The sequence below is a fragment of the Corallococcus sp. 4LFB genome (assembly GCF_046520365.1).
GTDB classification, from domain to species: Bacteria; Myxococcota; Myxococcia; order Myxococcales; family Myxococcaceae; genus Corallococcus; species Corallococcus caeni.
In genome coordinates this window covers 1-54061 of the sequence record NZ_JBKGHJ010000004.1, presented here as the reverse complement: position 1 = coordinate 54061, position 54061 = coordinate 1, and the positions used below count along the sequence as shown (strand labels likewise).

Annotated in this window: 40 protein-coding genes, 2 tRNA genes and 5 pseudogenes; 30 read left to right on the top strand and 17 right to left on the bottom strand. The window is 71.0% G+C overall.

Going from position 1 to position 54061, the window contains the following annotated elements; all coding sequences use genetic code 11:
• Together ACLEQD_RS01145 and ACLEQD_RS01140 are read left to right on the top strand one after the other, a co-directional pair.
• A pseudogene (locus ACLEQD_RS01145) lies at positions 1-308 on the top strand (hypothetical protein); the annotation flags it as partial.
• 63 nt (positions 309-371) lie between these two features.
• A complete protein-coding gene (locus ACLEQD_RS01140) occupies positions 372-800 on the top strand; it encodes a hypothetical protein (protein WP_410381048.1) in 429 nt (142 codons plus the stop codon).
• Positions 801-807: 7 nt separating this feature from the next.
• Here the strand turns inward: ACLEQD_RS01140 and ACLEQD_RS01135 are convergent, their stop codons facing one another.
• The 6 genes from ACLEQD_RS01135 to nfi all read right to left on the bottom strand — a co-directional run bounded on the left by ACLEQD_RS01135 (position 808) and on the right by nfi (position 6533).
• Complete coding sequence (locus ACLEQD_RS01135; RefSeq protein WP_410381046.1) at positions 808-1977, bottom strand: metallophosphoesterase; 1170 nt, start codon at positions 1975-1977, stop codon at positions 808-810.
• A 12-nt stretch (positions 1978-1989) separates the two neighbouring features.
• Positions 1990-2247: an acyl-CoA-binding protein gene (locus ACLEQD_RS01130; protein WP_338266578.1), complete on the bottom strand. Its 258-nt coding sequence runs from the start codon at positions 2245-2247 to the stop codon at positions 1990-1992.
• A 45-nt stretch (positions 2248-2292) separates the two neighbouring features.
• Entirely contained in the window at positions 2293-2808 is a 516-nt protein-coding gene (locus ACLEQD_RS01125; protein WP_410381043.1) for a DUF2267 domain-containing protein, read from the bottom strand.
• A 103-nt stretch (positions 2809-2911) separates the two neighbouring features.
• The gene (locus tag ACLEQD_RS01120; RefSeq protein ID WP_410381041.1) at positions 2912-5260 is read right to left on the bottom strand and encodes a GMC family oxidoreductase N-terminal domain-containing protein; all 2349 of its coding nucleotides are present in this window, start codon (positions 5258-5260) and stop codon (positions 2912-2914) included.
• Between the two features lie 344 nt (positions 5261-5604).
• A complete protein-coding gene (locus ACLEQD_RS01115) occupies positions 5605-5820 on the bottom strand; it encodes a DUF2905 domain-containing protein (protein WP_410381039.1) in 216 nt (71 codons plus the stop codon).
• Positions 5817-6533 carry a deoxyribonuclease V gene (gene nfi / locus ACLEQD_RS01110; RefSeq protein ID WP_410381037.1) on the bottom strand — a complete coding sequence of 239 codons (717 nt, stop codon included), beginning with the start codon at positions 6531-6533 and terminating at the stop codon, positions 5817-5819. The genes ACLEQD_RS01115 and nfi overlap by 4 nt, the downstream gene beginning before the upstream one ends.
• Positions 6534-6699: 166 nt before the next feature.
• On the opposite strand from nfi, the gene ACLEQD_RS01105 reads away from it, so the two are divergent.
• Positions 6700-6948, top strand: coding sequence for a hypothetical protein (locus ACLEQD_RS01105; RefSeq protein WP_338266569.1), 249 nt, complete (start codon positions 6700-6702; stop codon positions 6946-6948).
• Between the two features lie 11 nt (positions 6949-6959).
• On the top strand, positions 6960-7544 hold the full coding sequence (locus ACLEQD_RS01100; protein ID WP_410381035.1) for a HesA/MoeB/ThiF family protein: 585 nt from the start codon (positions 6960-6962) through the stop codon (positions 7542-7544).
• 18 nt (positions 7545-7562) lie between these two features.
• On the opposite strand, the gene ACLEQD_RS01095 is transcribed toward ACLEQD_RS01100, so the two are convergent.
• The 4 genes from ACLEQD_RS01095 to ACLEQD_RS01080 all read right to left on the bottom strand — a co-directional run bounded on the left by ACLEQD_RS01095 (position 7563) and on the right by ACLEQD_RS01080 (position 12328).
• The gene (locus ACLEQD_RS01095; RefSeq protein ID WP_410381033.1) at positions 7563-8714 is read right to left on the bottom strand and encodes an LOG family protein; all 1152 of its coding nucleotides are present in this window, start codon (positions 8712-8714) and stop codon (positions 7563-7565) included.
• Positions 8715-8793: 79 nt separating this feature from the next.
• Entirely contained in the window at positions 8794-9822 is a 1029-nt protein-coding gene (locus ACLEQD_RS01090; protein ID WP_410381031.1) for a lipase family protein, read from the bottom strand.
• Between the two features lie 269 nt (positions 9823-10091).
• On the bottom strand, positions 10092-11123 hold the full coding sequence (locus ACLEQD_RS01085; protein WP_410381029.1) for a hypothetical protein: 1032 nt from the start codon (positions 11121-11123) through the stop codon (positions 10092-10094).
• 107 nt (positions 11124-11230) lie between these two features.
• Positions 11231-12328, bottom strand: a complete 1098-nt coding sequence (locus ACLEQD_RS01080) for a vWA domain-containing protein (RefSeq protein ID WP_171412092.1) — start codon at positions 12326-12328, stop codon at positions 11231-11233.
• Positions 12329-12517: 189 nt separating this feature from the next.
• Here ACLEQD_RS01080 and ACLEQD_RS01075 point away from each other — a divergent pair, with 189 nt between their 5' ends.
• The 4 genes from ACLEQD_RS01075 (at position 12518) to ACLEQD_RS01060 (ending at position 14968) form a co-directional block, all read left to right on the top strand.
• Positions 12518-13753, top strand: a complete 1236-nt coding sequence (locus tag ACLEQD_RS01075; protein ID WP_410381027.1) for a styrene monooxygenase/indole monooxygenase family protein — start codon at positions 12518-12520, stop codon at positions 13751-13753.
• A 106-nt stretch (positions 13754-13859) separates the two neighbouring features.
• Positions 13860-14489 (top strand): hypothetical protein, encoded by a 630-nt coding sequence (locus ACLEQD_RS01070; RefSeq protein ID WP_410381025.1) that lies wholly within the window; start codon positions 13860-13862, stop codon positions 14487-14489.
• Between the two features lie 306 nt (positions 14490-14795).
• Positions 14796-14871, top strand: a tRNA-Pro gene (locus tag ACLEQD_RS01065).
• 22 nt (positions 14872-14893) lie between these two features.
• A tRNA-Leu gene (locus ACLEQD_RS01060) sits at positions 14894-14968 on the top strand.
• A gap of 107 nt (positions 14969-15075) precedes the next feature.
• On the opposite strand, the pseudogene ACLEQD_RS01055 reads toward ACLEQD_RS01060, so the two are convergent.
• A pseudogene (locus ACLEQD_RS01055) lies at positions 15076-15480 on the bottom strand (tyrosine-type recombinase/integrase); the annotation flags it as partial.
• A 376-nt stretch (positions 15481-15856) separates the two neighbouring features.
• Between ACLEQD_RS01055 and ACLEQD_RS01050 the strand changes: the two are divergent.
• The 4 genes from ACLEQD_RS01050 (at position 15857) to ACLEQD_RS01035 (ending at position 18604) form a co-directional block, all read left to right on the top strand.
• Positions 15857-16573 (top strand): hypothetical protein, encoded by a 717-nt coding sequence (locus ACLEQD_RS01050; protein ID WP_410381023.1) that lies wholly within the window; start codon positions 15857-15859, stop codon positions 16571-16573.
• A gap of 152 nt (positions 16574-16725) precedes the next feature.
• Positions 16726-17643 (top strand): DUF6310 domain-containing protein, encoded by a 918-nt coding sequence (locus tag ACLEQD_RS01045; protein WP_410381021.1) that lies wholly within the window; start codon positions 16726-16728, stop codon positions 17641-17643.
• The gene (locus ACLEQD_RS01040) at positions 17640-18395 is read left to right on the top strand and encodes a DUF5953 family protein (protein ID WP_410381019.1); all 756 of its coding nucleotides are present in this window, start codon (positions 17640-17642) and stop codon (positions 18393-18395) included. The genes ACLEQD_RS01045 and ACLEQD_RS01040 overlap by 4 nt, the downstream gene beginning before the upstream one ends.
• Before the next feature lie 62 nt (positions 18396-18457).
• Positions 18458-18604 carry a hypothetical protein gene (locus ACLEQD_RS01035; RefSeq protein ID WP_410381017.1) on the top strand — a complete coding sequence of 49 codons (147 nt, stop codon included), beginning with the start codon at positions 18458-18460 and terminating at the stop codon, positions 18602-18604.
• Positions 18605-18857: 253 nt separating this feature from the next.
• Here ACLEQD_RS01035 and rph read toward each other — a convergent pair.
• A pseudogene (rph, locus tag ACLEQD_RS01030) lies at positions 18858-21448 on the bottom strand (rifamycin-inactivating phosphotransferase).
• A 151-nt stretch (positions 21449-21599) separates the two neighbouring features.
• A complete protein-coding gene (locus tag ACLEQD_RS01025) occupies positions 21600-22010 on the bottom strand; it encodes a hypothetical protein (protein WP_410381016.1) in 411 nt (136 codons plus the stop codon).
• Positions 22011-22161: 151 nt separating this feature from the next.
• Between ACLEQD_RS01025 and ACLEQD_RS01020 the strand changes: the two genes are divergently transcribed.
• A complete protein-coding gene (locus ACLEQD_RS01020) occupies positions 22162-22779 on the top strand; it encodes a glutathione S-transferase family protein (RefSeq protein WP_410381014.1) in 618 nt (205 codons plus the stop codon).
• A gap of 288 nt (positions 22780-23067) precedes the next feature.
• Positions 23068-23496: a DUF533 domain-containing protein gene (locus ACLEQD_RS01015; RefSeq protein WP_410381012.1), complete on the top strand. Its 429-nt coding sequence runs from the start codon at positions 23068-23070 to the stop codon at positions 23494-23496.
• Positions 23497-23609: 113 nt separating this feature from the next.
• On the opposite strand, the gene ACLEQD_RS01010 is transcribed toward ACLEQD_RS01015, so the two are convergent.
• Positions 23610-23972 (bottom strand): cytochrome c oxidase assembly factor Coa1 family protein, encoded by a 363-nt coding sequence (locus ACLEQD_RS01010; protein WP_410381011.1) that lies wholly within the window; start codon positions 23970-23972, stop codon positions 23610-23612.
• A 152-nt stretch (positions 23973-24124) separates the two neighbouring features.
• Here ACLEQD_RS01010 and ACLEQD_RS01005 point away from each other — a divergent pair, with 152 nt between their 5' ends.
• The 13 genes and pseudogenes from ACLEQD_RS01005 to ACLEQD_RS00945 all read left to right on the top strand — a co-directional run bounded on the left by ACLEQD_RS01005 (position 24125) and on the right by ACLEQD_RS00945 (position 45430).
• Positions 24125-25006 (top strand): ADP-ribosylglycohydrolase family protein, encoded by an 882-nt coding sequence (locus ACLEQD_RS01005; RefSeq protein ID WP_410381009.1) that lies wholly within the window; start codon positions 24125-24127, stop codon positions 25004-25006.
• Positions 25007-25100: 94 nt separating this feature from the next.
• Positions 25101-26108, top strand: a complete 1008-nt coding sequence (locus ACLEQD_RS01000) for a Gfo/Idh/MocA family protein (protein ID WP_410381007.1) — start codon at positions 25101-25103, stop codon at positions 26106-26108.
• Positions 26109-26204: 96 nt separating this feature from the next.
• A complete protein-coding gene (locus ACLEQD_RS00995; protein WP_410381005.1) occupies positions 26205-26600 on the top strand; it encodes a DoxX family protein in 396 nt (131 codons plus the stop codon).
• Between the two features lie 151 nt (positions 26601-26751).
• Positions 26752-32835, top strand: a pseudogene (locus ACLEQD_RS00990) (ATP-binding protein).
• A gap of 89 nt (positions 32836-32924) precedes the next feature.
• Positions 32925-33866 carry a DUF808 domain-containing protein gene (locus ACLEQD_RS00985; protein WP_410381003.1) on the top strand — a complete coding sequence of 314 codons (942 nt, stop codon included), beginning with the start codon at positions 32925-32927 and terminating at the stop codon, positions 33864-33866.
• A gap of 119 nt (positions 33867-33985) precedes the next feature.
• Positions 33986-36055 (top strand): PQQ-dependent sugar dehydrogenase, encoded by a 2070-nt coding sequence (locus ACLEQD_RS00980; RefSeq protein WP_410381001.1) that lies wholly within the window; start codon positions 33986-33988, stop codon positions 36053-36055.
• 242 nt (positions 36056-36297) lie between these two features.
• Positions 36298-37068 (top strand): hypothetical protein, encoded by a 771-nt coding sequence (locus ACLEQD_RS00975; RefSeq protein WP_410381000.1) that lies wholly within the window; start codon positions 36298-36300, stop codon positions 37066-37068.
• Positions 37069-37189: 121 nt separating this feature from the next.
• Positions 37190-38635 carry a hypothetical protein gene (locus tag ACLEQD_RS00970; protein ID WP_410380998.1) on the top strand — a complete coding sequence of 482 codons (1446 nt, stop codon included), beginning with the start codon at positions 37190-37192 and terminating at the stop codon, positions 38633-38635.
• A gap of 200 nt (positions 38636-38835) precedes the next feature.
• On the top strand, positions 38836-39057 hold the full coding sequence (locus ACLEQD_RS00965) for a hypothetical protein (protein ID WP_338266477.1): 222 nt from the start codon (positions 38836-38838) through the stop codon (positions 39055-39057).
• A 35-nt stretch (positions 39058-39092) separates the two neighbouring features.
• Complete coding sequence (locus tag ACLEQD_RS00960) at positions 39093-39314, top strand: hypothetical protein (RefSeq protein WP_120523628.1); 222 nt, start codon at positions 39093-39095, stop codon at positions 39312-39314.
• Positions 39315-39362: 48 nt separating this feature from the next.
• Positions 39363-39584 (top strand): hypothetical protein, encoded by a 222-nt coding sequence (locus tag ACLEQD_RS00955; RefSeq protein WP_410380996.1) that lies wholly within the window; start codon positions 39363-39365, stop codon positions 39582-39584.
• A gap of 54 nt (positions 39585-39638) precedes the next feature.
• Positions 39639-42629, top strand: a complete 2991-nt coding sequence (locus ACLEQD_RS00950) for a hypothetical protein (protein ID WP_410380995.1) — start codon at positions 39639-39641, stop codon at positions 42627-42629.
• A complete protein-coding gene (locus ACLEQD_RS00945; RefSeq protein WP_410380993.1) occupies positions 42629-45430 on the top strand; it encodes an ATP-binding cassette domain-containing protein in 2802 nt (933 codons plus the stop codon). Before ACLEQD_RS00950 ends, ACLEQD_RS00945 begins: the two co-directional genes overlap by 1 nt.
• 18 nt (positions 45431-45448) lie before the next feature.
• On the opposite strand, the gene ACLEQD_RS00940 is transcribed toward ACLEQD_RS00945, so the two are convergent.
• Positions 45449-48076 carry a carboxypeptidase regulatory-like domain-containing protein gene (locus ACLEQD_RS00940; RefSeq protein ID WP_410380991.1) on the bottom strand — a complete coding sequence of 876 codons (2628 nt, stop codon included), beginning with the start codon at positions 48074-48076 and terminating at the stop codon, positions 45449-45451.
• Positions 48077-48581: 505 nt separating this feature from the next.
• Here ACLEQD_RS00940 and ACLEQD_RS00935 point away from each other — a divergent pair.
• The 3 genes from ACLEQD_RS00935 (at position 48582) to ACLEQD_RS00925 (ending at position 52552) form a co-directional block, all read left to right on the top strand.
• A complete protein-coding gene (locus ACLEQD_RS00935; protein ID WP_410380989.1) occupies positions 48582-50738 on the top strand; it encodes a molybdopterin cofactor-binding domain-containing protein in 2157 nt (718 codons plus the stop codon).
• A gap of 2 nt (positions 50739-50740) precedes the next feature.
• Complete coding sequence (locus ACLEQD_RS00930; protein WP_410380987.1) at positions 50741-51229, top strand: (2Fe-2S)-binding protein; 489 nt, start codon at positions 50741-50743, stop codon at positions 51227-51229.
• 102 nt (positions 51230-51331) lie between these two features.
• On the top strand, positions 51332-52552 hold the full coding sequence (locus tag ACLEQD_RS00925; protein ID WP_410380985.1) for a DUF6068 family protein: 1221 nt from the start codon (positions 51332-51334) through the stop codon (positions 52550-52552).
• A gap of 64 nt (positions 52553-52616) precedes the next feature.
• On the opposite strand, the gene ACLEQD_RS00920 is transcribed toward ACLEQD_RS00925, so the two are convergent.
• Positions 52617-53738 (bottom strand): HAD-IC family P-type ATPase, encoded by a 1122-nt coding sequence (locus ACLEQD_RS00920; protein ID WP_410380984.1) that lies wholly within the window; start codon positions 53736-53738, stop codon positions 52617-52619.
• Between the two features lie 85 nt (positions 53739-53823).
• Positions 53824-54003 (bottom strand): annotated as a pseudogene (locus tag ACLEQD_RS00915) (hypothetical protein); the annotation flags it as partial.
• Positions 54004-54061 lie beyond the last annotated feature (58 nt).

Below are 54061 nucleotides of genomic sequence, written 5' to 3'. Positions count from 1 at the left end.
CGGAGGCAGCCCGTGAGCACGCGCACCGGCGCCCGGAGTCGGACGTCGGCGCGTGGGCGGAGCGCGCGCTGGACAAGGCCGGCGCGCGGCTGCTGGCCCAACGCCGTCTGGGCGACGGCCTCCTGGAGGTCGTCTACACGTTCATGGGCGAGCGCTTCGTCACGGTGGTGGAGGCCGCGACGCTGCGCGTGCGCGACGCGGGCGTGTGCCTGGCGGGCGCGGACACCCAGGTCACGCTGGAGAGCCTGCCGTCGGTGCTGAAGGAAGCCATCGACACGGACGCGCTGGTCATCACCCGGCACGTCTGAAACGCGAGTGTCCGACCGGGCCCGCTCCCCACGTCGGTACGGCCATCCAGGAGGAAGGACTTCATGTCGACGACGCGCGAGGTGTGCCTGCTCATCGGGCCGGAGGACGCGGTGCTGTGGGGGGACTCCTTCGACGACCCCGTGGCGCTTCCGGACTCCCGCCCACGGTGGGAAGCCATCTGGAGCCTGCGGGACTCGCTGGTGGAGATCACCCACAGCCACCCGGAGGGCCCGCTGGGCTTCTCCCAGGAGGACGAGACCACCATGGCCGCGCTCCAGGTGGCGCTGGGTCGGCCGCTGCGCTTCTCCGTGGTGGCCCCCGACGGCATGTTGGTCCGCATCGGCGGAGAGGACGTGCTGGTGCGCGACGAGCCCGCGTGGGCCGCGCCGCTGCGCATCGCCTCGGGGCTCTTGTACGGCCGCCCCCGGCCCGCCCCGACCGTCCTCCAGGAGGACGGCCTGCTCCTGGACAGCGCCCACCGCAAGCCCTGAGCCTCTTTCAGCCCGGCAGCAGGATGATGCGGGCGATCTCCGGCGGCGCGGCGACGCGCATGGGCGGGCCCACGAAGCCGCACCCCCGGCTGACGTAGAGGTGCGATTCGGCCAGCCGGCTCAGGCCCGCGTTCTGCTCGCCCCAGATGAGGTGGCCCAGCACGTTGCCCGGGAACATCTGTCCGCCGTGCGTATGGCCTGAAAGCTGGAGCCCCAGGCCGCGCTGCGCCACCACCTCGAAGTTGGAGGGCTGGTGCGCCAGCAGCACCGACGCGCGGTCCGGCCTGCGCCCCTGGAGCGCCGCGTCCAGGTCATAACCGGCTTCACCGAACCGGCTCGCGCTCCAGTCATCCACGCCGATGAGGTCGAAGGACGCGCCCGCGCCGCCAATGGACACCGTGCGGTTGCGCAGCACGGTGATGCCCAGCCCCCGGACGAACTCCGTCCACGCCTCCACGCCGGAGTAGTAGTCGTGGTTGCCGGTGACGAAGTACGCGCCGTGCCGCGCCTGGAGCGCGCCGAAGCCGCCCACGTACCGCCCCAGCTCCGGCACCGTGCCGTCCACCAGGTCGCCCGTCACCGCGATGAGGTCTGGCTTGAGCGCGTTGGTGCGCGCCACCAGCTCATCCACGAAGCGGCGCTGCAACACCCCGCCGATGTGGATGTCCGTGAGCTGCACCAGCGTGAAGCCCTCCAGCGCCTTGGGCAGCCCGGGCAGCCGCACCGGGATGTCGCGCACGTCCGGCGGATGGAACGCTCGCCAGGCGCCGAAGCTGCTCACCGTCACGCCCGCCACGGTGGCGCCCGCGGCCATCCCTCGCGCGAGGAAGGCCCGGCGCTCGGGGGACGGCGGCTCCGGCGCCCTGCGCACGCGAGCGAGCACGCTCCGCACCACGTCCAGCCCCAGGGTGAACATGAGCAGGTAGAGCACCAGCCCCATCCACACCAGCAACGCGATGCCCGTCCACCACGCCACTTCGGAGGAGAACATCGCCCCCAGCATCCGGGCGCCCAGGGAGCCCACGAGCCCACCGGCGAAGAGCCCCATCCCCCCGCGGCGCAGCGCGCTGCTCGCCGTCACGTCGCGCACCAGGCGGCGGTACAGGTAGACGTGCGCCACCGTGAGCAGCGTGGTGACCGGCACGAGGAACAGCGCCATCCGGAGCCATTGAGGCATGAAGGCCGTGTCTTATCCGCGCAGCAGCCGGTCCACGAGCGCCACGTACTGCTGCTTCGCGGCGTCCTTCGCCAGCCCCTTGCGGCCAGCCCACGCGTCGTACTTCGCGCGCCCCTTGATATCGAGCATGCCGGGGCGCTTGCCCTGCACGTCCCCTTCGGTGCCCTGCTTGTAGAGGGAGTACAGCTCCAGCAGCGTGTCGTTCGAGGGGGCCTTGGACAGCGTCTTCACCCGGGTCTGGGCGGCGCTGAAGTCATCATCGAGGGCCATGCGCGGTCTCCGGCAAGCGTGTGCCGGAGACCTTAACAGCCCGCTTCACATCGTCGGCAGCCAAAGGTGGCGGATGTCCGCTGGCAGCTGGGCGCTCACGTCCTCCGCTTCGCCTTCGCTGATCTGATGGCGGACGGCGTCCATCACCGCGCGCACCACCGGCTCCACCGCGTCTGGATGCAGGGCCAGGTCCTCGCCCACCTGACTCAAGAGCTCGTCGCGGCCGAACCTCTCCGGACGGGCTTCGGCGTCGTGGCGTTCACAGCGGTGCAACAGCTCCGTGAGCTTGCGCGGCAGCTGGGCTTCCAGGTCGTGTGACTCCTCCACCTGGATGCGCTGCTCCAGGCCGCAGAGCACGGAGACGGCCGCCTGCTGGGCGACGCTCGGGGACATGCCGCCCCGCTCGCAGAGGTGGTCGATGAAGCGGGCATACGTCTGACTGGCCCGCATCGCACTTCGCCGCGCACGCCGCTCCTCGATGGACAGCTCGCGCCGCTCCTCCACGGGCTCCTCGTCCTGGGGTGTGCCCGAACGGCGCTGCGGATCACGATCTTCAGCCATGGGGGTTCCTCCCTGTCGGTCCCGGTGGGTAACAGGGTGCCCATGCCCGCCCCGGAGGGCACGCCCTCGCGGACGGGTGCACTGTCCGTCGGCTGCCTGCCGGCTAGGCGGCCACGCGCCGGACGTAGGTGTCCCAGAGGGCCCCGAAGAAGAAGCCGCCGAAGCGGGCCAGGGCCTCCGCCCGGTGCACGCCGTCCCGGGCGTTGAGGACGCGCAGGGTGGTGAGCTGGCGGGCGAACTCCTCGGCCGTCAGCCGCAGGAAGCCCCGGCCGATGCACTGCGCCTCCGGCCCGTCGCCCTGGTGCAGGGACACGAACAGCGTCGTGGTGTCCTTCCACAGGTCCAGGCCCGGGTCGTCGTAGAGGTCCTTGTAGCCCTCCAGGTAGTACGCCTCGCCGGCCTCGCTGAGCAGGTGGAGCAGGTACTCCATCCGCTGGCCGCCCGGCCGCGCGTGCTCGCGGGTCATCAGGCGCAGCTCCCCGCGCTTCACCACCAGCGGGCGGGACGACAGCACCGGCGCCGTCACCGTGCCCATCAGCTTCAGGGGGTGGCGCTCGTCGCGCAGCGTCGCGTCCAGGTCCTCCGCCGTCACGGTGAGCACGAAGCGCAGCGGCGTGGCGTCGTCGCGCTCCGGGTCCCCGGCCTCCAGGTGCGGGGCCTTCACGTCACCGGACACGAAGCCGTGCATCGTCTCCGTGAAGCGCACGCCCACGGGCCCGGGGGCCGGACGGGCCTCCGCCTCCGGCAGCGGCGCGTAGTCGATGGTCCACCCGTAACGCCGGGCCATCAGCGCGCAGGCGCGCTCGGCGACCGCGGAGATGGTGAGCAGCGGGTTGATGCCCAGCGAGCGCGGCACCACCGACCCGTCGGACACGTACAGCCCTTCGTGCACCGCGCGGCCGGAGGCGCCGGAGAAGACGCGCCCCTCGTGGTCCACCACGCCGTCCTCCGCCCGGTCGGCCATGACACAGCCGCCCAGCGGGTGCGTGCACAGCAGCTCCTTGCCGAAGGCCTCCGACCAGAGCGGGTAGCGCACGAAGGTGCCGCCCAGCGCGGCGGTGGCCCGGCGCAGGCGCTCCTCGACGCGGGTGAGCTGCGGGTCGCGGCCGGCGTCCGGCCAGTGCAGGCGCACGCGGTCGTGCTCCAGCCGCAGCTCGCCCTTGCCCTCGTCGTGGGACATCACCATCAGCGTCTGCGTGTGCTCCACCGCGCCGTGGTCCGGGCCTCGCACCAGGCTGTCCGCCTGGCGCAGCCGCTCCTGCACCCAGTCCAGGATGCCCTCGTCGGTGTCCTCGCCCACCAGCGCCGCGGCCCCCGCGAGCGCCGCGGGCATCAGCGACGCGAGCGCGCCGGGGATGGCGCCCTCCTCGATGATCATCCCCTCGTCCAGCCGCGCGGTGTCGCGCTGGTCGATGACGCCCGCGATGCAGGGGCCCACCGGGTCGCGCGTCTCGTGGTCCTGGTCGCCGTGGCCCACGCCGTGGACGGGCATGTCCAGGTTGTAGCCGAAGGCCAGCACGTCGCCGTTGCTGCTGAAGCGGTGGCCCAGCTTCGAGGACACGGACAGGCCGCGCTCGCGCGAGCGCAGGAGGATCTCCGCCGTGCCCATGGTGCCCGCCGCCAGGATGACCCGGTCCGCGGTGAGCCAGGCGTCGGGCGCGTCGAAGCGCTCGCGGCCGGTGTTGAGGGGGCGGTAGTAGACGCGCCACTTCGCGCCGTCCGGCACCACCGCGCGCACCGCCACCTCCGTGAAGATGCGGGCCCCGTGCGCGTGGGCGTCCGGCAGGTAGTTCATCAGCACGGTGTTCTTCGCGCCGGTGTTGCAGCCCGTGGCGCAGTCCCCGCACAGCGAGCACCCCGGCTGCCGCACGCCCGCGGCGTTGACGCCCGCCTCGAACGTCACCGCCACCGGCGGCCGCGTCAGCCGTCCGCCCAGCTTCTCCGCGGAGATGCCGAACGTCTTGAGCTTCTGCAGGGGCGGATGGTCCTCCGGGTACGGCAGGGGCCGCAGCATCAGCTCCGCGTGCGCGAAGCCGTCCTCCAGCAGGCCGTGCACGTCGGCGCGCAGGGCCTCCGGCCAGCGGGGATCCTCGAACACGCGGGGGTCGGGCCGCATCGTCACGCCGGCGTTGATGAGCGACGTGCCGCCCAGGCCGCAGCCGTCGATGACGGACACGTCGCCGTTGCGGTGGACCTCGATGAGGCCCGTGGGGCTGCCCACGTCCAGGTCGCCCTGCCCCGGAGCGCAGTGGAGCTGGAACTCCGCCACCGCCTGCGCGGGCGTGCGCGGCATCTCCCCCGGGTGCATCTCCCGGCCGCGCTCCAGCACGCAGACCTGTTGCCCCGCGCGAGCCAGGCGGCTCGCGGAGATGCCCCCGCCATAGCCGGACCCCACGACGACCACGGGGTAGTGGTTTGCCAGCTCGCTCCACGGGGATGACAGCCTGCGCATGCTCGCTCCTGGCGGCCTGACCGCCGCCCTTTTCCAGAGACCGCTTTTTATTCCCTGCCGCTGACGCCAGGAGGGGTCCGCATGCTGCGCGGTTCAACCGCGCGGATCCACTCCCCGTCTGGCCAGGCCCCCCGCCTGTCCTCCAGGACAGGCCCCCTCCTGCCCGCCCGGACAGCAGGCGGACCACCTGTCCAGTCAGGCCCTGCCGGACAGACGCGAAGGGCGCGCGTTCTTGAGCGGAAATCCTCCCCGCCCCCCCGGCCCCGGTCGTCCCCAACTGGTCCGACTGTAGGACCAGCTCGCGCGGCGCGGCGCTGACAGGGACGGACTCAAGTCCTGAGGAATCAGAAGAAGCGGCGCAGCACCCAGGCGCCCAGGCTGAGCAGCACGGAGATGACGAGCATGGACGCCAGCGGCGCGAAGAAGCGCGTGTTGCCGCTCTCCACGCGGATGTCACCCGGCAGCCGGCCGAACCAGGAGAAGGCCCCGGCCCACACCAGCAGCCCCACGACGACGAGCCCCAGGCCCGCAGCCACCAGCATCAGGCCCATGGACTTCATGCGGGACTCCCCTCCTCCAGCTCCGCGGCCTCGCCTCCCGAGCGGCGGAAGGCGTTCACCAGCCGGTGCGCGTGGCGCGTCGTCTCCGGCTCGCGGTAGCGGGGGCTCGCCTTCAACACCCACTCCACGGCGGTGTCCAGGTCCATGCGGTGGCCGGGAGACACGTACACGGGGCTGACGCCCGCGCGGGTGCGGACCGCCATGCCCACCACCTCGCCCTTGTGGGTGATGGGGGAGGTGGCGCCCCGCCGCTCCGCGAGCTTCCCGGGCGTGCCCACCAGCAGCGACTTGGCGCAGCCGATGGACGGGATGTCGAACAGCAGCCCGCCATGGCAGGCGATGCCCACCCGTCGCGGGTGCGCGGTGCCCTGGCCGTCGAAGATGAGCACGTCGGGGCGGACGGTGAGCCGAGCCCAGACGGCGGCCAGCACCGGCAGCTCGCGGAAGGACAGCAGGCCGGGGACATAGGGGAACGTCAGCGGCACCGCCGCCACGGCGCGGGCCACCGGCGCGAGCGTCGCGGCGTCGAGCACCACCATGCCGCCATAGCCCGTGTCGTTGCCCTTCTCCGTGGAGATGTCCGCGCCCGCCAGGCGGGTGACGCGCAGGCCCGGGGGCGGCTCGAGGATGAGCTGCTCGCGCAGGCGCTTCTGCAGCGCCACGGCCTCCGTGGGCGTCACGTTCCAGTCATGCGGTGCTCGCGGTGACTCCATGGGTCCCCTCCCGTGCACCCAACACTGTGCATCGCCTGGCCGCGGCGTGACCGCCGCTCCCTCCCCCTGCGTCCAGGAGCGGACGGACAGGGACCGGGCCGGGTTGTCAGGCAGGGCCCGGGGGCGCCGTCCCGGGGCAGGGTTCCCTTCCTGGAGGCTCGAAGCCATGGCGACGCTCAACATCACCCTCGACGGACACTCGGCGGACGTGCCGGTGGAGCTGGAGCGGCACATCAGTGACACCGACGTGCGCCGCATCGCGGTGGAGCTGGTGCGCTCGGGCGGCGTGCCCGGCCTGCACCGCTTCGAGCTGCGGGACGAGGCCTTCCAGCACTACGTCGTGGACCGCTTCCGGGGCGCGCACGGCGAGGAGCGCATCTACCTGCGTCCGAAGGTGCCCTTCGGGGCGTGCTGAGGACCGCCGCCATGCGCATCGTCTTCTGTGGCGTGGGGGCCATCGGGTCCGCGGCGGCGCTGCTGTGCCGCAACCTGGACGCGACGCGGGTGTTCATCGACTTCGACCGGGTGGAGTCGAAGAACCTGCTGTCGCAGGCCTACGTGAAGCCGTCCGTCGGGAAGAACAAGGCGGAGGCGCTGAAGCTCCAGCTTCACAACCTGCACGGCGTGAAGGCGGAGGCCTTCGGCGTGCGCCTCACGCGCGACAACGTGGAGGCGCTCTGCAAGGGCGCGGACCTGCTGGTGGATTGTTTCGACAACCAGGACAGCCGCCAGCTGCTCAGCGACCACGCCCGGAAGACGGGCACGCCGCTGGTGCACGGCGCGGTGTCCGCGGACGGCACGTTCGGGCTGGTGCGCTGGGATGAGCGCTTCACGCCCGACGCCGAGGACACGCAGGGCCAGGCCACCTGCGAGGGCGGCGAGCACCTGCCGCTCCTGGGCCTGCTGGCCGCGACGCTCGCGCGGGCGGTGCAGGACTTCCACAAGCACGGGGTGAAGCGGGACGCCTTCGTGAACCTGAACGCCGTCACCCCGGTCGCAAGTCACGGCTGAGCCTCCGAGCCGGCACCGTCAGCCCGCCCGCGCCAGGGCCGCGCGCTCCTGGTCGAAGCGCACGAGCGCCTGGACGATGTCCTCCTTCGAGTCCGTGAGGAGCAGGTGGCGCGCGTACTCCTGTCCCCGCGCCAGGTGCTCCAGCAGCGGGTACACGGGCCGGGTCTTCGTCCAGAACTCGCGGCCCAGGAAGAGCATGGGGCTGATGACGCCCACGGTGTCGTAGTGGTTCTGGCAGGCGTCCTGGAAGATCTCCTGCACGGTGCCCGCGCTGCCGGGTGAATAGACGACGCCGCCCCGCGCGATGGTGAGCAGGCCCTCCTCGCGCACGCTGTTGGCGAAGTACTTCGCGATGCGCGTGGCGAAGGGGTTGGGCGGCTCGTGGCCGTAGAGCCAGGTGGGGATGCCCAGGCTGTCGCCCATCGCCGCCGCGTCGCGCAGGGGCCAGGTGGCGCGAACCTCGAAGGCGCGCGCCAGCCAGTCCCGGTCCTTGTAGGACGGAGCCCGCGCCAGCACCGCGAGCGCCGCGTCCAGGTCCTCGTCCGCCCGCCCCGCGAACCACGCGCCCAGGTGCGTCGCCTCCATGGCGCCCGGGCCGCCGCCGCTCACCAGGAAGAAGCCCAGGCGCGCCAGCGAACGGGCCAGCTCCGCGACGGAGCGGTAGTCCTCCTGCCCCCGCAGCATGGAATGCCCGCCCATGATGGCCACCACCCGGCGGGGCCTGCCCTGGTCCAGCAGCGCCTCCTCCAGCGCGTCGCTGATGGCGTGGTCGTGAAGCCGCTGCGCCAGCGTCTCCAGGAGGGACGGCGGGTGGGCCCCACCGCGCGAGCTCCAGTGCGCGTAGATGCGCGCGTCCAGCGTGTCCGCGTAGGTGTCCGGACGCGTCGGGTCGAAGCCCGCGTACAGCTCCTCCGGCGTGTAGAGGCGGCTGCGGTACGGGCAGTAGGGCAGCCCGGTGAACGGCGGGAACACCATGGCGCCCCGCGCGAGCACCTGTTGCAGGGTCTCCGGCTCCAGGACGCAGCCCAGGAAGACGGAGCCTGTGAGGTCCGCGCCGAGCAGCGCGTCGCCCGAAGCTCGCAGGTCCAGCCCCTGGAGGATGACGTTGGCCAGGCTCCGGCCGTCGCGCAGGTGCTGCTCGAAGGCAGCCAGGGTCTCGAGCTCCGTCATGTGAACGCTCCGTGAAGGGGATGGGCCCGGCGGATCATCCCCGATGGACGGACGCGTGTCAGGCGCGCCGTGGAGCCCGCTACCGCACCGCCACCTGACGGCGCGGCGGCTGCGCCACCGGGCGCTGCGGCAGGGCCTCCACGGACGCCTTCGCGCTCGCCACGGCGTCCGCGGTGGGCGCCACGCTGGTGTCCTGGAGCGGGTGGCCTGAGCTGTCCGTGTAGACGCCGTCCGCGAAGGGGCCCACGTACTGCTGGGGCGTGGCGGGCAGCGCCTGGGTGAGCACGGTGAGGTGGTTGTCCATCTCGTGCCGGATGGTCGCCTCCTGCGTGCTGGTGTCCCCGAGCGAGTAGTAGAAGAGCACGTCGAACTCCACGCCCACCTGCGTGTAGTTCGGCGCCAGCCACGACGGCGGCAGCGTGGGCACCACGTCGTACTGGTTCACCACGCGCACCGTCGCGGGATTCGTGACGTACTGGGCGTAGGCCGTCCCCCAGGAATCCGCGAGCCCCGCCTTCGGCGCCGCGAACGTGACGGTGGTCACGCTCAGCGACGGCTGGCTCACCGCCAGGTCCAACGCCAGGAACTCCGCCAGCCCTCCGCCCAGGCTGTGGCCCGTCACGAAGAGCGTCTGGATGCTGTTTGCCTTCAGCCACGCGAACACCTGCGCCTGCATCGACTGCGGCACGCCGGTGCCCGTACCGCTGTAGATGCCCCAGAAGCCGCTGTGCACCTGCGGCACGGGGGACATCGCCGCGCCGGAGAACGGCGCGAAGGACGTGGTGGCGTACTGCTCGTCCGCGCTCGTGTCCGCCGCCGTCACGGTCCCGCGCAGCGCCAGCATCGCCGTGCTCGAATCCGCGGCGGAGGTGAACCACAGGCCGAACGCCTCCGCGACCCCGCCCTTCTGCGGCACCCACGCCGTGAGGCTGCCCGCCTGCGTCCAGCCCGAGGGCACGGAGTAATCCGTGCCGTTGAAGGCGGCGTAGGCCGCGACCACGCCCTGCCCCATGCCCAGCACCTGGGTCGCGTCCAGCACGGGCTGGGGTGGAGTGGCAAGCGGGCCCGGCTGCGGACGGGCGGCGGCGGCAACGGTCGTGGTCGTCATGGTCAACTCCGAGGAATGTGGCGGGTGGAACGGGGCGAGCCATGTCGCCAGCCGTTGCCGGGAGCTGATTGCATTGCCCATGCCGCACGCCGCTTCCCTCGGAAGACCTCGCGGAGTGGGCTTCCCCGCGCGCTTTCGACGCGTCGACCGACACGTCGGAGCAGGGCCTCACGCAGGGCGTGCAGGCCGCCGCCCGGGAAAAAATCGAGGCGTGACGGCGATGAGCCGTCACGCCTCAATCCCATCACGTCGTGCGACGTCCTTCGCGGCTACTCGATGGACGCGACCTTGTCGTCCTTGCCGAACTTCACCCGCACCTTGGCCGTCTTCGACTTCCAGTACGTCCAGGTGCTGGAGTTGAACGAGGGCGTCTCATGCGGGGGCGGAGGGCCCCACGCCATGCGCACGGCCTCGCGGCTCATGCCGGGCTCCACCTCCGACGCGGAGACCATCTTGCGGTCCTCCGGCGACAGGGCCTCGAGCTTGCCGGCCTGGTCCTCCGGCGCGAACGCCGCCTGGAACAGCTTCCACGTCTCCGAACCCGAGCGCGCGTCGTTCTCGAACTCCAGCTCCGAGCCGGTCTCCACGACCTTGAACTTCACGGAGGACGAGCCCTTGTCCAGCACCTCGACCCGCGCGTTGAACGGGATGATGGGCCCCTTGAGGTAGTTCACCCAGGACACGGTGCCGTCGTCGAAATGGAAGTTCGCGGTCGCGTGGTAGTAGGTCTTCTCCACCGGGGGCGGCGGGGGGGCGGGGGCCACGGGCTCGTCGCCAACCCGCACGACCTTGCCGTCCGGACCGAACTCCACCTCGAACGTGGAGAACTTCGAGCTCCAGTACGTCCAGCGGTTGCCCTGGAGCGACGGCGTCCGGTGCGGCGGCGGCGGACCGGCCGTCAGCAGCACGGCCTCGCGCGACATGCCCCGGGCCAGCTCTCCGGCCCGGACCTGCTTCTGGTCCTCGGGCGACAGCGCGGCGATGCGCGCGGCGGGGTCCTCCGGCGCGAAGAAGCCGGCGAACAGCACGTTGATGGGCTTGCCCAGGCTGCGGTGCGTCACGAACCGGAACTCGGCGCCCGAGTCCATGACCTTGCAGCGAATCGCGTCGTCGTCCCGCTCGATGACCGCGACCTTCGCCCCCACGGGGATGGCCACGCCCTTGCCGCGGTAGTTCACCGCGGAGAGCTGGTTCTTGTTGAGCAGGAAGGTGGCCTGGGCGAACACCACCTCGGCCTGGGCACTCACCGCCGTCAGCAACCCCAGCGCGAACAGCGCGCCAAGGACATTCTTTCGATACACGTAAACCCCCTCGGGTGAAGCAGCGGCGCGTTTGTAGTGGTGTCCCGCGCGCACTTGCAAGAGGGGGCCGCCAGGTCAGCCTTGGAGGCGCGCTTGAACGCGGTTCATCAGGCCGCGGCGCTGCCGCGCGCGCCGTCCCAGTCCTCCACCTCGTAGAGGAACTTCGTGCCGCCCTTGAGCTTGCGGTTGGCGGACGTGCTCTGGACGAAGACGACGTACTTCTCCAGGCTCGCGGGCCGGATGCGCACCGTCTCTCCCGGCGGCAGCCCGAGCATCTCCCGCGCGCGCTCGCCGCTGTAGAGGTCGCCGGACTTGCGGTCCATCAGCACCACCTCCTTGCGGCCCTGGATGGTCTCCGTCTTGGTGAACTCGTAGAAGCCGCGCCCCGTCCTGAAGCCCAGGCCGTTCTCCGTCACGAACTCCTTGATGGCGCTGTCCGCCTCCACCTCCAGCACCTGGAAGCGCCCCGGCGGCACCGCCCGCAGGTCCGTCTCACCGAACAGCGTGGACGCGGCCCGCTTGAGCATCGTGTTGAACATCGCGTTCAGGCCGCGGTTCATGCGGCCCTCGCGGGACACCTCCGCCTCGTAGGCCTGGAGCTGCGCGTCCGACGACTGCTTGTAGCAGACGGCCAGCAGCATGTCGGTGACGTGCGCGAACTGATCCAGGCTCAGGTGGAAGCCGCCCGACTTCTCCGCCAGCTCCTTGTAGAACGACGTCGCGTGACGGCGGTTCAGCGCCTGGACGCCATACACCGGCACGCCCATGGCCCCCAGCGCGGCCACCTCCTTGCGCCAGTCCAGCTTCTTCGGGTTGTGCTGGGGCGGGTGCGGCACGTCGTCCCCAATGAGCACGAACGCCTTCGTGTAGCCCTTCGTCCAGGACAGGCCCTGCGCCTCGTGCAACACCAGCTCGTAGCACTCGGGCGCGTCGCCGCCGCCCGTCTGGCCCACCTTCTCCACGAAGCGGGTGATGGCCTTCGCGTCGTCCGTGAGGTCCAGGGCCTTGGTCACGTAGGTGGACCCCGCGTCACAGTAGTCCCCGTGCGCGATGATGCCGATGCGGATGCCCGGGATCTCCTTCGTCAGCCGGGCCACGGCGGCCCCCAGCTTCTTGCGCACCTGCGCGAGGCACGGATACATGCTGCCCGTGGTGTCAAAGCTGAAGACGACCTCGACGCGATTATCAATCACAGACATCGTCATGGCGCACTCCCCCTCGTTCGTTTCCTCGCTGCGACGGAAGGAACAATACGTGCGGGGTCTGACATGGAAGGGGGCCGCCGGCGTCGGATTCCGGGCGGCCTCGTACCCCCGTGCCGTTGCCAGACCGGGCCCCTCGTTGCGTAGTGCCCTGGCGGGATGTCAGACCCCGCGCACCACCCAGGGGGAACCATGAGGAACATCGGCATCATCGGCGCGGGCCAGGCGGGGCTGCAGCTGGGCTTTGGCCTGCTGGAGAAGGGCTACACCGTCACGGTCTACTCGGACCGCACGCCCGAGCAGCTCTTCAACGCCCGGCTCGCGGCGACCACCTACCTCTTCGGCCGCGCGTACCAGTACGAGCAGGAGCTGGGGCTGGACTTCTGGAAGGGGCCGGGGGAGTACGCCCGGGGCGGCGACCTGGACGTCTGCGCGGCCCCCGGCCAGCGGGCGCTCCGGGTCCAGGGGCGCATCCTCCAGCCGGGCAAGGCCCTGGACCTGCGGGCGAAGTACTCGCGCTGGCTCGCGGAGTTCGAGCGGCGCGGCGGCACCGTGGTGGTGCGGGACGTGGACGTGGACGCGCTGGAGGCGCTCGTCCCGGGACATGACCTGGTGGTCGTGACGGCGGGCCGCAACAGCTTCACCCGGCTGTTCGCACGGGACGCCGAGCGCAGCATCCACACGCAACCGCAGCGCCACCTCACGGCAATGATTGTCAGCGGCATGAAGCCGCTGCACGAGACGCCCTACCCCGCGCTCAAGTTCATCCTGGCGGCGGGCCACGGCGAGTACTTCTCCATGCCGTACTTCGACCGCATCCGGGGTCCGCTGAACTGCATCCTGCTGGAGGCCATCCCCGGGCAGGGGTTGGATCGCTTCGGCGGCATCGGCACCGCGCGGGAGGCGCTGGAGCGGATGCAGCAGGTGCTGCGCGACTTCTCCCCCTGGGTGGCGGAGCGGCTGGAGGGCGCCGCCATCGTGGACGAGTCCTCCTGGCTCACCGGCGCGTTCACGCCCACGGTGCGCAAGCCGGTGGGGCGGCTGCCCTCGGGCCGGGCGGTGATGGGGATGGGGGACGTCGTCATGCTCAACGACCCCATCGCGGGCCAGGGGCTCAACAGCGCGTCGAAGCAGGCCCACGCGATGACGCGGGCCATCCTCGAGCACGGCGACCAGCCCTTCACGCCGGACTGGATGGAGCAGACCTTCGAGCACTTCTGGCGGACGGAAGGCCAGTTCATCACCGCGTTCACCAACATGCTGCTCCAGCCGCCTCCGCCGCACGTGCTGCGCTACCTGGGAGCGGCCTCGGCGGTGTCCACGCTGGCGGACACGTTCTTCGACAACTTCGGAGAGCCGCAGCGCTTCTGGCCCTGGATTGCCAGCCCCGCAGAAACGGAGGCCCGCATCCAGCAGGCGGCGGCATAGGGACCTGGAGGTCCTGCTCCTCTTGCTGCCCCGCTGACAGCGAGGCGTGCCGGGCTCTGCTAGCCTCCCGCCGTCCCACCTGGGTGGGACAGGAGGCGACGCCGGGATGGACTCACTGGACGCGCGCATGGAGCGGCTGGAAGGCCGGCTTCGAAGGTGGCAGGGCCTCACCCTCGCGGCCTTCGTGCTGGCCGGGGTGGGGCTGGGAACCGCGGCCCTGCGTGACCAGGCACCGCCGCCGCACGCGGGGGAGCTGGTCGCCTCCCGCCTGGTGCTCAAGGACGCCAGGGGCCGCACACGGGCCAGCCTGGAGGCGAACCGCCAGGGTGGCGCGGCGCTGGTGCTGAACGACAGCGAGGGCCGTCCCAGGGCCCTGCTGGGCGTGGGCGAGGACGACTCGCCCCGGCTGCGCTTCTCCACGGCGGAAGGTGAGTCGTTGGCGGAGTTGATGGTGTTCTCGGACGAGGCGCCGCGCCTGACGCTGTCCAAGTCCGGAGGCGCGGAGCTGTTCTCCGTGGGGCTCCAGGTGGACGGCTCGTCGAGGCTGGAGCTGGCGGACGTGACGGGACGGCCCCGGGCCATCCTGGGCGCGGACGAGGAGGGCTCGCCCGGCCTGCTCCTGGTGGACCGGCGGGGCCAGCCCCGCGTGGAGCTGCGCGTGGGCAGCTCCGACGAGGCGAGCCTCGTGCTGGAGGGCCGCAACGGCCAGGTGTTCCGAGCGCCCGGCGTGCAGTGACACTGCGTCATCCACTTCCGCGGGCAGCGATGTCAGGACTGATTTTCGGCCGCGTCCCTCTCCAGCAAGAAAGGAGTGACGCCCATGACGAAGCGCGACGAGCTGAACCCGCTACCCACCACCGCCATGGAGCCCACTCCGGACAGCCTGGACCTGGCCATCGCCTCGTTCCGCGGCAGTCCCCCCGGCACCTGACCCACGCCGCCACCCGGCAACTCCGGGACGGGCATGGACAGAGGCCGGGATCCCGAGGGGGGACCCGGCCTCAGTCATGTCCGGGTCCTCCCTCGAGGACGCAAAGCTCATCGGGATGTAGCTCAGTCTGGTCAAGAGCGTGTGCCTCGGGCGCACAAGGTCGCTGGTTCGAATCCAGTCATCCCGACTTCACCTCAAAGACAAACACCGCCGGGGTAGCCCAACTTGGTAGAGGCGCCGCGCTCAGAACGCGGAGGTTGCGGGTTCGAATCCCGCCTTCGGCACTGTTTCCCCCTGTCGTTACGAGTGGTTCGAGGCGCCCTCCCCGCGTGTCGCACGAATGTCGCGCGCCGGAGTGGGCGGACGGTCCAGGACGTTGACCGCCGTCCTGGACCGACCGCTCGCGTCCACCCTTCGGAAAGCCCTCCACCCCGCGCCAGATGGTTCGGCGGACGTGAAGCGTGCCGCGCGGCAGGTCCAGGTCGCTCCACTGGAGCCCGACCAGTTCCCCCTGCCGCAGCCCCGCTTTGACGGCGACCAGCAGCACGGGACGCCACTCCGGGTCAGCGGCGGAGACAAGTCGCTCGGCCTCCTCGAAGGTCAGGAAGTCGAAATCAGGCTTCCGCGATTTCCCGAAGTGCTTCACACGCGGCGCCTGCGGGATGATCCGCTGATCCTCCGCGAGCGACAGCAACTTCTGGAGTACGGCCAGAACGTTGTTGATGGTCTTCAAGCTCAGGGGCTTGGGCTCCACGTTCAACCGCTTCCGGAGCGCTGACTTCGTCGCGACTTCCTTCGTGTGCTTGCCAAGACTCCGAGGCGCCACAGCCACGCGGCGGGGGTTCCTGCCTGCTTCGTGCCGTGGTTCGTGCACGAGCCCCCGCTATCGGCACGGGCGAGCGTCAAAGGCTGCTCATGTCAAAACCGCGTTCCCCAAAACTCCTGAACGCGCGCACCGCATACAGCGTTCAAGCCGCGAAGGCCCTCCGGACTTCTCGTCGACGGACATCACCTCACGAGGCAGACTCATCATTCATGGGAACGTGGCTGAACGTGGCCTTCATTCAGTGTGCGGATATCGCTCGGGTAGAGAGAGAACTCTCACGCTTGTTGGTGGAAGGGGGGCGGCGCTTGACAACACCCAAGCCGCGCACCCGGAACGGCACGACCGCATGCAGTACGGGCTGGGTGACGAAGTGCAGCGCTGGGGTCTGGCGGGCTTTCACGGGGCACCTGGATGGACCGTCTTGCGCACCGCCCCTTTCGAACTCCTGATGCAGGGAACCCCGCCGCTGCTCGCACGCCTCTCCTCGCGCCTGGGCGTGCCTGCCTTTCAGTACAACATCTATGACAGCACCCCAGAGTTCCTGATGGAGGCGGATGCCGACGGGCGCGTCGAACTTTCGGGATTCGTCGGTCAAGAAATAGCGCGCTATTGGAACAGCGAACCGCCGATGGAGCGTTTGCAGACACAGTTTCGTATCATCGAGCCATCCGCCGTGGCCGCCTGGGCAGAGTCGGCCATGCCGGAGGCGCGTGTTACCGGATGGCTCTACCCCTCCCGCGCCAACTCCCCCCTGACGGATTTCGACAAGCTTTGGGAGTCACAGCGGGCGGATCTCGTGCGATGGCTCGGCCAGCAAGGCACCCGAATTGACCCCGAGAGCCATGAGTGGCGGGTACATCCCGCGCACATTGTTCGCCGGCTCGCTCATGCTGGCAGCGCGTTTCTTCCCGCTGAAGAGTGCGTAGAGCCGGCCATCAAGACTGTATTTGGCGGGCCGAACGCCAGGCACTGCGACAACCTTTTTCTCGTGGAGACACTCGTCCCCCATGCACCCATGCCCGTCGATGGGTTCGTGTTGTACGCGGAAGCGAGCAGCAAGTAGGCGTGGGCGCTTCATGACCGCTGGTGCGCTCCAGGCCATGCCGCTACGCCTCAGCGCCCTCATGATATCCATGGTATTCGTGGATGCTGGCATACTCCACATGCGTCCAGCATTGCCCCGCAGCTCGCTGGCTCGTCTGAAAGGACGTGACCATGCGACTCCGCGCCTACGCCGCACTCCTACTCTTCCTCGCGGCTTGCGCCACGTCGGCACCGAGCCCAGCAGAGCGCGCGGCCCGGAACCCGAGGATCGCCAATCTCCAGCGTGCAGCGGTGCTGCCGTGGACTGACGAGGGACGGTGCGTCGTCCGTGAGGCTTCCCAGCCTTGGCCTGTGCTGGTGGAGAAGTGCTATCGGACCGTCGACCATGACCGGCTCGAGTTCCACGACACCACGGGAAGATGCACGGTCGCCTCCGCTGACGCCGCTGCCGTGGGAATCGGCTTCTGCGTGCTAGCGGCTCCTGAGATTGCCGTGGGAGCCGTGATCGTGCTTGGAGTGGTGGTGGTCGGCGTCGCCATCAAAGAAGCGCTGGACACGTATGAGCTGCGGCACGCCTACCCCGAAGAAGCAGGGACCTCGCGAGGAACGAAGGTGGCATCCCGGGAAGCTGAAGCGCAACGCAAGCCCAGGTTGAAGCCCGAGCCAGCGGGGCAGGACTGGCAGCCCCCGGTGCCACCAGTGCCCGTAGACCGGACGGGGCGCGCCAGTTGCGAACCTGTTCCGGCGCCCCACGCGGGCGAGGATGACCCACACAATGAGTGTGCAGACAAATTCCCACCCAACCGTTACCCCGGGATGGACGTGCTCGTTGGCGGTGTGCGCTTCGATGCGCTGCAAGTCGGCGTGCGCGTGCTGTGGGAGATCAAGACGCATCAATTCGACACGTACTCCAAATTCATCCGGAGGCGGGAGATCGAGAAGGAGCTGGTGCAAATAGAAAAGGAGCAAGACGCGGCGGCGGCATGCGGATATGGCTACGTGATTGGGGTGAGTACCCAAGCGCACAAGGACGCATTGCTTGAAGCAGATCCCCTACTTGATGTCGTCGTCACAGGGTGCAAACGATGACCACGCCTGATTCCCTCACCCTCATCGTTTACGCGCCCGCACTCGTGGGCAACGATGGCCGCACGCTGGATGTCATCCATGGGATGGAAAAGGCACTTCCCGGTTTGCGCCTGGCGTGGCACATCCCCGAGAGCGGCCCCCTCATTGCGTTGCCGCATCGCGACGCATGGCTCGCGGAAATGACGCAGGACGGGAAATTCCCCCTTTTGTGCAACGGGGATGAGAGCTACCCCGTGACGATTTCGGGGAGGGGCAGGTCGGGGCGCCTCAGCCCGGGGAGACAAGCGCGGCTTGAAGTGCATGCCGAAATACCTCTGGACGCACCCGCGATCGCGGCAGCGGGGGCTGTGCTTGAGGCCGTGGCCGAGGGCTCTCACGCGTACTGGGGGCATGTTTCGCCATACGGTTACGGCTCGGAGGTCGCACAGCAGTTTCGCCGTTCGCCTCATGGACCGGAGCGCTCACCCCGTGGGCTTCCCATGCTCAACCTTCCAGAGAAGCTCCCCACGCCTGCGACTCCCTGGTTCCTTGGGTGGCTGAACTATTGGTCTGCCGCCACAGCGAAGACCATCGGGTTCCCGGATCCTGCTCGCGATGCCGAGTTGCTCACGCGGGCGCGGCGTACGGCGTCGAATGGGTGGGTTGTGCAGCTCACGGCTGAGCCGCTCGCATACGACAACCCCGCCCACCTGGATGCACTCAAGCGAACCTACGAGCGGTTCCCCGAGATCGGCGGACGTGCAGCGCCTTGACCCGATTCAGGAGCCCGGTGCGGCACTCTGGCTATAGGAAAGAGACCCACTGCGGGGACGCCGTGCTCCGTCACTGCCCCATGTGCAGCGCCGAGAAGCTCTTCGCGGACCTGTATCGCGTGAAGGGGCTGATGGAGCCCCCACTGACGGACCTTGCCTCACTGGATCCGGAGCGGATGGAGGCGGCGACCACCTCGATGCCCGAGTGAAGGTTTACGACGTCCCAATGCGCTTCACTCCTGGGAGAGGGCGATGACTGACGGACGCGCATGGCAGGGCAATTGGCGGGGCCGCTTGTACGAGCGGGTCCGCGAGCGCGCGATGATGAGTTGCTCCGCACGCTCCTCCCCGACGAGGAGGCCTGAGCAACAGCGGCGGCCCCACCCGCCTACCCGCGAGGGCCGCCCGCCATGTCTCACGACTGCCGCATGAACGTGCGGGTTCGAACCCGCCTTTGGCACATCAGGACAGCAGCTCGACGTACCCGTCCGTTCCGTGCACGCGGATCCGCTGTCCGTCCCGGATCCGCCGGGTGGCCTGCTCCACCCCCACGACGGCCGGCAGGCCGTACTCCCGCGCGATCACCGAGCCGTGGGACATCAGGCCTCCGACCTCCGTCACCAGTCCCTTGACCGCGACAAACAGGGGGGTCCAGCTGGGATCCGTGTAGGCGGTGACCAGGATGTCGCCGGCTTCGAGGTTGGCCTCCGCCATGTCCAGGATGACGCGGGCCCGCCCCTCGATGGTCCCGGCCGAGACCGCCAGGCCCACCAGCGCGCCTGCCGGCAGGTTGTCGCGCCGGTACACCCCGTTGAGGACCTCGCCATCCGACGTGAGCACCCGGGGCGGCGTGAGCGCTTGCTGCGACCGGAACGTGTCCTTGCGCTGACGGATGAGCCGCGCATCCACCCGGTTCGTGCGCACGACGTCCTGGAGCTCCTGGAACGTGAGGTAGAAGATGTCTTCCTTCTCACGCACCACGCCGGCCTGCACGAGGCGCCCGGCTTCTTTCAGCAGGGCCTGCTTGTAGACGAAGTAGCGGTTGATCTTCCCGTACTTCGGATACTCCCGATAGCCGGCGAAGGTCCGGACCCGGTCGATCATCCGCTTCGTCTCTTCGGCCTTCCCTGCCCCGTCCGGCAAGGCCCGCAGGCGCTCCAGCACCTCCTGTTCCTTCTTCCAGGCCTCCTGCCGCCCCTGCTCGAAGCGCCGCTTGCTGGCGCCCGGCTCGAAGTTCTTGATGTTGCCGAGGATGAGGGGCACGAGCGTGCTGGGGCGTTCGCTCCAGCGCGGCTTCGTGATGTCGATCTCACCGACGCAGCGCATGCCGTACTTATCAAGCCAGGCCTGGATGGCGTCCCGCGCTTCCTTTCCGCCAGCGAGCCGGGGCAGCTCCTCCAGGAAGCCTTCGTCCTTCGCGTCCTGCAGGAAGGCCACCACCTCCGGATGCGGGCGGATCACATCCGCGACGTCCAGGAGCGCCAGCCCCATCTCCGACGTGACGTTGTGGGGGACGGACTGCGTGAGCGTGTCCGCCGCGTTCTTCTCACCCAGCCACGCCTGCAGCTGGTCGTTGAGCCACCAGGTGGCCTCCATCCCCGCCATGATCACCTGGAAGCTCCGCGGCTCGAACAAGAGCCGCTTCAGCTCCTGGAGGTCCGACAGGATGAAGTCGAGCAGCGCCGTTCCGGACTTCGTCCGGATGTCGCGCTTCAAGACGGCGAGCGAGTCCTCGCTGCGGCGGATCAGCTCGTCGACGATGGCCGGGTCGGTCTCGAGCGGGGCTGGGGCGCCAGCCGGCGCCGCGCGAGGCCCTTCGTCCGGGAGCGACGGAATGAAGTCGCTGCGTCCGATGAGGGTCCGCAGCGCGTCCCCGGTCAGCGGATCCGATTTCCCCGCGAGCCCCAGGAGGCCCGCGCGGCCCGCGGGCGTGGCCAGGTTCTGGGTGACGTCGACGAACAGCCTCCCGCCGGCCTCGTACATCGGCCGCATGGCCGTCAGCTGGAACAGGGAGAGCCCCAGGGGCTTCAAGGCGTCGGTCATCATCTGCTGATGGCCGACGGAGAGGTAGACGTGGTTCTCCCGGTCGCCAGCCGCGGGGATGGGGAACAGCGTGGTGATGGGCCGGCTCTGGACGAACTGGAAGTCATCGTCCGCGAGGCACCATTCGATGTCCTGGGGGCAGCCGAAGTGCGCTTCGATCCGCCGGCCCAGCTCCACGAGCCGCACGACCTGCGCATCCGTCAGCGAGGGCTGCCGCTGCCGCTCCGGTTCAATTGCCTGCTCCTGCGTCCCGCCTCCCGGCGAGGCCTGGATGGCGAGCTGCTTGGTGCCGACCGTCTTGTCGGTGACTTCGCCGTCCCGCACCTTGTAGACGTCCGCGTTCACCCGGCCGGAGACCAGGGCCTCGCCGAGCCCGAAGCTGGCCTCCACGGAGGCGAGCTTCCGGTGGGAGGTGATGGGGTCGCCGTGAACAGGATCCCGGCCGCCTGCGGGAAGACCATCCGCTGCACCACCACCGCCATGCGGACCTTCCGGTGGTCGAAGCCGTTGCGCAGGCGGTAGGTCACGGCCCGCTCCGTGAAGAGCGAGGCCCAGCACCGGCTGACGTGCTGGAGGATCGCCGCCAGCCCCACGACGTTCAAATACGTGTCCTGCTGGCCCGCGAAGGAGGCCGTCGGCAGGTCCTCCGCCGTCGCGCTCGAGCGGACGGCGTAGGCGGCGTGCTCTCCCAACTGGACGAGCTGGCGGGTGATGGCCGCCGCCAGCTCGTCAGGCATGGAGGTTCCTTCGAGGGTCTGGCGGAGCTCCGAGCTGAGCGCGCGGAGCTGCTCCTGGTCGTCCTGCTTCAGACGCGACAGCTGCTCGAGCTGAGCGTCGAACGACGGCGCTTCCACGAGGACCCGCTGGAAGGCCTCCGTCGTCACGCAGAAGCCAGCCGGCACGCGGATGCCGTCGATCCGTGAAAGCGCCCCCAGATGCGCGCCCTTGCCGCCAACGAGCGCGACCTGCGTCTGGTCTATCTCCTGGAGACCCAACACATAGCAGCCCATGCGAACACCGCCCTTTCGCGAAAGGGCGGCACTGTACCGCTGACCGCGCAGCGGGCGAGGGTGTTTGGATTTCGGGAAATCATCACCGGGAATTCGCCGGAGCTTGATAGACTTGTCATCAATGACTGGCGAACGTCCGTGCGCCGGTCGCCTACCGCCGCGCCTTCCTAGCGCCGGTGGACCACAGCGCCCAACCCATCAGCACGGGCTGGAAGAACAGCCGCACCAGCCGCTTGGTGTCCGTATCGAGTCCGAACGCCGAGAGGTGCTTCGCGTACTGATGCAGGTTGCCGGGAAAGACCGCCGCGAAGAAGGCCGCCAGTCCCAGCCCGACGAGGGCCCGGTGCCGCTTGTTGAAGAGCAGGGTCAGCCCGAGCCCTATCTCCACCACTCCAGACAGCAGGACCACGGTGTCCTTGTCCATGGGCACCCAGTCCGGCACCTGCGCCTGGAAGGGTCCTCGCGCGAAGGAGAGATGTCCCGTGCCGGCCGTGACCATGAACGCGCCCAGCAGCCCGCGCCCCACGTCCTGCGATGGTGTGGTCCTGGTTTCCTGCAGCACGTGGCGCCTCCGCTCCAGTCCAGCCTTCCCCTCCCCGGAAGATGAGGAGCGGGGGTGGAGGGTGCAAAGGCGGCGCTGAGCCTGCCTGGACGCTGGCTCCCCGCGAAGAGTCCGCACGTCCGGGGGCGCGCCCGGGAATAGACTCCCGCCCATGGTCAAGCTCTACCAGTTCCACCCCTCCGGGAATTGCTACAAGGTCCGTCTGCTGCTGCACCAGCTCGCGATCCCGTTCGAGACGCAGGAGGTGGATCTCTCCGCGGGAGCGACTCGCACGCCGGAGTTCAAGGCAATGAACCCCATTGCCCGGACCCCCACCGTGGAGCTGGAGCCCGGGGTCTTCCTCGCCGAATCCAACGCCATCCTCTGGTACTTCGCCGAGGGCACGCCCTTCATCCCCACCGACCGGCTGGAGCGGGCGCGGATGCTCCAGTGGATGTTCTTCGAGCAGTACAGCCACGAGCCCTACATCGCCGTGGCCCGGGCGTGGCTCAGCTTCTTCGGTGTCCCCGCCGGCAAGGAGAAGGAGCTGGAGGAGCGCATCCAGAAGGGCTACGCGGCGCTCGACGTCATGGAGGGTGAGCTGCGCAAGCGGCCCTTCTTCGCGGGCGAGCACTACAGCCTCGCGGACATCGCGCTGTATGCGTACACGCACGTGGCGGAGGAGGGCCGCTTCGACCTGTCCCGCCATCCCGCCATCCGCGCCTGGTTCGAGCGCGTGCAGGCCCAGCCCCGCCACCTGCGCCTCACCGACGTCATCAAGGCGCCGTAGGCACCGCGGCCCTCGGCCGGAAGTCCCGACCTGGTCAACGCGAACAGCGCGATGACCTGCTCGTTGGGCGCCGAGCCCAGGCGGGCCCGGTGTCCGGTGCGCAGCGGCCTGATTCCCAGGTGCTTCCCGCCGCTGCCTGTGACGACAGCGGCTGCGCCGCGCCCTCCCGCCGAGGGAGCAGGGCGGCGGCGTCAACGGGTCGTCGCCTCCGGACGAAATCCGTTTTCGCTCCGCGCGGGCGACCATTAACCTGGGTTCCCCAGCAGCCCTGTCCTATCTGGAGACGATATGTCGCACGAGTATCCCGAGGAGCAGCTCCTGGCGTTCGTCCAGGCCATGGCCAACGTGGCGGCGAGCGATGGCCGCGTCACCGAGGACGAGCGTCAGCAGCTCGATGACGTGGTGAGGGGCATGGGGCTGTCGCCCCGGGATGAGCAGGTCTCCGCCATCATCGAAGCGGAGTTCAAGAAGCCCGGCAACCTCACGGACATCGTCCGGAAGATTGAAGTCCGGGAGCTGCGGGTCTCCCTGCTGCGCATGCTCGTCGAGGTGGCCTGCGCCGACGGTGAGATCGCGAACGAGGAGCGCAAGGCCGTGAAGGATGCCGCCAGCGCTTTTGGTTTCGACGTGTCCGCCGCCGACGAGCTCATCGGCTGGACGCTCGACTCGATCAAGCTCGAGCAGCGCGAGCAGCAGATCATGGCGAAGCTGCTCTGAAGTGACGGAGGCCCGGTGCGGGATTCGAGCTCCGCACCGGCGCGCTCCCGGGACCGGTGCCCGCGGCTGCACATGCTGGGAGCCCCGCTGGCAACTGTCATTGATTGGACAGCTCAGAATTCGTTCAGGACGTTGATGACCTTGCCATCCTTGGCCACCACGCGGAGGCGGCTGAACCCCCAGACCTTGCTCGTCTGAACGGCCTTCACATGGAGCACGCCGTCCTGCTTGCTTCCGGAGAGCGGAATCTCCATTTCGGCGAGGGCATCATCGCCGCGAGACTGGGTCCTGCCGGAGAAAAAGAAGGCGCCGCTCACGGGCGAGCCCAGCGACTGGACCACCTGGCGGTGGTTCACCACGCGAGCCAGGGCCTCCTCGTGGGGAAACTGACTCCGGACCCACATGCCGCCGCAACCGCAGCACATCAACGGAAGTCCCACGAGCGCTCCGAGCACCCACTTCAGCGTCGGCGACATGGCTGGCTCCTGGCCCTCTTGGGGCGTGACGACGTGGCAGGGAACACCCTAAATGCCTATCGAAACCGGCGAAAACGGGCGGGCAGCGAGGCGTCCCTGGGCGACCTCGCATGAATGACATTCCACGCAAGCCCATGGACGCCCCGGCGCGAATGGCTCGCGCCCTCGTCTCGCTGGACGGGGTGTCCGTCGGGGATGCCTTTGGCGAGCGGTTCTTCGGTCCGCACGAGCGCGTGCAGCCCTGGGTGGAGCAGCGGCTCCTGCCTCGCGCGCCATGGGCATACACCGACGACACCGAGATGACGCTGTCCCTGGTCCAGGTGCTGGAGGACCACGGGCACGTCCACCAGGACGCGTTCGCGGACCTCCTCGCGAAGCGCTACCGCCGCGACAAGAACCGCGGCTATGGCGCCACCGCGCACGACATCCTGTGGAAGCTGGGGCTCGGGCTGCCCTGGCGTGAAGTGTCCGCGGAGGTCTTCGAGGGCCAGGGCTCCATGGGCAACGGAGCGGCCATGCGCGTGGCGCCCCTGGGGGCGTACTTCGCGGGAGACCTGGGCCGGGTGGTGGCGGAGGCGCGCGCGTCGGCGGAGGTGACACACCTGCACCCGGAGGGGCAGGCGGGTGCCATCGCCATCGCGGTCGCCGCCGCGTGGGCCTGCCAGTGGCAGGAAGCCCGAGGTTCCGCGATGGAGCTCTTCGACACGGTGCTGGACTGCACGCCCTCCGGCGCCACGCGTCTGGGATTGGAGAAGGCCCGGGCCTGGCCGCGGGATGCCAGTCCCTCCTCCGCGGCGCGCACGCTGGGCAGCGGTCAGAAGGTCATCTCCGAGGACACCGTGCCCTTCGCCGTGTGGTGCGCGGCAAGGCACCTCGACTCCTTCGAGGAGGCCCTCTGGTGCACGGTGGCCGGCTTCGGAGACCGGGACACCACCTGCGCCATGGTGGGCGGAATCGTTGCCCTGAGCGCCGGGCCTTCCTCCATCCCCGCGCACTGGCTCGCTGCCCGGGAGCCACTGCGCCGACGGGTGTGACGGCGACCCGAACCTGGCGGCTAGATTCGGGGCCGTGAGCTCCTTCCCGACCGCCCTCCCCTCCGTTGACGCCATCCCCTTGCGTGGAGGTCCCGTGCTGCGCTGGGGCGTGCTCGCGCCCGGCCGGATCGCCGGGGGCTTCGTCTGGGCCCTGCATCAGCACACCGACCAGCGCGTCCACGCGGTCGCCTCCCGCGACCCCGAGCGCGCCTCACGCTTCGCCTCGCAGTACGGCATCCCGCGCGTCCACGCGTCCTACGAGCAGCTCGTCCGCGACCCTGACGTCGACATCGTCTACGTGGCGTCTCCCCACAGCGAGCACAAGCGCCAGGCCCTGCTCGCCATCGCCGCCGGCAAGCACGTCCTCGTGGAGAAGCCGCTCGCGCTCAACGCCGCCGAGGCCCGCGACATCGCCCGGGCCGCTCGCGCCGCGGGCGTCTTCGCGATGGAGGCCCTGTGGTCCCGCTTCCTCCCCCAGACGCTGCTCATCGAACGGCTGCTGCGTGACGGCGTGCTCGGGGACATCCGGCTCGTCACGGCGGACTTCGGCGGCCGCTTCGACTTCGACCCCGAAGGCCGCGTCTTCAACCCCGCGCTCGGCGGGGGCGCCCTGCTCGACATCGGCATCTATCCCATCTGGCTCGCGCACTTCGTGCTGGGCCCGCCCCCGCACGTTCACGCCACGGGCTCCCTCACCCAGACCGGAGTGGATGGGCAGGCGGCGCTCGTCCTCACCTACGCCCTGGGGGCCCAGGCGCTGCTGCACACCACCCTCTTCGCGGAGACGCCCCAGGAGGCCGTCATCGCGGGGACGCACGCGCGCCTCCAGCTCGACTCGCGCTTCTTCACGCCCGGCGGCTTCACGCTGAAGGCCGCGAGGTCGGACCAGCGGCTGCGCTGGACCGACCCCTCCGGTCTCCAGGGCAGCGAGGGACTGGCCTGGCAGGCCGTCGCGGTCGCCAGTCACATCGCCGAGGGACTCAGGGAGTCCCCCCTGCATCCGCTGGAGCGCAGCATCGCCCTGCTCGAAACCATCGACGTCGCGCGGGAGCAGCTGCGCGCCGCCGGTCCTGGCGTCCACGGACATCTGTTCACGCGCTGACGCCGGGCCTCCCAATCACCGGGCACGCGCCCCAGGTGGCCGCGACCCTGTCAGGGCGGCCGTACACTGCTTGCATCGCTACGCTCGGAGGACGTCATGGGTTTCCTGCGGCCCCACGCTGAACGCATCTACGCGCTGCTCCGGATCATGGCCGGGCTGATGTTCATGCAGCACGGCCTTCAGAAGCTCTTCGGCCTGTTCGGCGGCGTGCCCGCGGGGGCGCCGCCCTTCGTCGTCTACGGCGCGGGCACCATCGAGTTCGTGGGCGGCGCGCTCATCGCGCTCGGGCTGTTCGCCGGCCCTGCGGCGTTCATCGCCAGCGGCACGATGGCGTTCGCCTTCTTCCTCGGGCACGTGGCCTCCCACGGGGGAAACCTCATCCCCCTCGTGAACCAGGGCGAGCTCGCGGCGCTCTACTGCTTCGGGTTCCTCTACATCGCCGCGCACGGCTCGGGCATCTGGAGCGTCGACGCCGCGCGCCGGGGGCGATGACCGTCCGCCCGCCTTGATGGAGGGCACGCGAGCAGCCGTGCCCATGAAGAGGGGGCCGGACGGCCGGCCTCCAGACCCTGCGTCGAGGGGCCAACCTTCGTTCCAGGCGCTCCGCCTGCCCCGTTTGCGCGTGTGGTAACGAACGCTCTCGATGAGCTCCTCGACCCGCCCGAGCGCCACTGCCTCCAGCGAAACCGAGACGTCGGACGTGCGCCACCGCGAGGCAGCGGCGGTGCTCGAGGGCGGAGGCGAGATGGGCGCGCTCATGCGCTCCATCGACTGGACGCGGACTCCCGTGGGAGCGCCCGGGACGTGGCCCCAGTCCCTGCGCACGGCGGTGAGCATTCTGCTGGAGTCGCGCTTCCCCATGTACATCGCGTGGGGCCCCCAGCTGGTCCAGTTCTACAACGACGGCTACCGGCCGGTGCTGGGCGCGACGAAGCACCCGGCCGCCATGGGCCACAGCGCGCAGAGCACCTTCGCGGAGAGCTGGCACATCATCGGCCCGATGTTCGAGGGCGTGAGGCAGGGCACGGCGGTCGGCTCCGAGGACTGGATGCTGCCGCTGGACCGCAACGGCTACCTCGAGGAGTGCTACTTCACCTACTCCTACAGCCCCATCCGGGATGAGACCGGCGGCGTCGGGGGCGTGCTGGTCACCCTCACGGAGACCACCGGCCGGGTGCTGGGCGAGCGGCGGCTGCGGACGCTGCGGGACCTGGCGGCACGGGCGGGGGCGGTGAAGCGCGAACAGGACGCCTGGCGCGAAGCGGCGGCCGCGCTGGAGACCAACAGCTGGGACATCCCCTTCGCCCTGCTGTACCGCCAGGGGGACGCGGGCCAGGGCCTGGAGCTGGTGGCGACGACGGGCTGGGGGCAGGACACCGCCACGCCCGCCGCGCGCTTCGGCACCGACAGCGCCGCGTGGCCCTTCGCGGAGGCGACCGACGCCCAGGAGCCCCGGTTCGTCCCGGACGTGCAGGCGCGCTTCGGGCCGCTGCCCGGCGGCAGGTGGCCGGAGTCTCCCCGCACGGCGTGGCTCTTCCCCATCACGCGCGCCGGCGCCGAGCACCCGTATGGCTTCCTCGTGGCGGGCGTGAGCGCGAGGCGCGCCCCGGACGACGACTACCGCGGGTTCCTGGGGCTGGTGGCGGACCACCTCGCGACGGCGCTCGGCAACGCCCGCGCCTACGAAGAGGAGAAGCAGCGGGCGGAGGCCCTGGCGGAGCTGGACCGCGCGAAGACGGCCTTCTTCAGCAACGTGAGCCACGAGTTCCGCACGCCGCTGACCCTGATGCTGGGCCCCATCGAGGACGGCCTCGCGGATGACCGGCAGCCCCTGCCTCCGGCGCAGCGGGAGCGCCAGGAGGTGGTGCGCCGCAACGGCCTGCGCCTGCAGAAGCTGGTCAACACGCTGCTCGACTTCGCCCGCCTGGAGGCGGGGCGCGCGCGGGTGTCCTTCGTCCCGACGGACCTCTCCGCGCTCACCGTGGACCTGGCGAGCGCCTTCCAGTCCGCGGTGGAGCGCGCGGGCCTGCGGCTGGAGGTGGACTGCCCGCCCCTGCCCGAGCCCGTCTACGTGGACCCCTCCCTGTGGGAGAAGGTCGTCCTCAACCTGCTCTCCAACGCCTTCAAGTTCACCGTCCAGGGGGAGATCCGCCTCGCGCTGAAGTGGCTCGGCGCGCAGGTGGAGCTCACCGTCCAGGACACGGGCATCGGCATCCCGGAGGAGGAGCTGCCCCGCGTCTTCGAGCGCTTCCACCGCGTGGAGGGCGCCCGGGGGCGCAGCCACGAGGGCACCGGCATCGGCCTGGCGCTGGTGCAGGAGCTGGTGCACCTGCACGGGGGGCGCGTGACGGCGACCAGCACGCCAGGCCAGGGGAGCACCTTCCACGTCCTCCTGCCCACCGGCTCCGCGCACCTGCCCCGGAAGCCGGACGCGCAGGAGCCGGCGCTCCCGTCCACCGGCATCGGCCCCGGCGCGTTCCTCGCGGAGCTCTCCCAGTGGAGCGCCGCCGCGCCCGTCGCGCCGCGGTCCACCGTCCGCGCGGACGCCCGCGTCCTGGTGGTGGACGACAACGCGGACATGCGCGCCTACCTCACCCGGCTGCTGGAACCCCGCTGGAGCGTGGAGGCGGTGAACGAGGGCGGGGCCGCGCTCGCCGCCGCGCGCGCCATCCCCCGACCTCATCCTCTCCGACGTGATGATGCCGGGGGTGAATGGCCTGGAGCTGGTCCAGGCCCTGCGCGCCGACGAGCGCACGCGCGCCATCCCCATCATCCTGCTGTCCGCGCGCGCGGGCGAGGAGGCCACCATCGCGGGGCTCGACAGCGGCGCGGATGACTACCTGGTGAAGCCCTTCTCCGCGAACGAGCTCCTCGCGCGCGTCAACGCCCAGCTCACGGTCGCGCGGCTGCGGCGGGAGACCTGCTCGCGGAGCGCGCGCACGCGGCGGAGGCGGAGCGGCTGCTGGAGGAGTCCCGCCGCGCACGCGGCTGCGCGAGGAGACGCTCGCCGTCGTCAGCCATGACCTGCGCTCGCCGCTGACCGCCATCCGCGCCGCCACGGAGCTGCTCCAGCGGCTGCCGCCCGAATCCGAGGCGACCGCCCGCGCGCGCAAGCAGGCCGACGCCATCCGCCGCTCCGTGGACCGGATGAACCGGCTCATCGAGGACCTGCTCGACCTGGCGAGCATCGACACCGGGACGCTCGCCATCGAGGTCCGCCCGCAGCCGGTGGAGGCGCTGCTGCGCGATGCCCGGGAGCTCTTCGAGCCCCAGGCGGCGGAGAAGGGCCTGCGCCTCATCGTGGAGCAGGAGCCCGGGCTCACCCTGTGGTGCGACCGGGAGCGCCTCCTTCAAGCGCTCGGGAACCTGCTGTCCAACGCGCTGAAGTTCACCCCCGCCGGGGGCAGCCTCCACCTGCGGGTGGGGAGCGAGCCCGGCACGGACGACCTGCGCTTCAGCGTGGCGGACACCGGCCCGGGCATCCCCGCCAGCGTGCAGCCGCACCTCTTCGACCGCTACTGGCACGCGTCGCAGCGGCGGCGCGACGGTCATGGCCTGGGCCTCTCCATCACGAAGGGCATCGTGGAGAGCCACGGCGGGCACGTCTGGGTGGAGAGCGGAGAGGGCGGGGGCACCACCTTCCACTTCACCCTTCCGCGCGAACAGCGGCCCCGGGCGCCGCCGCGCCCGCCCCGCGCGCGCCCCTCCCGGAGCCCACGCCGGCGGCGGGGCCGGCCACGGAGGAGCCCTTCCTCCAGCACGGCGGCGACATGGGCGCGATGTTGCGGGCCCACGACTGGTCCACCCACTCCCTGGGCCCGCCGGAGCAATGGCCCCAGTCCCTGCGGACGTCCGTCAGCACGATGCTGCGCTCGCCCTACCCCATCATCCTCTTCTGGGGCCCGAGCTGCGGATGCTCTACAACGACCCGTTCCGGCCCATCCTGGGGGCGAAGCATCCCCAGACGCTGGGCGCGCGCGGCAGCGAGGCGCTGGCCGAGGAGTGGGGGCAGCTGGGCCCGTTGATCCAGCGCGCCCAGGACACGGGCAAGCCCATCTACATCGAGGACGGGAACGTCAACTTCGCGCGCCGCCCCGGCGGCCTGCGGGAGGAGTCCTACTTCACCTGGTCCTACAACCCGACCATCGGCGAGTCGGGGGAGATCGCCGGCATGTTCGCCATCGCCAGCGAGACGACTCGGCAGGTGGTGGGGGACCGGCGGCTGGCCATCCTCCGGGAGCTGTCCATCCGCACGGCGCTGGACAAGACGGTCGAGGGCGTCTTCCGCTCGCTGGAGGCCGTGCTCGCGCAGGCGGCGCACGACGTGCCCTTCGCGCTGCTCTACGTGGTGAAGGCGGGCCAGGCGCGGCGGGTCAGCTGCGCGGGCCTGGAGCGCGGGCTGGCCGCCGCGCCCGTGACGCTGGCGGCGGGCGACACGTCCTCCTGGCCCCTGGCGCGCGTCATGGAGACGCGGCAGGAGGTCCTGCTGGAGGACCTGGCACGGCGCTTCGGTCCCCTCCCCGGCGGCCCCTGGCCGGAGCCCACGACGCGCGCCCTCCTCCTCCCGGTGCCCATGGGCGCGGAGACCGACACCCTGGCCGTGCTGGTGTCGGGCCTGAGCCCGCTGCTCGCGCTGGACGAAGAGTACCGGGGCTTCCTGCAACTGCTGGCGCGGCAGCTGTCCGCCAGCATCTCCAGCGCCCGCGCCTACGAGCAGGAGAAGCAGCGGGCGGAGGAGCTGGCCCGGCTGGACGCGGCGAAGACCGCGTTCTTCAGCAACGTCAGCCACGAGTTCCGCACGCCGCTCACGCTCATCCTCGGGCCCGTCGAGGACGCGCTGACGCGGACGCCGAAGGCGCTGGAGGCAGAGCCGCTGGAGCTGGTGCGCCGCAACGCCTTGCGCCTCTTCAAGATGGTCAACACGCTGCTCGACTTCTCCCGCATGGAGGCGGGGCGGGCCCAGGCCCGGTACGCGCCCGTGGACCTGTCCGCCTTCACCACGAGCCTCGCGAGCGCCTTCCAGTCCGCGGTGGAGAGCGCGGGCCTGCGGCTGGTGGTGGACTGCCCGCCCCTGCCCGAGCCCGTCTACGTGGACCCGGAGATGTGGGAGAAGGTTGTCCTCAACCTGCTCTCCAACGCGGTGAAGTACACCCACCGCGGGGAGATCCGCGTGAGCCTGCGCTGGGAGGACGCGCAGGCCGTGCTGCGCGTCGAGGACACGGGGGTGGGCATCCCCGAGGAGGAGCTCCCGCGCGTCTTCGAGCGCTTCTACCGCGTCCGCGTCACCCAGGGCCGCAGCCACGAGGGGACGGGCATCGGCCTGGCGCTGGTGCAGGAGCTGGTGAAGCTGCACGGAGGCGGTGTCGCGGTGACGAGCGCGCTCGGCCAGGGCACCACCTTCACCGTGCGGCTGCCCCGGGGGACGGCGCACCTGCCCCCGGAGCGCGTCGAGCGCGCCCCGCGGCCGGGTCCGGTGCCCACGGGCGCCGCCCTCTTCGTGGAGGAGGCGCGCCGCTGGGCCACGGACGTCATCGCCCCGGACGCCCTCGGCGACGAGCTCGCGCTGGAGCCCCTCTCGCCGGAGACCTCTCCGGAGCTCGCGCGCTCCCGCATCCTGCTCGTGGACGACAACGCCGACCTGCGCACCTACGTCACGGGGTTGCTCAAGCACGGCTTCCCGCACGTGGAGACCGCCAGGAACGGGCAGGAGGCGCTGGAGCAGGCGCGCGTCCGGCCGCCGGACCTCATCCTCTCCGACGTGATGATGCCGGTGCTGGACGGCTTCGGCCTGGTGCGCGCGCTGCGCGCCGACGAGCGCACGCGCGCCATCCCCATCATCCTGCTGTCCGCGCGCGCGGGCGACGAGGCCACGGTGGAGGGCCTGCGCAGCGGCGCGGATGACTACCTGGTGAAGCCCTTCTCCGCGCGCGAGCTGCTGGTGCGGGTGCGCACCCAGCTGGACATGGCCCGCGTGCGCCGGGAGGTGGTCCGCAACGAGGTGGAGAGGGATTCGCTGCGCGAGTCCCTGCGGACGCGGGACGAGTTCCTCCGGCTGGTGAGCCATGAGCTGCGCACGCCCGTGAGCGCCCTTTCGCTCAACATCCAGTCCCTGGTGCGGAGCCTGGACGTCCCGGACGCGGACGTGACGCCGGAGGCCACCCGGGGCAAGGCGCGCACGACGCAGAAGCACCTCCAGCGCCTGGCGCGCCTGGTGGAGCAGCTGGTGGACGTGTCGGAGTTCGTCACCGGCCCGCTGGACCTCTCCCGCGAGGAGGTGGACCTGGCGGAGCTCGCGGCCGCCGTCGTGGCGCGGACGCGGGAGAAGGCCCTGCGCGCGGACTGCGTCCTCACCCTGGAGGCGCCCCTGCCGGTGGTGGGGCGCTTCGACCGCGCGAGGCTGGAGCAGCTGCTCGACAGCCTGGTGGACAACGCCCTCAAGTTCGGGACGGGCAGGCCCGTGGAGGTCCGCGTGGCGCGCGCGGCGGGCCGGGTGAGCCTGGCGGTCCGGGACCATGGCGACGGGGTGGGCCAGGAGGACCAGGAGCGCGTCTTCGGGCGCTTCGAGCGCGCGGTCCCCGCGAGCCACCACGGCGGCTTCGGGGTGGGCCTGTGGATGGCCCGCCACATCGCGGAGGCCCACGGGGGCAGCCTCCACCTGGAGCCCACGGAGGGCGGAGGCGCCACCTTCACCACGGTGCTGCCGCTGGACGTACCGCGGGGAGGGTGACCTCCGGTCGCTGGAGCGCGGCCCCCCCTGGCTGTGCTAATTCCGCAGGCCCGTAGGCGACGTCCCCCCTCCTCTCCCGGAAGACCTCCATGGCAGGCAGCAGCCTGATTGCGCTCATCGACGACATCGCGACCCTCCTGGATGACGTCTCCATCCTGACGAAGGTGGCGGCGAAGAAGACGGCGGGCGTACTGGGAGACGACCTGGCGCTCAACGCGCAGCAGGTGACGGGCGTGAACGCGGACCGCGAGCTGCCCGTGGTGTGGGCGGTGGCGAAGGGCTCGCTGGTCAACAAGGCCATCCTGGTGCCGGCGGCGCTGGCCATCAGCGCGCTGGTGCCCTGGCTGGTGACCCCGCTGCTGATGGTGGGCGGCGCCTTCCTCTGCTTCGAGGGCTTCGAGAAGCTTGCCCACAAGTTCCTCCACAGCAAGGAGGAGGACGAGGCGCACCACGCGGAGCTGCGCGAGTCGCTGGTGAACCCGGGCGTGGACCTGGTGGCGCTGGAGAAGGACAAGATCAAGGGCGCGGTGCGCACCGACTTCATCCTCTCCGCGGAGATCATCGCCATCACGCTGGGCACGGTGGCGGCGGTGGACTTCGCCACCCGCGTCACGGTGATGGTGGGCATCGCCCTCATCATGACGGTGGGGGTGTACGGGCTCGTGGCGGGCATCGTGAAGCTGGACGACGCGGGGCTGTACCTCAGCCGCAAGGGCGGCGGCTTCGCGCGCGGCCTGGGCGCGGGCATCCTCCGCGCGGCGCCGTGGCTGATGAAGTTCCTCTCCGTGGCGGGGACGGCGGCCATGTTCCTGGTGGGCGGCGGCATCCTCGTGCACGGCGTCTCCGGCCTGCACCACGCGGAGGAGTCCTTCTCCGCCTGGGCCGGGCGCGTGCCGGGCGTGGGAAGCGTCCTGGGCGGGCTCGCCCCCATGCTGCTCAACGCCGCGGTGGGGCTGGGCGCCGGCGCCGTGCTGGTGCTGCTCTTCACGCTGGGCCAGAAGCTGCTCAAGGGCCGGGGCGCGAAGAAGTAGCCATCGAGAGGAAAAGCCAGGGACGTGGCCCGGTGGACACCCGGGCAGACGTCCCGGAGAGTTCACTTGAGGGACACCTTGAATTCCTTGAAAGAAGAGGAATGCAAAGGAGCCTCTCGATGCACATTCGTTACCTGGTGGCCGGACTCCTGGTCGCCGTCGTGGGTTGTGAAGGCAAGCCGGAGAACGACCCAGAACCCCAGACGCAGGCCGCCGCGGTGACCGCGGGCACCCGGCTCATCGGCGTGCAGTCCGGCCGCTGCCTCGACGTGGCGCAGAACAGCCAGACGCCGGGGCAGGAGCTCCACATCTATGACTGCCACGGGCAGGCGAACCAACGGTTCCTGTTCACGCCCGAGGGCGAGCTGCGCGTGTTCGACGGCGCCCGGTGCATCCAGCCGGAGACCGCCGGCGCCGGAGCCCGGGCCGTCAGCGTCGTCTGCGATGGGACGGCGAACCAGCGGTGGGTCCGCGACGCCAACAGCGCGGTCGTCCACACCGCGTCCGCGCTGTGCCTCGACGTGTCCGGCCAGGCCACCGCCAACAGCTCGAAGGTCATCGTCTGGAATTGCAACGGCCAGACGAACCAGCAGTGGTCGCTGCCGCCCGACAGCCAGCCCCCCACCGTGCCCACGGGGCTCGCGCTGTCCAACGTGACGTGCAACACGGCCACGCTCTCCTGGTCCCCGTCCACGGACAACGAGGGCGTCGCCTTCTACGACGTCTACCACGACGGCCAGCTCATGAAGTCCGTCTCCGGCGCGGTCGTGTCCACCGGCCTGACCGTGGTCCCCGGCGCGACCTGGGGTCTGTATGTGAATGCGCGGGACGCGGCGGGCAATGTCTCCCAGGGCAGCGCCACGCTCTCCATCACCCCGCCGCCGTGCCAGGTGGACACGCAGGCGCCCACCGTTCCGGCCGGCGTCACCGCCACCGCCTCCGGCACCAGCGTGACCGTGACGTGGAGCGCGTCCACCGACAACGTGGGGGTGAGCGCTTACGACGTGTTCCGCGGGGGCGTGAAGATTGGCACCGCGGCCGGCTCGCCGCCCGGGACGACCTTCGTCGACAGCGGCCTGTCCCCGAACACGGCCTACAGCTACGCCGTGCTCGCGCGTGACGCCCAGGGCAACGCGTCCGCCCAGAGCCCGGCGGCGACGGTCACCACCGGCCAGGCCTGCGCGAACCCCGTCTGCTCCGTCACCCAGGTCGCCACCGACACGGACATCCCGTGGGGCCTGGTGAACCTGCCGGACGGCTCGGTGCTCTACGGCCGCCGGGACGCGCAGGACCTCGTTCGCCTGGATCCGGCGACGGGCCAGAAGACGTCCGTGGGCACCGTCCCCAACGTGCAGAGCACCGACGGCGAGGGCGGGCTGATGGGGCTGGCCCTCTCCCCCACCTTCTCCACCGACCGGTGGCTGTACGTGATGCACACCTCCCCCACCGACAACCGCATCGTGCGCCTGCGGTATGAGAACGGCGCCCTGAACACCGCGTCGCTCCAGGTGCTGCTCCAGGGCATCGGCCGCAACAAGTTCCACAACGGCGGGCGCCTGCGCTTCGGACCGGACGGCAAGCTCTACGCGTCCACCGGGGATGCGCAGAACGGCGCGTACGCGCAGGACGTCAACAACCTGGCCGGCAAGGTGCTGCGGCTCAACGCCGACGGCACCGTCCCGTCCGACAACCCCTTCGGCAACTACGTGTGGAGCTACGGCCACCGCAACCCGCAGGGGCTGGCGTTCGACTCGCAGGGCCGCCTCTGGGAGCAGGAGTTCGGCAACTCCGTGATGGACGAGACCAACCTCATCCAGAAGGGCGGCAACTACGGCTGGCCGAACTGCGAGGGCACGGTGTCGCAGGGCGGGTCGGGCTGCGCGACGGCCGGGTACATCGCGCCGAAGCAGACCTACTCCACGGCGGAGGGCTCCTGCTCCGGCATCGCGGTGGTGCGCGACGTCCTCTACGTGGCCTGCGCCCGCGGCGCGCGCCTCTACCGCGAGGTCATCAGCGGCTCCAGCCTGACCAACGTGCAGCAGTTCTTCGTGGGCACCTACGGCCGGCTGCGCACCGTCGAGCCGACCCTGGACGGCAACCTGTGGCTGACCACCACCAACCAGGGCGACAAGGACAGCATCCCCAACAACAGCAACGAGCGGATCTTCCGCGTCGTCCTGGGGCAGTAATCCACGGCCCCATGCCCCCGGAGTGTTGAACGCTCCGGGGGCCCTAGGGCTTCGGCTCACGCGCATCCCACCGCCAACGCCGAGGACCTGGCCGGAGCGCCAGGTCACGCCCGGGTCCAAGAGCGTGACGTTCCAGTGGGCCGCCTCGCCCGCGTTCGCGAGATAGGACCCAGAAGCCACCCGCGCTCCTTCCCGAGGGCTTCAGGGGACTGGCATCGCGAGGAGGCTCTATCCTCCTCGCGATGCGACTGCTCCCCCGCCTCCACCTCTTCGAGTTCCTCGACCAGCCATGGCTGCCCGCGCCGTTGCGCCGGGGCGAGGTCGACTACCTGCACGTCGTGCTGGACCGGACGCGGCCCTACGACGCCGTGGCCCCACAGCTGGGGGAGCTGCTGCGCATGACCGGCACGAACCGGGTCATCGACCTGTGCTCCGGCACGGGCGGCCCCTGGCGCACGCTGCTCCCGGTGCTGCGCAAGGTGCATCCCGAGGCCGAGGTCGTCCTCACGGACCTCCACCCCACCCCGGTGCCGGAGCTGCCCGAGGGCGCGCGGTACCGCGACACCCCGGTCGACGTCACCCGCATCCCGGAGGAGCTGACGGGGCTGCGCACCCTCTTCGAGGCGTTGCATCACTTCCGCCCGAAGCAGGCGCGCGCCCTGCTCGCGGACGCCGCCTCGCGCGGGGTCCCCATCGCCGCCTTCGAGCTCACGCAGCGCTCCCTGCCCTATGTCCTCATCCAGCTGCTGCTCATCATCCCCCTGGTGTGGGGCTTCACCCCGCTCATCCGCCCGGTGCGCTGGTGGCGGCTGCTGCTCACCTACCTGGTGCCCATCATCCCCCTGCTCATCCTCTGGGATGGCGTGGTGTCGTCGCTGCGGACCTACGCGCCGGAGGACCTGGAGGAGCTGACGGAGGGGCTCGATGCCAATGGCTACCGCTGGCACACCGGGGTTCATCGCGCGCAGGGAATGACCATCACCTACCTCCTCGGACTGCCTCGGCTCCGGTAGGGATTGCGCGCCCGCGTCAGCGGCGAAAGGCCCCGAAACACTCCCACCTCCTCGCGGTGCCTCTTGGAACGCAAAGCCTTGCGTCCCACCGTCCGACCTTCGTGGTCCGGAAGGAGAAGGCATGTATGTCAGGAATTGGAGCATCCTGCTGTGGTTCGGGTTGGCGGGGGTGGGCTGTGGGCCCTCGCAGGGCGATGCGCTGTCAGGCGAGGTGACTGCGCAGGCCTGCCCGCCCGGGGTGGCGTCCCGGGTGGCGTCCCTCCTGCCTCCGGACTCCGGCGGCTTCGCGGGGGAGCTCACCAACGTCCAGGGGACGCTCTTCTTCGTCACCTCCACCTTCGAGACCGGTTCGGTCCTGTGGCGCAGCGACGGCACGGAGGCAGGGACCGTCCAGGTGAAGGTGTTCCCGGGGCCGCCCGGCGTCTACCAACCGACGAACCTGGTCGCGGTGGGCAACAGGCTCTTCTTCCAGACCCGCACGCCGGACACCGGCATGGAGCTGTGGATCAGCGACGGGACGGAGGGCGGGACCCGGCTGGTCAAGGACATCACCCCCGGCGTGGACGACTCCGTCCTGGAGCCGGCCTACGAGCTCAATGGCCGCCTGGTGTTCTTCCGCTGGGTGCCGGTGTCGGCGAACGAGTCGCGGCCGGAGCTGTGGCGGTCCGATGGGACGTCCGCCGGCACGCTGCGGGTGCGGAACTTCCGCGCCTTCACCGGCTTGAGCTACTACAAGCTGAAGGTCGGCAACGCGCTGCTCTTCTTCTTCTCCGAGCAGACGGGCACCACGCTGTGGCGCACCGACGGCACGCTGGCCGGGACCACCTCCGTCAAGCGGCTGGACGCGGGCTTCACCTACGTCCGGGACGTGAGCCGCCCGGGTGAGACGCCGCTGTTCATCCTGGATGACGGCCCCAACCACGAGGTGTGGAAGACGAATGGCACCGCGGCGGGGACCGTCCGGCTGGAAGCCTTCGGCAGGCCCGTGAACCTGCTCGGGACGCTGGGCGCGTATGTCTATCTGACGGCCGTGGACAGCCCGGAGACGAAGCGGCTGCGCATCGACCGGCTCTCCTTGAGCGGCGGTGGCAAGACGCACATCACCACCCTGCCCAATCCCTATGCGTCCGAGGAGTACGCGTATCCTGCCGTGCGGACGGCGGTGGTCTCCGGCGGCGACATCTACTTCTCCCTGGTCATCCTGAGTGACGCCCCCGTGGCCCGGGCCGTGTCGCTGTGGGCGACGAACGGAACGGCCGCGGGGACCCGCGAGCTCTTCGACAACGCCTATGTCGAGTACGGATACCGGTACCCGCTGTTCGCCACCGGCACGGGCCAGGTCCTGTTCGGCGGCACGCCGGACGAAGGCGGGCTCGCCTTCCCCTATTTCACCCGGGGCTCCGTGGCGACGCAGGGCCGGCTGGCGGACGTCGCCTTTCCGGACTCGTTCACCCGCGTGGGCCATCGCATCTTCTTCACCGCCTATGACGCCACCGGCGAGCGCGAGCTGTGGTCCGTGCCAGCCACCTTCAGCTGCCCGCCAGGGCTGACCGAAGCGCGGGAGTAGGCCGGGCAGGCACCGGGGCCCTCCCAGCGCCCCGGTGCGGGCCCGGCTGCCGGCCGTGGGTCAGGCGAGACCGTGAAACAGGAAGTCGCGCGTTTTTCCTGACACTTCCGGACCCCCGCCCTCCCCTGGCTTGCTCGCTCCCCGGTCCCTTCCTAGGATTCCGGGCTCCGCCGGATCCCCCTCAACCCTGGAGCATCACCATGCGGTACACGCGCAAGAACGTTTCCGAGCTGCTCGACACCGTGAAGGGCAACCCCGACGTGGTGGGCTTCTGGACGTCCACCGTCGGCAGCTACACGTACAACATCACCCCGTCCGCGGGCGGCTACATCTACCAGGACATCTACAACCCGAACCACCGGATGTGCGAGGACGGCGGCCAGACCGTGTTCGAGGACGCGTCCCAGGTGGGCTGCTACTAGCGCCCCCGCCCTCCACGCCACACCCGGAGCCCCCCATGCGTTACACGCGCAAGAACGTCAGCGACCTGTTGAGCTCGGTGCAGGGCAGCCCGGATGTCCAGGGCCACGGCACCTCGACCTTCGCCGGTGCCACCTGGACGATGGTCCCCTCCTTCGGCGGCGGCGCCGTCTGGCAGAACTCCTGGACGTACCAGTGGACCTGCGAGGACGGCGGCACCGTCACCGCCGAGGACCGCTCCACGTTCGGCTGCTACTAGCGCCGCGCCTTCCCACCCGCCGTTCCACCCGCCGCATGGAGGTCCCCGATGCGTTTCACGCGCAAGGATGTCTCGGAGTTGCTGGAGCTGGTCCACGGAGGCCCGGACGTCATGGGCTTCGCCACGTCGAACTTCTCCAGCACCACGTACACGCTCGTCGCCTCGGGGCCGGGAACGGTCTGGCAGGACCTCTACAACTCGGCCCACCGGCTGTGTTCCGAGGACGGCGCGACGTCTCCTTCCGAAGACTGCGGCGGCGGCGCCTTCTAGCCGCCCCGCGGTCCGCAGTGCTTCCCCCGCTTCCCCCCGTCTCGCGGTCCCCTCATGAACACGCGCCTCACCCTGATCCTCAACACCCACATGCCGCAGGTGTTGGGCGAGGGGCCCCTCTTCGATGAGCCGGAGAACTGGCTCTTCGAAGCGCTGACGGAGACGTACCTTCCGCTGTTCCGGATGCTGGAGCGCTGGGACTCCCGGCGCTTCGCCGGCACGCTGGTGATGTCCTTCACCCCGTGCCTGGTGGACCAGCTCGTCGCCTGCGAGGAGCGCTACACCGGCTACCTCCAGCTGCTCCGGCGCATCGCCACGCGCGAGCTGGAGCGCACGTCGCGGCTGGACCTCTACAACCGCTACGAGAAGTTCCCCCAGTCGCTGTCGGACGAGCAGCTGGCCCGGGTCCACCGCACCGCGGGCATGTACCTGCGCCGCGTGGAGGACAGCCTCGCGTTCCTGCGGGAGCACAGCCTGCGCGACGTGTTCGCCACGCTGGGGCGCTCGCGGCTGCCGGGCGTGCAGCTGTGGACGTCCACGCCGCAGCACAACTTCCTGCCCTTCTTCCAGCCCGCCGTCGCGGACCGGCTGGTGGCGCGGGGCGTGGAGTCCTTCCAGGACGTCTTCGGCCGAGAGCCGGACGGCCTCTGGCTGCCCGAGTGCGCCTTCCAGCCGGGCCTGGAGCGCGTGCTCACGCGCCACGGCATCCGCCGCACCGCGCTCAGCCTGACGGGCATTGGCGCGTCACAGCCCCAGGACCCCAGCGGCGTGTTCCGCCACGAGGACCTGGAGGTGCTCGTCCACGACTACCGCATCGGGCTGTACCTGTGGAAGTCGCCCGAATCCACCTATCCCGCCCATCCCGTCTACCGCGAGTTCTTCCGGGACGTGGGCTTCGACCTGCGCCCCGAGTACTTCGAGGAGCTGGGCGTGCCCGTGCCCGCGAACAAGCGGGGCCACGTGTGGACGGGCCTCAAGTACCACGCGGTGAGCGGGCAGAAGGTCGACCTGGGGCAGAAGGCGCTCTACGACGTGGACGCCGCCCGCGCCCAGGTGCCCCAGCACGTGCGCGCGTTCTGGGACCTGCTGGAGTCGCGCCGCTCGCTCGTGCAGGACGGGCAGACGTTCGTGCTCGCGTTCGACACGGAGCTGTTCGGCCACTGGTGGCACGAGGGCGTCGACTGGCTGGAGGGCGTCATGCAGCCCGCCGCGCCGCGGGAGCTTGCGTCCCCCCCGCCAGCACCGCCGCCCGAGCCGCCGTCGCTGCCCCGGCTCTACTATTCGACGTGGGGACGCGACTTCTACAGCGAGCACTGGCTGACGCCGGGCAACGCGTGGATGTACGCGCTCATCAAGTTGGTGGAGGCGCAGCTGCCGGAGCCGGTGGACGCGGAGACGCAGGAGACGTGGCGCCGCTTCGAGGTCTTCAGCGGCAGCGACCTGCTCTTCATGATTCCGGACCCGACCCAGCGGGACCGGGCGCGCGCGCTGTTCCTGGCGCGCTACGCGGACGTCGTGTCGCGGCTGAAGGACTTCTCGCCGGAGCTGCTCACGTCCTTCCCGGTGGATCCCTTCAAGTGCGTGCTCATCCACGTGAGCCGCGCCGGCGGGCAGGAAGAGCCGCCGTTCCTCCTGCGCCGGCTGTCCCTGGAGGGCGTGAACACGGAGGCGCGCCGGGAGCTCACGCTGGACGCGGAGGTGCTGGAGGTCGCGGGCCTGCGCGTCGCGTTCCAGTACTTCCTCTTGCACCCGCAGGGCCGCTACGCGCTGCGCGTGGAGGGCTCCGGGCGCGAGCACGTCTTCCAGATGCCGGACTACGGTGTGCCGCTGCTCATCGCGCCGGACACCCGCACCTATCCCAAGTACGACCCGGAGGTGCTCTACCGGAAGCTGGGGGAAATCTGGGAGGGCGACCAGCGGCTGCCGCTCAAGCTGAACCCCACGCTGCGCAGCCGCCACATGTACACGCGCGCGCAGGTGATGGAGGTGCTCGCGGGCAAGCGGACCGCCGTCTTCAAGTACAACAAGGAAGGCTACGCGCTCTTGCGCTTCCGCGACCGCGGCCCGGCCCCGGCGTCCGTCGTCTTCGACGACTCCGTGTCGCTCAGCGACGCGGGCGCGTACATCCAGGCCGGGGAGCTGTCCGTGCCCGTGGTGAACGACCCGGCGGACATCGCGCGCCACGACTTCGACGCCGTCGTCTTCACGTGCTCGCTCAACTTCGAGACGGAGGTGCCGCACGTCCGGGCGCTGCTGGAGGTGGCCACGCGCAAGCGGCTGCCGGTGGTGTCGCTGTACGACGACATCCTCTATTACGACCTGTTCGACGGGCTGGAGCCGGACCCGGGCCTCTTCTGGCGCGTGGCCGTGCCGGAGCAGGACGCGCTCGCGAAGCCGGGCCCCGCGGAGTACGGGCCGCGCAACCTGCTGGGCGTCTTCGGCACGGACACGGTGCAGGGCAAGTTCACCACGCAGGTGTACCTGCGCGAGGCGCTGGCGAAGCACGTGCGCGTGCGCCACCACGCCACGGAGCCCACGGGCATCCTGCTGGGCTCGGACACGGGCTACTCGCGCGTGCTGCGCGTGGAGGGCCCGCAGCGGCTGGCGTTCGAGCGGCGGCTCATGGCGGACCTGGCGCGCGACTGCGACCTGGTCATCACGGGCGGGCAGAACGGGCTGCTCTACACGCCCGCGGGCCTGGACCGCCGGGCCAACGCCTCCACGCTCATCTACGAGACGTTCCTGCCGCGCCTGGTGGTGCTCACCGTGTCGGTGGACACGAAGCCGGAGGACGTGGTCGCGACGCGCGAATATCTGGAGATGCTGGCCCGCGAGCACGGCGTGCCCTGCACGGTGGTGGGCCTGGCGATGATGGGCGGGCGCAAGCTCCTGGGCAGCCGGTGGACGGAGACGTGGTTCCTGGGCGTGCGCGATGAGGTGCTGGAGGAGGCGCGGCGCAAGATGGAGCAGCACACCGGCCTGCGCGTCCATGCCATCCCGGAGGAAGTGGACGCGCTGGCCCAGAGCGTGCTCACGCACCTGTGATGGAAGCGGGCGGCGAGATGCAGGCGGACGGCTCCCCCGGGCTGCGGCAGTCGGCGCGCTACCTGGCCGCGCTGCTGCGGCTGCTCAAGCCCGCGTGGGGTGCGCTCGCGCGCAGCGCGCTCCTGGGCCCGGTCATCACGCTGCTCTGCCTCATTCCGCCCTTCCTCACGCGGCTGCTGTTCGACCACGTGTCGTCGCCGCGGGACCTGGACCTGCTGCACGTGCTGGTGCTGAGCATCCTCGCCGCGTCGGTGGCCGCGGCGCTCGCGGAGACGCTGCTGGGCTACTACTCCGCGTACCTGACCGTGAAGCTGGAGAGCTCCTCCGCGCTCTACCTCTTCAACCACCTGCAGCACCTGCCGGACCGCTTCTTCTCCCGGCGGCAGGTGGGGGAGCTCACCAGCCGCTTCGATGACGCGAAGGCGGGCATGGCCCTGGTGCTGGGGCTGCTCCGGCTGGTCTTCTCGCAGCTCACCTTCCTGCTCGTCATCCCGTTCACGCTGGCGTCGCTCCACTGGGAGCTGGCGCTGGCGGCCCTGGCCACGCTGCCCTTCGTGGTGGCGGTGCCGCTGTTCATGGGCCGCGCCATGGGCAGCGCGTGGCAGGAGGTGATGGGCGTGCACGGGGCGCTCAGCGCGCTCCAGGTGGAGACGCTGCGGCAGAGCCGCACGACGAAGGTGCTGGCGCTGGAGCCGTTCGTCTACCAGCGCGCGGCGGGGCTCATGCGGTCCGTGCTGCGGGCGCACCTGCGGGCCCATGGGGTGGAGGGGCTGCTGCGGCTGTTCGAGCGCTCGGTGGAGGCCGCGCAGACGGCGCTGTTCACCTGGCTGGGCTGGCGGCTCATCCTCCAGGGCAAGCTGACGCTGGGCGGCTTCGTGGCCTTCGTGGCGTATGCCGCGTACCTGCGCGGGCCGGTCATCGAGGCCATCGCCTTCGTCACCAGCCTCCAGCAGCGCGGCGTGCACCTGCGCCGCTTCTTCGAGTACCTGCACGAGACGCCGGAGCAGGACCCGGCCCGCTCGCTGACGGCCCCGGCCCCGCTGGGGCAGCGGCTCTCCGGTGGGGTGGAGCTGGAGGCCGTGTCCTTCGGCTACCTGCCGGAGCAGGACGTGCTGCGCGAGGTGAGCGCGCGCGTCCCGCCCGGCGCGGTGGTGACCATCGTGGGCTCCAGCGGCTCCGGCAAGACGACGCTCGCGCGGCTGCTGACGCGGCTGGAGGAGCCGGGCCGGGGGCGCGTGCTGTACGACGGGCAGGACGCGCGCGCGCTGGAGCTCTCCGACCTGCGCCGGCAGCTCGCGGTGGTGTGGCAGGACGTGGAGCTGTACCACGGCACCGTGCGCGACAACCTCACCCTGGGCCTGTCCGACGTGAGCGAGGAGGACCTGCGGCAGGCGGTGCGGCTGTGCGCGCTGGAGCCCGTGCTCGCCGGGCTGCCCCAGGGCTTCGACACGCCGGTGGCCGAGGCGGGCGCCAGCCTCTCCGGCGGACAGCGGCAGCGGCTGGCGCTGGCCCGCGCGGTCTTGCGTGACGCGCCGGTGCTGCTGCTGGACGAGGCCACCTCGCAGCTCGACGTGGAGACGGAGTCCGCCATCGTGCGGGGGCTGCTCGCGCGGGCGCGGGAGCGCGGTCAGACGGTGCTGTTCATCACGCACGGCTGGCCAACGCGCCGCTGGCGACGAGGTGTGGATGCTCGCCGGAGGCCGGCTGGTGGGCCGGGGCCCGCACGCGGAGCTGCTCGCGCGCTGCGCGCCGTACCAGCGGCTGTTCCGCGCGGGCCTGGGCGAGGCGGACGCCGCCTAGCGCGGACGGAGAACCATGGCGAACGAGCTCCCACGCCCCACCGCGCCGCCGCTGCCCTCGACGCTGCCGCTGCTGGAGGACCCCGACCACGCGGGCCTCTTCGTCGTACGTCGGATTGGCACCCTCACGTTCGTGCTCCTCGTGGTGCTGGGCGCGGGGATGGCGCTCGCGGGCTCGCTCGTGCATCTCACCGTGGACGTCCCGGATGCCGTCCCGCCCCGCACGGAGTCCGTGTCCCTGGGCACCTATGTGCTGCGGCAGCTCCAGCACTGGGAGCCTTCGCGGGTGGGAGGCGGCGCCCCGTGAGGAAGGTGGGCATCATCGACAGCGGCGTGGAGGTGGCCTTCCTGCGCGAGCACTCGGTGCGGCTCGCGGGAGCGGCCTCCTTCACGCTCGACCTGGACGCGCAGGTGCTGGAGGCGCGCGTCTACGAACGGGAGGAGCTGGAGGCGTGGCGGGCCGGCGCGAGCGCGCTGGACCTGGAGGACACGCACGGACACGGCACGGCCGTGCTGAGCATCCTCCACGACCAGGTCCGTCCCTGGCCGGACGTGGAGCTCTACGTGGCCCGCGTCCTCGACCAGAACGTGCGCGGACACTCGCTGTGCCTCGTGGAGGCGCTGGGGTGGATGCTGGATGAGGTGGGCGTGGACGTGCTCAACCTGAGCCTGGGCACGCCCCACCGCGCGCTGGAGGCGCCCATGCGCGAGGTCACGGACCGCGCGGTGGCACGCGGCGCCATCATCGCCAGCGCTGCGGGCGGAGTGCCCACCCTGCCCTCGCTGCTGGAGTCGGTGGTGTCCGTGGGCGACCCCGCCCTCATGGAGCGCGTGGGCGCGGACGTGAAGGTGGACCACGTCGTGGAGGAGCGGGAGGTGAAGCTCTACATGGGCGGCCACTGGATGCAGGTGCCCATGACGACCAGCTTCGCCTGCCCGGTGGCGGTGGCCGGGGTGCTGCGCGACGGCCCTCCACCGGGCTGGCGGCGCAAGCAGGGCTGAGCACCGCACGGGGCGCCTTCACGGCGTGGGCTGGCCCTGCTGTGGGGGCTGCGCCACTTCCAGGGAGACGTCGCCCAGGTCCAGCACCTCGCCGTCCTTCACCTTCAGCGGCTTGCGCAGGCGCCCCTGGGACGGGCCGCCCAGGATGACGAGGACGCGCTCGCCCGCGCGCACGCCCGTGAGAGAGAAGCGGCCCTCCCCGTCCGGGGCGTGCTCCGGGGAGGGCGGCTCGCCCTCGATGAAGATGAACGCATCCGGGACGGGCGCCTTCGTGGCCGCGCTCACCACGCGGCCCTTCACGGTGGCGGGCTCCGTCAGGGGGATGTCCACCTCGAGCACCGCGCCCGAGCCGGGAGCGGCCAGGGCCTCTCCGACGGAGCCATCCACCGTGCGCGCCGTCAGCTTCACGGGCTCGGGCGGGACGTCGCGCAGCTCGAAGCGGTCGCCGGAGAACTCCCAGGGGCCCTCGCCCTGGGGCAGGAAGCCCTTCTGGAGCTGGAGCGACAGGGAGAAACCCCGGACGGGTTCGCCCTTGCGCACCACGCGGCCGCGGAGGAACGCCGAGGGCCGCAGCCGCACCACGACCTCCTGGCCGGTGGTGACGGGCACGGGCTCGCTGGAGCGTCCCCCGTTGCGCGCGCCCAGCAGCACGCGGCGTGGGGCGGAATCTCCCACGCGCGTGAGCGGAATGGCGAAGCGGCCCTCCTCATCCGTGGGCGACATCGCCAGGGGAATGCCCTTCCCGTCCGCCGCCGTGAGGGTGATGACGGCGCGGGGTGAGGGCGAGCCATCCGGCTCCAGGACGACGCCCCGGTATTCGTTCACGTCGCGCGTCTCCTCCCACGTGAACTCGGCCTGGACCGTCCGGCCCGCCTCCACGCGCACGGACTTGCGCTGGCCCTGGGCGAAGCGGCCGCGCGCCGCGAGCATGAGCGTGTAGCCCCCCGAGGGGAGGACCATCCGGAAGACGCCTTCCGCATCCACCACGACCTGGCCCACGCCCGGGGCCACGCCTTGCGCCGGCTCATCCGCCAGGGCCGTCACCTCCAGCGGCGCGTCCGGGAGGGAGCCCCGGGCCGCGCGCACCACGCCCTCCACGGTGCCCGTGCCCTCCAGCGTGAAGTCCGCCCGGGCCGTGCCGTTGGCCTCCACGGAGACGGTCTTGCGGACGCCCACCGTCGAACCCTCGTGGCGCGCGGAGAGCGACAGGCGACCCGTGGCGAGCCCTTCGAGCCGGTAGCGGCCATCGGCATCGGTACGGGCCTCGATGGGCTTCGCGTCCGCGCCATCGCTCCAGCGGTTGACGCCCGAGATGCGGGCCTCCGCCACCGGCGCTCCGCGCGTGTCACGCACCTGGCCCTCCACGGCGCCGGTGCGTGAGAGCGTGAGCGCCACGGGGAAGCGCTCGCCCTGGGTGACCGTCAGCCCGCGGCGCAAGGCAGGCGAGAAGCCGGGGGCGTTCACGCGGGCGTCGTAGCTGCCGGGAGCCAGCCCGCGCACGAGGAAGTGGCCCTCCGCGTCCGACACGGCGACGCCGGGGGCTCCGTCCCCGCCCGAAAGGCTGACGTCGACGCGCGCGCCCTCCACGGGCCCGCCCGAAGCCTCCTCCACGACGCGGCCCTCCAGCACCGCGCCCGGTCCCAGCTGGATGCGCACGTCGCGCACGGTGCTGCCCGCGACGCAGAGGACCGGCAGGTCGAGCGCGCCGGACTCCTCGCCGCGTCGCGCGGACAGGGGGTGAGAGCCGGGCTCCACCTCCACGGAGAACCCACCCTGCGCGCCCGTCGTCACCACCTGGTAGGGATTGCCGCCCACCCGCACCTCGGCGTCCGCGGCCGGCAGGCCCTTCGCGTCCACGACGAAGCCCTCGATGACGCTCGCCAGCCGGAGCGCCAGCGTCAGGGGTCCTTGCGTGGGGATGCGCAGGCGGCTCATCACCACGCGCGCGTAGCCGGGGGCGCGGGCCTCCAGCAGGTAGGCACCGGGGGCGAGCCCGTCGATGCGGAAGTTCCCGCGCTCGTCGCTCGTCGCATAGACGCGCTCGTCGTCAGGGGCATCGGCGCGCTGCCAGACCTGCAGCTCGCGGGCATGCGCCGTGAGGACGACCTCCACGAGCGGCAGCGGTTCATTCGAGCCGCGCACCACCGTGCGGCCCGTCAGGGATTGCGCGGGCTCCAGGGTGAGCCGCAGCACCGTGCGCGGCTCGCCATGCGGGCGCACCACGTCACGAAGGAGCGGAGCCAGCCCCGGTGCGCGCACCGCCACGAGGTAGCGGCCGGGCCCGGAGGCCAGCAGGACGTGTCCCGTTGGATCCGTGAGGCCGGAGCCCCTCAGCGTCCACGCGGACGCTCGCGAGCCCGGTGCGTAGAGCCGCACGGTGGTCCCGGGCGAAGGCTTCCCATCCGCGAGCACCTCCACGTCCAGGACGCCCTCCGCCTCGCTCGGGGGCTGTGCCGCGGGGAGCGCACCGGCCTCCCCGTGTCCGGAGTCCTCCGGCGTGGACCCGGGGCGCGTGGAGGGCGTCGGCGCGAGCGTGGCTTTCGCGCTGCCCTTGGGAGCGTCCGGGCCGCCGGAGCGCAGGGCCCAGAACAGCACGAGGCCGCACGCGACCAGGACCGCCACGCCACCGATGAGCCACCTGCGCATGCCCGCCATCCTCCCCCCCGCCTCCATGGGGGCACTGGCCACCAGTATCACCCGAAGCCGCGTGCACGTCCCGTCTCGGGCTCCGGCCCCGGGCATGACGCTCCGGCTCGAAGCGCACGAGCGGGCGCCTGGAGGACGAGGCCTGAGTCCGGAACAGGTTCACGCAGGCGTGGACAACGCCAGGCGCCCTGCCTGCGGCGCTCCGCACGATCCTGTCCGACTGTCGGACAGGTTTTGGACCCTGGCCGCCACGGAGACCTGTCGGACTGTCGGACCGGTTTGGAACCGCGTCGGGCAGCCCTGGCTCCTCGCGGTCGCGGGAACCTGTCCGACTGTCGGACAGGTTTGGAACAGCGCGGGAGGCAGCCCGGGGCTTCGAGACAGGACAATGCTTCGGGTCCGCTCAGGGTCCTGTGCTGGATGCTTCCGGACTCCAGGTGACAGGTGCCGCACAGGGTTTCGTGGGTCGTTGGGCGTGCCCTTGGCCGCGTGAGAAACTTTCTCCATGGCTGACATGCTGCCCACGGACGCAGCGCCTCCAGGCGGTCTCGACCGCCGCCGGTTCCTGACGTGGCTGGTGGCTTCGCCCACGTTGATGATCGCGGCACGGTGCGGGCTCGACCTTCCCTCGGCCCAGGCCGCGGAGTCCGCGGCGCTGGAGGAGACGTCGCTCAACCTCTACGTCGCTGTCCGGACCGATGGGCGCGTCGTCGCCACCCTGCCCCGCACGGAGATGGGCCAGGGCATCACCACCGCCGTGGCCATGCTCGTCGCAGAGGAGCTCGACACGGGCCTGGATGCCGTGGACGTGTCCACCGCCGACGCGGATCCCCGCTGGCTCATCCAGCTGACCGGGCTGTCCTCCACGATGCGCTACCTGGCCGGACCGCTCCGCGCCGCCGCCGCGGAGGCCCGGGCGCGGCTGGTCACCGCCGCCGCGCACCGCTGGCGGGTGCTGGCCCTCACCCTCACCACCGCGCAGGGCGAGGTCCGCGCTCCCGATGGCCGCCGGCTCGGCTACGGCGAGCTGGCGGAGGACGCCGCGCGCGTGCTGCTGCCGGAGGTCTCTCCGCTGCCGAAGTCTCCGAGCGAGTACACCGTCGTCGGTCAGCCCACGGGACGTGTCGACGCACGGGCCATCGTCACCGGCGAGGCGCGGTACACCCTGGACCTCGACATCCCGGGCGCGGTGCCCACGGTCGTGGCGCGGCCTCCCACGCTGCGCGGCACGGTCCAGTCCTTCAATGCCTCCACCGCCCGCGCGATGCCCGGCGTGGTGGGCGTGGTGCAGCTCCCGTCAGGCGTGGCGGTGGCGGCCCGGACGTTCGCGCAGGCCTTCGCGGCTCGCGATGCGTTGCAGGTCACCTGGGCACCGGGGCCAGCCAGCCACCTCTCCGACGCCGACATCCGCGCCCGGCTGCGCGACGCCATCGGGCCCCGGCCGCTACCGCCGCTGCTCACGACGCGGGTCGTGGAGGGGCGCTTCGACTTCCCCTACCTCGCGCACGCGCCCATGGAGACGCAGAGCTGCGTGGCCCGCGTGACGGGCGACGTCGCGGAGGTCTGGTCCGGCGTGCAGGACCCGAAGTTCGCGCGGAGCCAGGTCGCCGCGGCGCTCGGCTGGGCGCTCACCCCGCAGCGGGTCACGGTGCATCCCATCCGCGCCGGGGGCGGCTTTGGCCGGCGCTTCTTCACCGAGGCCGCCGTCGAGGCCGCGCTCATCTCGCGGTCGCTCGGGCAGCCGGTGAAGCTGATGTGGAGCCGCAACGATGACATGCGCCACGGCCACTACCGGCCCGCCAGCCACCACCGCATCCTCGCCTCGATGGGCCCCGGCGGCTCCATCCTCGGCTGGCATCACCGCGCCGCCATCCCCACCGTGGAGTTCCCCCACGGCTTCGGAGATCTGCTCACCTCGCTGCTCGGTCAGGTCCTGCCGGACGTCACCAGCGCGGTGTTCTTCGCGCTGACCCAGCACGTGCCCTACCAGTTCGGCTGGGTCGCGCAGGAGCTGGCCGAAGTGCCGCTCCCCATTCCCACCGCCTCCTTCCGCTCCGTCTTCACCAGCCAGGTGGGCGTGGCCAACGAAGTCTTCGTCGACCAGCTGGCCCGCGAGCTCCAGCGAGACCCCGTGGAGCTGCGGCGCTCGCGCCTCACGTCCCGAAGGCTCAAGGCCGTGCTGGACCGGGTGGTGCAAGAAGGCGCCTGGGGCCGCGCGCTGCCACCCGGGGTCGCGCAAGGCGTCGCGGTGCTGGAGGAGTGGGACAGCGCCATCGCCCACCTCGTCGAGGTGGACGTCACCAGCGGCACGCCGCGCGTGCTGCGCGTGGTCATCGCCGCGGACGTGGGCCTGCCCATCAACCCGAAGGGCATCGAAGCGCAGCTCCAGGGCGCCGCGCTGGACGCGATGTCCACCACGCTGAGCGCGGGGCTCCACATCGACGCGGGCGCCGTGCGCGAGGGCAGCTTCGCGGACTACCGGTGGCTGCGGATGAAGCACGCGCCCGCCTCCATCCAGGTGCACCTGGTGCGCTCCGACGACCGCGTGGGCGGCGTGGGAGAGCTGGGCTACCCCAGCGCGGCGGCGGCCCTGACCAACGCCATCGCCCGGGCGACGGGCACCCTGCCCACCCGCTTCCCCATCCTCGACGAGGGAGCCTGACCATGCCGGCCCATCAATTCATGCTCAACGGTCAGCCGGTGTCGGTGGAGTCGCCCGCGGACCTGCCCCTGCTGTGGGTGCTCCGCGACGTGCTGGGCGTCACGGGCCCCAAGTACGGCTGCGGCGTGGGCGTCTGCGGCGCGTGCACCAGCCACCTGGACGGCGAGTCCTTCCGCCCCTGCCTCCACCCCGTGGGCGAAGTCGCGGGCCGCGAGGTGAGGACCATCGAGGGCCTGGCGGACGAGACCGGACTGCACCCGGTGCAGCAGGCGTGGATCGCCGAGGACGTGGCCCAGTGCGGCTTCTGCCAGCCGGGGCAGATCATGGCCGCCGTCGCCCTGCTGAGGAAGAACCCCCAGCCGACCGACGCGGACATCGACGCGGCCATGAGCGACAACGTCTGCCGCTGCGGCACCTACGTCCGCATCCGCTCCGCCATCCACCGCGCCGCGCTGCTGCTGCGAAATGGAGCAAGCCCTCGGGACAGATGAACGCGGGACGCTGTCAAGAAACCCCTGCCGGGTGGTGTGCATTGGCAGGGCCGCACCGAATCGGGTTCACACGCTCCGGGACCAATGGCAGACAGGGAGCCCATGCGGCCTCCCTCCTCGCGCCTCCTCCTCCTGCTGTGCACGGCGCTCGTGTCGGGCCCCGCCTGCGTGGGCATGAAGCCCGTTCCCCTTCCACCGGAGGCCGCGGCTTCACCGTGGAAGTACGCACGCGTGGGGGACCGCGTGGAGTACGCCTTCGGCAGCAGCTTCTTCAATCCCTACATCCCCTTGGACATGAAGGACTTCCTCCAGAGGGGGTTCCCCGAGGAGCCCCGGGGACGTTCGAACCGTGTCGAGGGCCGGATGGCCTTGGAGGTCGTGGCCGTGCGGCCTCCGTGGGCCTGGCTCGCCATCACCTTCACGGACGACCAGGGCCGTCCCCATCCCCATCGCGCGCTCGCCCAGGCCCACGTGCTGCCCATGCGCATGGAGGAGTCTCGGCCGCGCCCGCCCTTCCAGCCCATGGACGGCACCGTCACGGAGGAGCGATACGCCGCCGGAGGACAGACCTGGGGCGCCCGGCGCATCGTGCAGGACTCCCGCGTCAGCGATGGCTCGCTGGAGGTCCGCGTCCACGCCACGGCGCCCGGGCCGCTGTACCTCACCCAGGGCCTGCTCGAAGCCAGCAGCAGCTCCGCCGGGATGGGAGAAAGCGTCTCCTATCACCTCCAGCTCCAGTCCTTCCGCCAGGGCACCCTTGAGTCCGGCGAGGTCCCCACCCTGAAACACCCCCTGGGCCCGGGCACCTGGTACGACGTGGTGAAGACGGATGACGGCCAGCCCCCGAAGCTGCACCGCTACTGCATGAGCGCGGAGCGCGGTCAGCTGCTGACGACGACGTGGACGGGCACCCCGGGCACTGCGCCTCCCTGCGGCGACTTCCAGGGTGCGTCCAGCTTCTCGCTGGGAGAGGCCCTGCTCGGCGTCATCGCCCAGGCCGCGCTCGTGTTTCCCGGGTGGCCGCCCGTCCCGGGAAAGGTCACGTCCACGCACAGGGAGACGGTCACCCTGGGCTCGCACGTGATCCCCGCCATTGTCTGTACGCAGTCCTTTGGCCAGCAGGACCCCTCCGACGCCATCTCACAGAAGGTCCGGTACCCGGAGGACCCGTGGGGTGCCGGGCTCGACGGCCTCTCCAGCTGGGTACGCTTCAACGCCCTGGCGGAGAGCCCCTACTTCGGCCCGACCGAGGATTCGCGTCAGCTTGAATACTCCACGGCCCTGGGCGACTGGGGCATCTGGTGGAAGGACGGCGGGAACTGACGCCGCCGCGCATGGAGACGGGCTCGCCGGACAGCGGCTGCGGGCCATGAAGCAGGCCGGGGCGTCAGGGTGCCCGCGGACGCCTGAGCGCCACGGCCGCGAGCCCCATCCAGCCAAGGACAGACAGGGCCAGGCCCAGGCGGAAGCTCAGCGGGTCGTAGTCGAAGCGGACCGTGTGGAGGCCTCGCGGAACCCGCACGGCGCGCAGCACCAGGTCCGCCCGGTGGATGGGCACCTCCTGCCCGTCCACGGTCGCGGTCCAACCCGGGTAGTGGCTGTCGGACACGACGAGGTAGCTCTCGTCGCAGGCGTCCACCTTCAACTCCAGGTGCCGCGCGCCCTGCCGCACCCACGCCACGGAGCCCGTGCACTCGGGCCGCTCCAGCGGCGCGCCCGAAGCGAGGAAGGCCGTGTGCCGGAAGGGCTGAGCGGCATCCTCCACCGCCGCGAGCGCCTGGGCATCCGTCACCACGCGGGCGCGCTGCACCAGGAAGGCGCGCGGCAGCGCGGTGCGCGAGCGCGACAGGGTGGTGCCGTCGTCCGCCGTGTTGAGCAGCTCCAGGTCGTCGAAAGGAGGTGGCCCCTGGCGCAGGTAGTGGGTGACGCCCACGAGGTCGTAGAGGGGGCGCTGGCCCGCTTCATGGAAGACGTCCGAGAACAGGGGCTCGGGGGCGCCGAAGCCCTCCAGCGCGGGCAGGCGCTCCTCGACGAAGCGGTTGGGGATGAGCCGTTCGAGGCTGCGCTCGATGGTGTCCCTCTTGCCCGCGCGCGTCGGGTCCTCGGGGCTCCGGATGTCCACGCTGATGCGGCCCGGGAAGGGCTGGGGCAGGAAGACGCGCAGGGAGAAGGGCCGCAGCAGCGAGTTCAGGGGCGTGTACTGCGGCCGGCCCAGCAGCGCGTGTGACGCCGCCACCTCCAGCACGCGGGGCGCGGACTCCGGGGGCCACACCTCGCGCACCTCCATGATGCCCAGGGTGAGCGTGCCCGTCTTGTCCGTGCAGATGACCGTGGCGGAGCCCAGCGTCTCCACCGCCTGCATCCGCCGCACCAGCACGTGGCCCTTCACCATGCGCTGCACGCCCACCGCGAGCGCGAGCGTCACCACCGTGGGCAGCCCCTCCGGCACCGCCGCGACCGCGAGCGCCACCGCCGCGAGCAGCAGCGCCACGCCCGACTCGCCGCGCATCACCCCCAGCCCGCGACCAGGGCCCCACCGCCACGCACAGCACCAGCAGCATGCGGGTGACGCCCTCCAGCCGCTGCTGCAGCGGGGTCTGCGACACCTGCGCCGTGCGCACCAGGTGCGCGATGCGGCCCAGCTCCGTGTCCATGCCGGTGGCCGTCACCTCCGCGACCGCCGTGCCCGCCGCCACGGACGTGCCCATGAAGACGCGGTCCCTGCGCTCCGCCAGCGGGGTGGAGTCCGGCAGCGCGCCGACCTGCTTGTCCACCGGCGTGCTCTCCCCGGTGAGCGCCGCCTCCAGCGTGAGCAGCGCGTGCGCGGAGAGC

Excerpts from the sequence above, each read along its gene's own strand:
- ACLEQD_RS00975 (WP_410381000.1), top strand. The coding sequence starts at position 36,298 with ATGCGACTGCTCCCCCGCCTCCACCTCTTCGAGTTCCTCGACCAGCCA.
- ACLEQD_RS01045 (WP_410381021.1), top strand. The coding sequence starts at position 16,726 with ATGCGACTCCGCGCCTACGCCGCACTCCTACTCTTCCTCGCGGCTTGC.
- ACLEQD_RS01140 (WP_410381048.1), top strand. The coding sequence starts at position 372 with ATGTCGACGACGCGCGAGGTGTGCCTGCTCATCGGGCCGGAGGACGCG.
- ACLEQD_RS00955 (WP_410380996.1), top strand. The coding sequence starts at position 39,363 with ATGCGTTTCACGCGCAAGGATGTCTCGGAGTTGCTGGAGCTGGTCCAC.
- ACLEQD_RS01070 (WP_410381025.1), top strand. The coding sequence starts at position 13,860 with ATGGACTCACTGGACGCGCGCATGGAGCGGCTGGAAGGCCGGCTTCGA.
- ACLEQD_RS01040 (WP_410381019.1), top strand. The coding sequence starts at position 17,640 with ATGACCACGCCTGATTCCCTCACCCTCATCGTTTACGCGCCCGCACTC.
- ACLEQD_RS00925 (WP_410380985.1), top strand. The coding sequence starts at position 51,332 with ATGCGGCCTCCCTCCTCGCGCCTCCTCCTCCTGCTGTGCACGGCGCTC.
- ACLEQD_RS00950 (WP_410380995.1), top strand. The coding sequence starts at position 39,639 with ATGAACACGCGCCTCACCCTGATCCTCAACACCCACATGCCGCAGGTG.
- ACLEQD_RS01080 (WP_171412092.1), bottom strand. The coding sequence starts at position 12,328 with ATGACGATGTCTGTGATTGATAATCGCGTCGAGGTCGTCTTCAGCTTT.
- ACLEQD_RS01020 (WP_410381014.1), top strand. The coding sequence starts at position 22,162 with ATGGTCAAGCTCTACCAGTTCCACCCCTCCGGGAATTGCTACAAGGTC.
- ACLEQD_RS00995 (WP_410381005.1), top strand. The coding sequence starts at position 26,205 with ATGGGTTTCCTGCGGCCCCACGCTGAACGCATCTACGCGCTGCTCCGG.
- ACLEQD_RS01050 (WP_410381023.1), top strand. The coding sequence starts at position 15,857 with ATGCAGTACGGGCTGGGTGACGAAGTGCAGCGCTGGGGTCTGGCGGGC.
- ACLEQD_RS00920 (WP_410380984.1), bottom strand. The coding sequence starts at position 53,738 with ATGCGCGGCGAGTCGGGCGTGGCGCTGCTGCTCGCGGCGGTGGCGCTC.
- ACLEQD_RS00960 (WP_120523628.1), top strand. The coding sequence starts at position 39,093 with ATGCGTTACACGCGCAAGAACGTCAGCGACCTGTTGAGCTCGGTGCAG.
- ACLEQD_RS00985 (WP_410381003.1), top strand. The coding sequence starts at position 32,925 with ATGGCAGGCAGCAGCCTGATTGCGCTCATCGACGACATCGCGACCCTC.
- ACLEQD_RS01095 (WP_410381033.1), bottom strand. The coding sequence starts at position 8,714 with ATGACGGAGCTCGAGACCCTGGCTGCCTTCGAGCAGCACCTGCGCGAC.
- ACLEQD_RS01100 (WP_410381035.1), top strand. The coding sequence starts at position 6,960 with ATGCGCATCGTCTTCTGTGGCGTGGGGGCCATCGGGTCCGCGGCGGCG.
- nfi (WP_410381037.1), bottom strand. The coding sequence starts at position 6,533 with ATGGAGTCACCGCGAGCACCGCATGACTGGAACGTGACGCCCACGGAG.
- ACLEQD_RS00965 (WP_338266477.1), top strand. The coding sequence starts at position 38,836 with ATGCGGTACACGCGCAAGAACGTTTCCGAGCTGCTCGACACCGTGAAG.
- ACLEQD_RS00940 (WP_410380991.1), bottom strand. The coding sequence starts at position 48,076 with ATGCGCAGGTGGCTCATCGGTGGCGTGGCGGTCCTGGTCGCGTGCGGC.
- ACLEQD_RS01005 (WP_410381009.1), top strand. The coding sequence starts at position 24,125 with ATGGCTCGCGCCCTCGTCTCGCTGGACGGGGTGTCCGTCGGGGATGCC.
- ACLEQD_RS00935 (WP_410380989.1), top strand. The coding sequence starts at position 48,582 with ATGGCTGACATGCTGCCCACGGACGCAGCGCCTCCAGGCGGTCTCGAC.
- ACLEQD_RS01105 (WP_338266569.1), top strand. The coding sequence starts at position 6,700 with ATGGCGACGCTCAACATCACCCTCGACGGACACTCGGCGGACGTGCCG.
- ACLEQD_RS01015 (WP_410381012.1), top strand. The coding sequence starts at position 23,068 with ATGTCGCACGAGTATCCCGAGGAGCAGCTCCTGGCGTTCGTCCAGGCC.
- ACLEQD_RS01075 (WP_410381027.1), top strand. The coding sequence starts at position 12,518 with ATGAGGAACATCGGCATCATCGGCGCGGGCCAGGCGGGGCTGCAGCTG.
- ACLEQD_RS01090 (WP_410381031.1), bottom strand. The coding sequence starts at position 9,822 with ATGACGACCACGACCGTTGCCGCCGCCGCCCGTCCGCAGCCGGGCCCG.
- ACLEQD_RS01115 (WP_410381039.1), bottom strand. The coding sequence starts at position 5,820 with ATGAAGTCCATGGGCCTGATGCTGGTGGCTGCGGGCCTGGGGCTCGTC.
- ACLEQD_RS00930 (WP_410380987.1), top strand. The coding sequence starts at position 50,741 with ATGCCGGCCCATCAATTCATGCTCAACGGTCAGCCGGTGTCGGTGGAG.
- ACLEQD_RS01010 (WP_410381011.1), bottom strand. The coding sequence starts at position 23,972 with ATGTCGCCGACGCTGAAGTGGGTGCTCGGAGCGCTCGTGGGACTTCCG.
- ACLEQD_RS00970 (WP_410380998.1), top strand. The coding sequence starts at position 37,190 with ATGTATGTCAGGAATTGGAGCATCCTGCTGTGGTTCGGGTTGGCGGGG.
- ACLEQD_RS01120 (WP_410381041.1), bottom strand. The coding sequence starts at position 5,260 with ATGCGCAGGCTGTCATCCCCGTGGAGCGAGCTGGCAAACCACTACCCC.
- ACLEQD_RS01135 (WP_410381046.1), bottom strand. The coding sequence starts at position 1,977 with ATGCCTCAATGGCTCCGGATGGCGCTGTTCCTCGTGCCGGTCACCACG.
- ACLEQD_RS01130 (WP_338266578.1), bottom strand. The coding sequence starts at position 2,247 with ATGGCCCTCGATGATGACTTCAGCGCCGCCCAGACCCGGGTGAAGACG.
- ACLEQD_RS01125 (WP_410381043.1), bottom strand. The coding sequence starts at position 2,808 with ATGGCTGAAGATCGTGATCCGCAGCGCCGTTCGGGCACACCCCAGGAC.
- ACLEQD_RS00980 (WP_410381001.1), top strand. The coding sequence starts at position 33,986 with ATGCACATTCGTTACCTGGTGGCCGGACTCCTGGTCGCCGTCGTGGGT.
- ACLEQD_RS00945 (WP_410380993.1), top strand. The coding sequence starts at position 42,629 with ATGGAAGCGGGCGGCGAGATGCAGGCGGACGGCTCCCCCGGGCTGCGG.